The 56,667-nt window shown below is 68.2% G+C and carries 50 protein-coding genes (2 of these 50 running past the window's edge); 11 read left to right on the top strand and 39 right to left on the bottom strand.

Translation table 11 applies throughout. The annotated features are described in order from the left end of the window. From AC1DYK_RS01365 to AC1DYK_RS01350, 4 genes are all read right to left on the bottom strand, one after another. On the bottom strand, positions 1–280 hold the beginning of the coding sequence (locus tag AC1DYK_RS01365; RefSeq protein ID WP_478164622.1) for a Dyp-type peroxidase. It extends 1,211 nt beyond the left edge of the window; 280 of the gene's 1,491 nt are visible here — the first part of the coding sequence; it begins with the start codon at positions 278–280; its stop codon lies beyond the left edge, outside the window. 61 nt (positions 281–341) lie between these two features. After that, entirely contained in the window at positions 342–1,673 is a 1,332-nt protein-coding gene (locus tag AC1DYK_RS01360; protein WP_478164621.1) for a hypothetical protein, read from the bottom strand. 4 nt (positions 1,674–1,677) lie between these two features. Further along, positions 1,678–2,109 (bottom strand): hypothetical protein, encoded by a 432-nt coding sequence (locus AC1DYK_RS01355; protein ID WP_478164662.1) that lies wholly within the window; start codon positions 2,107–2,109, stop codon positions 1,678–1,680. A 62-nt stretch (positions 2,110–2,171) separates the two neighbouring features. After that, on the bottom strand, positions 2,172–3,104 hold the full coding sequence (locus AC1DYK_RS01350) for a GMC family oxidoreductase (RefSeq protein ID WP_478164620.1): 933 nt from the start codon (positions 3,102–3,104) through the stop codon (positions 2,172–2,174). Between the two features lie 413 nt (positions 3,105–3,517). Here AC1DYK_RS01350 and AC1DYK_RS01345 point away from each other — a divergent pair, with 413 nt between their 5' ends. After that, positions 3,518–3,646 carry a hypothetical protein gene (locus tag AC1DYK_RS01345; RefSeq protein WP_478164619.1) on the top strand — a complete coding sequence of 43 codons (129 nt, stop codon included), beginning with the start codon at positions 3,518–3,520 and terminating at the stop codon, positions 3,644–3,646. A 310-nt stretch (positions 3,647–3,956) separates the two neighbouring features. Here the strand turns inward: AC1DYK_RS01345 and AC1DYK_RS01340 are convergent, their stop codons facing one another. Together AC1DYK_RS01340 and AC1DYK_RS01335 are read right to left on the bottom strand one after the other, a co-directional pair. Then, positions 3,957–6,482: a hypothetical protein gene (locus AC1DYK_RS01340; RefSeq protein ID WP_478164618.1), complete on the bottom strand. Its 2,526-nt coding sequence runs from the start codon at positions 6,480–6,482 to the stop codon at positions 3,957–3,959. Positions 6,483–6,590: 108 nt separating this feature from the next. After that, on the bottom strand, positions 6,591–8,195 hold the full coding sequence (locus tag AC1DYK_RS01335; protein WP_478164617.1) for an MFS transporter: 1,605 nt from the start codon (positions 8,193–8,195) through the stop codon (positions 6,591–6,593). A 219-nt stretch (positions 8,196–8,414) separates the two neighbouring features. On the opposite strand from AC1DYK_RS01335, the gene AC1DYK_RS01330 reads away from it, so the two are divergent. Beyond that, the gene (locus tag AC1DYK_RS01330; protein ID WP_478164616.1) at positions 8,415–9,869 is read left to right on the top strand and encodes an alpha/beta hydrolase; all 1,455 of its coding nucleotides are present in this window, start codon (positions 8,415–8,417) and stop codon (positions 9,867–9,869) included. Here AC1DYK_RS01330 and AC1DYK_RS01325 read toward each other — a convergent pair whose 3' ends face one another. From AC1DYK_RS01325 to AC1DYK_RS01280, 10 genes are all read right to left on the bottom strand, one after another. Beyond that, positions 9,870–10,715, bottom strand: a complete 846-nt coding sequence (locus AC1DYK_RS01325; protein ID WP_478086421.1) for a PA4780 family RIO1-like protein kinase — start codon at positions 10,713–10,715, stop codon at positions 9,870–9,872. A gap of 59 nt (positions 10,716–10,774) precedes the next feature. Further along, positions 10,775–12,487, bottom strand: coding sequence for a hypothetical protein (locus AC1DYK_RS01320; RefSeq protein WP_478164615.1), 1,713 nt, complete (start codon positions 12,485–12,487; stop codon positions 10,775–10,777). A 131-nt stretch (positions 12,488–12,618) separates the two neighbouring features. Beyond that, positions 12,619–13,953: an MFS transporter gene (locus tag AC1DYK_RS01315; RefSeq protein WP_478164661.1), complete on the bottom strand. Its 1,335-nt coding sequence runs from the start codon at positions 13,951–13,953 to the stop codon at positions 12,619–12,621. Between the two features lie 79 nt (positions 13,954–14,032). After that, entirely contained in the window at positions 14,033–15,238 is a 1,206-nt protein-coding gene (locus tag AC1DYK_RS01310) for a multidrug effflux MFS transporter (protein WP_478164614.1), read from the bottom strand. Positions 15,239–15,306: 68 nt separating this feature from the next. Further along, positions 15,307–15,849, bottom strand: a complete 543-nt coding sequence (locus AC1DYK_RS01305; RefSeq protein WP_478164613.1) for a methylated-DNA--[protein]-cysteine S-methyltransferase — start codon at positions 15,847–15,849, stop codon at positions 15,307–15,309. Positions 15,850–15,882: 33 nt separating this feature from the next. Beyond that, positions 15,883–16,515, bottom strand: a complete 633-nt coding sequence (locus tag AC1DYK_RS01300; protein ID WP_478164612.1) for a PqiC family protein — start codon at positions 16,513–16,515, stop codon at positions 15,883–15,885. After that, positions 16,512–18,149, bottom strand: a complete 1,638-nt coding sequence (locus AC1DYK_RS01295) for a PqiB family protein (RefSeq protein WP_478164611.1) — start codon at positions 18,147–18,149, stop codon at positions 16,512–16,514. Before AC1DYK_RS01295 ends, AC1DYK_RS01300 begins: the two co-directional genes overlap by 4 nt. Beyond that, positions 18,142–18,807, bottom strand: coding sequence for a paraquat-inducible protein A (locus AC1DYK_RS01290; RefSeq protein WP_478164610.1), 666 nt, complete (start codon positions 18,805–18,807; stop codon positions 18,142–18,144). Before AC1DYK_RS01290 ends, AC1DYK_RS01295 begins: the two co-directional genes overlap by 8 nt. Continuing rightward, the gene (locus AC1DYK_RS01285; protein ID WP_478164609.1) at positions 18,804–19,427 is read right to left on the bottom strand and encodes a paraquat-inducible protein A; all 624 of its coding nucleotides are present in this window, start codon (positions 19,425–19,427) and stop codon (positions 18,804–18,806) included. The genes AC1DYK_RS01290 and AC1DYK_RS01285 overlap by 4 nt, the downstream gene beginning before the upstream one ends. Positions 19,428–19,518: 91 nt before the next feature. Further along, positions 19,519–20,439 (bottom strand): LysR family transcriptional regulator, encoded by a 921-nt coding sequence (locus AC1DYK_RS01280; RefSeq protein ID WP_478164608.1) that lies wholly within the window; start codon positions 20,437–20,439, stop codon positions 19,519–19,521. A gap of 79 nt (positions 20,440–20,518) precedes the next feature. Between AC1DYK_RS01280 and AC1DYK_RS01275 the strand changes: the two genes are divergently transcribed. Next, on the top strand, positions 20,519–21,697 hold the full coding sequence (locus AC1DYK_RS01275; protein ID WP_478164607.1) for an MFS transporter: 1,179 nt from the start codon (positions 20,519–20,521) through the stop codon (positions 21,695–21,697). A 40-nt stretch (positions 21,698–21,737) separates the two neighbouring features. After that, positions 21,738–22,778 (top strand): aldo/keto reductase, encoded by a 1,041-nt coding sequence (locus AC1DYK_RS01270; protein ID WP_478164606.1) that lies wholly within the window; start codon positions 21,738–21,740, stop codon positions 22,776–22,778. Between the two features lie 39 nt (positions 22,779–22,817). On the opposite strand, the gene AC1DYK_RS01265 is transcribed toward AC1DYK_RS01270, so the two are convergent. Then, complete coding sequence (locus AC1DYK_RS01265; RefSeq protein WP_478164605.1) at positions 22,818–23,177, bottom strand: DUF1428 domain-containing protein; 360 nt, start codon at positions 23,175–23,177, stop codon at positions 22,818–22,820. A 138-nt stretch (positions 23,178–23,315) separates the two neighbouring features. Between AC1DYK_RS01265 and AC1DYK_RS01260 the strand changes: the two genes are divergently transcribed. Next, positions 23,316–25,139 (top strand): SLC13 family permease, encoded by a 1,824-nt coding sequence (locus tag AC1DYK_RS01260; RefSeq protein WP_478164604.1) that lies wholly within the window; start codon positions 23,316–23,318, stop codon positions 25,137–25,139. A 131-nt stretch (positions 25,140–25,270) separates the two neighbouring features. On the opposite strand, the gene AC1DYK_RS01255 is transcribed toward AC1DYK_RS01260, so the two are convergent. From AC1DYK_RS01255 to AC1DYK_RS01160, 20 genes are all read right to left on the bottom strand, one after another. Next, positions 25,271–26,176: an SDR family oxidoreductase gene (locus AC1DYK_RS01255; protein ID WP_478086439.1), complete on the bottom strand. Its 906-nt coding sequence runs from the start codon at positions 26,174–26,176 to the stop codon at positions 25,271–25,273. A gap of 93 nt (positions 26,177–26,269) precedes the next feature. Next, positions 26,270–27,208 (bottom strand): glutathione S-transferase family protein, encoded by a 939-nt coding sequence (locus AC1DYK_RS01250; RefSeq protein ID WP_478164603.1) that lies wholly within the window; start codon positions 27,206–27,208, stop codon positions 26,270–26,272. A gap of 25 nt (positions 27,209–27,233) precedes the next feature. Next, positions 27,234–28,874, bottom strand: a complete 1,641-nt coding sequence (locus AC1DYK_RS01245; protein WP_478164602.1) for an isovaleryl-CoA dehydrogenase — start codon at positions 28,872–28,874, stop codon at positions 27,234–27,236. Positions 28,875–29,117: 243 nt separating this feature from the next. Continuing rightward, the gene (locus AC1DYK_RS01240) at positions 29,118–30,134 is read right to left on the bottom strand and encodes an NADP-dependent oxidoreductase (RefSeq protein WP_478164601.1); all 1,017 of its coding nucleotides are present in this window, start codon (positions 30,132–30,134) and stop codon (positions 29,118–29,120) included. A gap of 22 nt (positions 30,135–30,156) precedes the next feature. Continuing rightward, positions 30,157–30,618: a PaaI family thioesterase gene (locus AC1DYK_RS01235; RefSeq protein WP_478164600.1), complete on the bottom strand. Its 462-nt coding sequence runs from the start codon at positions 30,616–30,618 to the stop codon at positions 30,157–30,159. 155 nt (positions 30,619–30,773) lie between these two features. Further along, a complete protein-coding gene (locus AC1DYK_RS01230; RefSeq protein ID WP_478086446.1) occupies positions 30,774–31,568 on the bottom strand; it encodes an SDR family oxidoreductase in 795 nt (264 codons plus the stop codon). Between the two features lie 16 nt (positions 31,569–31,584). After that, on the bottom strand, positions 31,585–31,869 hold the full coding sequence (locus tag AC1DYK_RS01225; protein ID WP_478164599.1) for a Dabb family protein: 285 nt from the start codon (positions 31,867–31,869) through the stop codon (positions 31,585–31,587). Continuing rightward, complete coding sequence (locus AC1DYK_RS01220) at positions 31,866–32,087, bottom strand: hypothetical protein (RefSeq protein ID WP_478164598.1); 222 nt, start codon at positions 32,085–32,087, stop codon at positions 31,866–31,868. Before AC1DYK_RS01220 ends, AC1DYK_RS01225 begins: the two co-directional genes overlap by 4 nt. Further along, a complete protein-coding gene (locus AC1DYK_RS01215) occupies positions 32,087–33,919 on the bottom strand; it encodes an acyl-CoA dehydrogenase (RefSeq protein ID WP_478164597.1) in 1,833 nt (610 codons plus the stop codon). Before AC1DYK_RS01215 ends, AC1DYK_RS01220 begins: the two co-directional genes overlap by 1 nt. A 22-nt stretch (positions 33,920–33,941) precedes the next feature. Then, on the bottom strand, positions 33,942–34,415 hold the full coding sequence (locus AC1DYK_RS01210) for a PaaI family thioesterase (RefSeq protein ID WP_478164596.1): 474 nt from the start codon (positions 34,413–34,415) through the stop codon (positions 33,942–33,944). A 17-nt stretch (positions 34,416–34,432) separates the two neighbouring features. After that, the gene (locus tag AC1DYK_RS01205; protein WP_478094817.1) at positions 34,433–35,608 is read right to left on the bottom strand and encodes an acetyl-CoA C-acyltransferase; all 1,176 of its coding nucleotides are present in this window, start codon (positions 35,606–35,608) and stop codon (positions 34,433–34,435) included. Positions 35,609–35,639: 31 nt separating this feature from the next. Further along, positions 35,640–37,109, bottom strand: a complete 1,470-nt coding sequence (locus AC1DYK_RS01200) for a M20 family peptidase (protein ID WP_478164595.1) — start codon at positions 37,107–37,109, stop codon at positions 35,640–35,642. Positions 37,110–37,129: 20 nt separating this feature from the next. Then, entirely contained in the window at positions 37,130–39,235 is a 2,106-nt protein-coding gene (locus AC1DYK_RS01195) for a 3-hydroxyacyl-CoA dehydrogenase NAD-binding domain-containing protein (protein WP_478164594.1), read from the bottom strand. A gap of 181 nt (positions 39,236–39,416) precedes the next feature. Next, the gene (locus AC1DYK_RS01190; protein ID WP_478164593.1) at positions 39,417–40,112 is read right to left on the bottom strand and encodes an ABC transporter ATP-binding protein; all 696 of its coding nucleotides are present in this window, start codon (positions 40,110–40,112) and stop codon (positions 39,417–39,419) included. A gap of 1 nt (position 40,113) precedes the next feature. Beyond that, entirely contained in the window at positions 40,114–40,884 is a 771-nt protein-coding gene (locus tag AC1DYK_RS01185; protein WP_478164592.1) for an ABC transporter ATP-binding protein, read from the bottom strand. Then, positions 40,881–42,194 carry a branched-chain amino acid ABC transporter permease gene (locus tag AC1DYK_RS01180; protein WP_478164591.1) on the bottom strand — a complete coding sequence of 438 codons (1,314 nt, stop codon included), beginning with the start codon at positions 42,192–42,194 and terminating at the stop codon, positions 40,881–40,883. The genes AC1DYK_RS01185 and AC1DYK_RS01180 overlap by 4 nt, the downstream gene beginning before the upstream one ends. Position 42,195: 1 nt before the next feature. Beyond that, the gene (locus AC1DYK_RS01175; protein ID WP_478164590.1) at positions 42,196–43,149 is read right to left on the bottom strand and encodes a branched-chain amino acid ABC transporter permease; all 954 of its coding nucleotides are present in this window, start codon (positions 43,147–43,149) and stop codon (positions 42,196–42,198) included. 72 nt (positions 43,150–43,221) lie between these two features. Beyond that, on the bottom strand, positions 43,222–44,460 hold the full coding sequence (locus tag AC1DYK_RS01170) for a branched-chain amino acid ABC transporter substrate-binding protein (RefSeq protein WP_478164589.1): 1,239 nt from the start codon (positions 44,458–44,460) through the stop codon (positions 43,222–43,224). Between the two features lie 166 nt (positions 44,461–44,626). Next, entirely contained in the window at positions 44,627–46,270 is a 1,644-nt protein-coding gene (locus AC1DYK_RS01165; protein ID WP_478164588.1) for a 3-(methylthio)propionyl-CoA ligase, read from the bottom strand. 244 nt (positions 46,271–46,514) lie between these two features. Next, the gene (locus AC1DYK_RS01160) at positions 46,515–48,311 is read right to left on the bottom strand and encodes a carboxylesterase/lipase family protein (RefSeq protein ID WP_478164587.1); all 1,797 of its coding nucleotides are present in this window, start codon (positions 48,309–48,311) and stop codon (positions 46,515–46,517) included. Positions 48,312–48,544: 233 nt separating this feature from the next. Here AC1DYK_RS01160 and AC1DYK_RS01155 point away from each other — a divergent pair, with 233 nt between their 5' ends. The 6 genes from AC1DYK_RS01155 to AC1DYK_RS01130 all read left to right on the top strand — a co-directional run bounded on the left by AC1DYK_RS01155 (position 48,545) and on the right by AC1DYK_RS01130 (position 53,157). Continuing rightward, the gene (locus tag AC1DYK_RS01155) at positions 48,545–49,543 is read left to right on the top strand and encodes an AraC family transcriptional regulator (protein ID WP_478164660.1); all 999 of its coding nucleotides are present in this window, start codon (positions 48,545–48,547) and stop codon (positions 49,541–49,543) included. A gap of 68 nt (positions 49,544–49,611) precedes the next feature. Next, positions 49,612–51,093, top strand: a complete 1,482-nt coding sequence (locus AC1DYK_RS01150) for a protein adenylyltransferase SelO (RefSeq protein WP_478164586.1) — start codon at positions 49,612–49,614, stop codon at positions 51,091–51,093. Continuing rightward, entirely contained in the window at positions 51,090–51,509 is a 420-nt protein-coding gene (gene msrB / locus AC1DYK_RS01145; RefSeq protein ID WP_478164585.1) for a peptide-methionine (R)-S-oxide reductase MsrB, read from the top strand. The genes AC1DYK_RS01150 and msrB overlap by 4 nt, the downstream gene beginning before the upstream one ends. An 8-nt stretch (positions 51,510–51,517) precedes the next feature. Continuing rightward, complete coding sequence (locus AC1DYK_RS01140; RefSeq protein WP_478164584.1) at positions 51,518–52,057, top strand: septation protein A; 540 nt, start codon at positions 51,518–51,520, stop codon at positions 52,055–52,057. Further along, positions 52,054–52,317, top strand: a complete 264-nt coding sequence (locus AC1DYK_RS01135) for a BolA family protein (RefSeq protein ID WP_478156724.1) — start codon at positions 52,054–52,056, stop codon at positions 52,315–52,317. Before AC1DYK_RS01140 ends, AC1DYK_RS01135 begins: the two co-directional genes overlap by 4 nt. A gap of 54 nt (positions 52,318–52,371) precedes the next feature. After that, entirely contained in the window at positions 52,372–53,157 is a 786-nt protein-coding gene (locus AC1DYK_RS01130; protein WP_478164583.1) for a foldase protein PrsA, read from the top strand. 126 nt (positions 53,158–53,283) lie between these two features. Here the strand turns inward: AC1DYK_RS01130 and ygiD are convergent, their stop codons facing one another. Both ygiD and purL read right to left on the bottom strand, forming a co-directional pair. Further along, positions 53,284–54,159, bottom strand: a complete 876-nt coding sequence (ygiD, locus tag AC1DYK_RS01125; protein WP_478164659.1) for a 4,5-DOPA-extradiol-dioxygenase — start codon at positions 54,157–54,159, stop codon at positions 53,284–53,286. Positions 54,160–54,200: 41 nt separating this feature from the next. Beyond that, a protein-coding gene (gene purL, locus AC1DYK_RS01120) for a phosphoribosylformylglycinamidine synthase (RefSeq protein ID WP_478164582.1) crosses the window boundary here: on the bottom strand, positions 54,201–56,667 show its 3' portion. The gene runs 1,619 nt beyond the window's last position; 2,467 of the gene's 4,086 nt are visible here — the last part of the coding sequence; its start codon lies off the right edge, out of view — the gene reads right to left on this strand; it ends in the stop codon at positions 54,201–54,203.

Below are 56,667 nucleotides of genomic sequence, written 5' to 3'. Positions count from 1 at the left end.
CGCTCGCCATGCCGACGATGAACTCGTGCGAGAAGCCCTCGATGACGTCCTGCCGAACGCCGAGCGCCTGCAAACCGGCGCTGGTGAAGGCGATCTGCAGCGCGGTGGCCGGTGGCGGCTGCTGCGTCTTCGCGCTGCTGACCGGCGCCCGCGCCAGCCAGGCGCGCGCGGCCGCCGGATCGGTCACGCGCAGCAGCAGGAAGCAGGCCTGGGTCAGGCGCTTGTAGCCGAAGCGAACCAGGCCCTGGATGTCGTCGAACTCGGCCGCTTGCGGGCTCACAAGGCAACCTCCGTGCTTCGCACTGCGGTGCGAGCTTGCTTGGGGCGGCCCGGCGCGGCGCTCATAGCAGCCTCAGCCAGGCCAGTGCCTGGTCGTCGGTCATCGTGTGCACCTCGAAGCCCTCGCGGATGCATCGGTTGCGCTCGAGGTCGGTCAGCGTGAGGCCCGGGTAGGCCTTGTACCAGACCTGGGTCGGCAACTGGTGCCGGCGCTGGTAGTACTTGAAGCGCAGCTCGTGCCGCGCACCGCCCATCAGCAGCCAGTCGGTGCGCGGCCAGCCGAAGCCGTTGCTGAAGACCAGGTTCAGGCCCCAGGCCACCTTGTTGATGAAGTCGTCCATGTAGCTCTCGTGGCTGCCGTCGTAGTTGCTGGCGAACAGCACGCGCGACTTGCCGTCGAGGAATACCCAGCGCGCGAAGTGGATGGTCTGCACCCGCGCCAGATGGCCGCGGCCGAAGACATGGCGGCAGGCGTAGTCGATCGCGTACAGGATGAACTGCGTGAGCCAGCGCCGGAACAGCCCGGGCTTGACCGCACCCAGCGCCGTGAAGCTGTTGGTGAGGTCATGGTCCTCGAGGCGCTGCATCTCGACCACCGCGGCGCGGTCCGGCCGCGGGCAGAATTCCGGATCGGTCCTTTCGTGGTGGCGCAGCTGCCAGACCAGGTACGCGGCCGCCACCAGAAGCAGCGGCAGCAGGAGCGGGAGCCGCAGCACCAGCAGCACCAGCCCCAGGAGTGCGAGCGGCGGCGTGATCGCATGCAGGAAGTTGCGCAGCAGCCAGCCCGAGGGCGTGCGCTCGGGCGAAGTCAGCAGCAGCCGCCCCTCGAGCTGCTCGGCCTGCACGAAAGCCAGCAGCCGGTGGCGCAAGGCCTGGGGCTCTTCCGTCTCGCCCGCGATGTCGCGCGGCACCTGGGCGGACAGCGCACGCTGCAGCGCGCTGTCCTCGCGGATCTGTCGCACGGTGCGGCCGATACGGTTGACATAGCCGGCGGACGCCGGCACCGAGCGCGACTTGAGCCATGCGAGCAGATCGCGGTCGGCATCGAAGCCCTCGCAGTGCGAAAAGATGCGCCGCAGGCCCTCGCCCGCGAGCTGCGCGAACTCGGCCAGCTGGGTGCCGATCGGTCCGTCGCATTCGCCGAGGAAGACCAGGTAGAGCGGCGACACCCGGGGCCGCGGCAGGTCGAAGGCCTCGAGGTCGCCGAGCGTGCCGTCGGTCAGCAGCGCGAAGCGCGCGAAATGCAGGCGCTCGAAACTACCGAACGGAATCAGCGCGTTGCCGGGGTCTGCCATGCCGGGCTTCAGGTTCAGGGTGTCCAGCAGATTGCGCAGGCTGGCCTCGCGGCCATCGGCGACCGCTGCGATCACCATGAAATGGGACTGGGGAGTCACTGCATCAGAACTTGAGGCAGAAGTCGATCAGCCGCTCCTTGCCCCAATAGACCTTGCCGAGATAGAGACCGGGCCCGATGAGCCGGATCTCGTCGCGGATCCACTGCGCCACGATGGAGGTGTCCGAGTAGTCGAGCACGATGCACGGCTTGTTGTCGAGCCAGCTTTCGCCCAGGTAGACCCTGGCGACGATGGCCTGCACGCCGAAGATGCTGACCTTGTTCTTCAGCAAGCCCTTGCCGCCGTCGAAGACCTTCCCCTGCCAGCCGAAGAAGTTGATGATCCTCGCGATCGACTCGGTGTAGCGGGTGCCGGGCGCGATGATCGCGGTGCCCTCGGCCTCGCCGTGCGGAATGTCTCCCGGCGGGCTGGCGCGGAACAGGTCGTCGAGTTGCTGCTGCGACATGTCGAGCAGCTGCTGCACGTCAAGGGCCATGTGCCTTCTCCTCCGGGGAAGCCCCGTCGTTCGCAAAGTTTCAGCGCATTCGGCGCACTTCGTCAATTTGCCGAAAGAGGTGTGCGCCGCGCCTCGTCGAGCAAAGCATCGGCCGCCTTTTCCGCGATCATGTAGATGGCCGCGGCGACGAAGAAGCCCGGGATCTGCGGGAACACCGACGCGTCCGCCACGCGCAGCCGCTTCACGCCGTGGACCGCGAAGGCGCTGTCCAGCACGCCGCCCTTCTTCGCGTCGCCGATCGGGCAGGAGCACGAGGCATGGTGGCCCCAGGCGGTATTGCGCACATAGTCGGCCAGGGCTTCGTCGCTGTCGGTCGAAGGGCCCGGCGCCAGTTCCTCGGCGATCCATCCGCTCGCCAGCAGCGGCGCCGTCATGCCGCGCACGAAGCGGATGGCCTGCACCACGGCTTTCAGGTCCTCCCCGGCCGCGTCGCTTCCTTCCTCGAAGTAGCGAAAATTCACCAGCGGCATGTCGCGCGGATCGGCCGAGCGCAGCCGCACGGTGCCGGCGCGATTCTTCGTGTGGCCCTTCAGCACGGCCCAGGTCAACTGGTCGGGCTGGTCGCGAATCCAATGCGAGAAGCCGCTGAAGTAGCCCTCGAAGCGCGCCAGCAGCGCCATGCAGAAGACATCGGGCTCCTCTTCCTGGCCCGACGCAGCGCGCGAGCGCCGGACCACGCCGAGGGCGGCGCCGTTGGACGCGTACATGCCGCTGCGGCTGCGCTGCCATTGGCGCCACAACGGATCGTCTCGATCGAAGCGTGCGCCTTCCAGCACCGCCCACGGCGCCGGCATTCGGTGCGTGACAGCGATCTCGTAGCGGTCCTGCAGGTTGCCGCCGACCCCGGGAAGATCGACCCGCACCGCAATGCCGTGGGCCTGCAGCTCGGCCGCCGGGCCGATGCCCGACAGCATCAGCAGCTGCGGCGTGTTGAAGGCGCCGCCGCAGAGGATCACCTCCCGCCGGGCCCGCACCTCGCGCTTCGCGCCCGCGCCGTCGCTGGCGCAGCCGGKCGGGATGGCGTGCCGCGACCTCCAGCAGTCGTTCGCGCACGCCGCTGCGGCGGTGTCCGGCGGTCGCCAGCGGCGTGTAGCAGAGGCCCTCGAAGCTGCCGGGCCACAGGCGCCGCGAGTTCGGGTCTCCCAGGCCGCCGCGCAGCCAGCGCAGGGTGCTGCGCCAGGGCGTCGGCAGGCCGCGGGTGAAGCTGCTCGCGGTGTCGCGCAGCACCCGCACCAGGCCCGTGTCGCCGAGCACGGACAGCGGGATCGACTTCTCGGTTCGCAGCCAGCCGCCCCAGCCGTGCCCGGTCGGGTCCAGGCCGACATGCCGCAGCGCGCGCCACACCGGACGGTGCCGGCAGTCCTCCACGCGATGCGCATAGCGCCGCATGCGGGACGCCCGCCAGGACGGGTCGCCGGTGAGCCGCGCGATGTGGTTCCAGTCCGACGCATGCGGCAGCATGAAGATCATCGCGTTGTGCGAGGTGCAGCCGCCCAGGCCGGCGGCGCGCGGATAGAGCACGCCCTGCCCCGCCCGGTATTTCCAGTCCTTCGCCTGCCTGGCCTCGTCGGCGTAGTGGCGGACGTGGAAGTCCCAGCGCAGCGCCGGGTTCTCGCAGGCGAAGGCATGGAAGGCCGGCACGTCGTAGTCGTCCGGCATGCGCGCATCGCCGGCGCGCGGATCGCCGCCGGCGTCGAGCAGGAAGACCCGCATGCCGGCCTCGGCCAGGCGGGCCGCGAGGGTCCCGCCGCCCGCACCCGAACCGACGATGACGTAGTCCCAGTCGCTCGCGTCGGTGCCGTCCATGCGTCGCGTTTCGATGGCGATCAGAAGGTCTTCAGGAACGCGATCAGCGCCCGCTTGTCGTCGTCGCTCAGTTCGGGCTCTCGGCCGAAGGCCTTTTCGTCGACGCTCAGGGCCTCCTGGCGATTGAATTCGGCGGTGCCGAAGTAGTGGCCGCGGTTGACCACGAAATCGCGGCACTTGCTGAGTTCGAGCATCGGCTCGCGCAGGTCCGCGAAGTGCTTGCGCAGCTCATCGTCGCTGGCACTGGCGGGCGCGCTCGCGAGCGCCAGCTTGAGCTTGACCAGCAGCCCCCCGGCGTCCTTCACGTGCTCGACCTTCTCGCCCAGGCCTTCGCTCTCGGCGCGCAGCCTGAGATTGGCCAGCAGGTTCACCGGCACGCCCTGCGGAATGGGGCCGAGCACGATGTCGCCGTCCTTCTGCACCAGCCAGGGCAGCCAGCGGTGCAGCGCGCCCTGCAAAGGCTGCAGCGCCTCGGGCACATAGCCGGTCGGGATGGTCACCATGCTGCGCTCGGTGGTGCGGTCGATGGTGCCGCCCACCCTGGCGCCGAGCAGCGCGTCGGCCTTGCGTTTCTCGGGCCACAGCATCTGCTCGATCGACTGGTCGAAGACCCTCATGCGTCCCTCGACCGAGGGATCGCCATTGGCGTCGCCGACCGTGTTGTTCAGCAGGAAAGGCGCGCTCGACCAGACGCTGATCAGCGAGGGCACGCGCGTGTAGCCGCGCCCGCCGGCCGGCATGGCGTAGGGCTTGGGCTCGCCGGTGAAGGGGTCGCTGAGCGTCACGGTGCCGACCGAAGGCAGGTTCTTGTAGGTCTGCGACGAGAAGTTGTCCCAGATGTTGCCCTCCAGCGCATTGGTCGCCAGCGGACTGCAGGCGTTGGTGCGCAGCAGCGTGACCGGGATGCGCGCCTCGGTCGACAGGTAGTTGCTCTTGAGGAAGTCCGGCGCCTGCACGATCTTGCGCATCTGCGCCTTGTAGTCCTCGGTCTGGGTCCAGCCCCAGTAGCGCTTGAAGCAGTCGACGTAACCCGGGCCCGCGCAGCGTGCCGGGCTGAGCTCGAGCGCGGCCGGCAGCGGCGGCGCCTTGCTCGAATGGCAGCGTGCGCAGGTGTCGGCGAAGGCCAGCTTGCCGCGCTCCAGCGTCGCGTCGTCCGCGGCCATGTAAGTGGCCCCGCCTGGCGCATCCTTCAGGCGGTCGGGCTGCGCCGCCTTGAGGAAGAACAGCGCGGTGTTCGGCGTGCCGGCCTCGGTCGCCTGCCAGTAGCTCGAGTTCTTCTGTGCCGAGGCGATCTTGATCGGCGTGATGGTCTTGCCGCCGACCACCGGATTGAAGTGCAGCAGCCATTCCTCGCTGAAGAGTCCGATGTTGAGGTACACCCGGTTCAGCGCGCCCAGCAACCCGACCGAGTCGGCGCCGTCCTTCAGCACGTGCGGCGTGAAGACCACCGAATCGGCCTTCGAGAAGAAGTCGGTCAGCGGCCCGCTGGCGATGAAGTCGTTGAACTGCCGGTTGTCGAGCTCTCCGCCCGCGAGCTTCTCGCGGCCGATGCGCCGCGCCATCTCCATCCGCGCCGGGAAGTCGTAGACCGCGTTCATGGTGCGCGGGTTGTTGATGCCGTCGGTCGAGACCAGCGAGGTGTCCATCGTGCCCGGCCGGTAGGTGTGGGCCAGCTGGTACATGTAGTTGGTCCGCCCCTCGGCCTTGTTCGCGTTGAAGATGAACAGCCGGTCGACCCACATGTACTGTGCGCCCACCGAGGAGCTCAGGTTCTCGAACTTCGGGCTGTTCGGATCGGCCGGCGGCTTCACCGGGCTCGGCCCGACGTGGCAGAAGCCGCAGGACATGCCGACCCGATACGGACGCACCAGGTCCTTGCGGTTGTAGTAGCTGGGGTCGGTGTAATACCTGTCGGCGTCCCAGGCCTTCGCGGCCTTCTCGTCGAAGGCCGGGTTCGGAAACAGCCGCAGCCCGGCGATGCCGGTGCCCCACCCATAGAAGGAGCCCACCGGCTGCGTCGTGCCGTCGCCCAGCGGCTTGCCGCGCGAGCCGATCGCGACGCCCGGGTACTTGCTCTCGTTCTCGAACGGGTCGGGTCCGCAGTCCTTGTTGCGCACATCGAGCCAGAGGCCGCGGCGCGCCTTGTCGGGCCCCGCGGCATTGTCGAAGCAAGGCTCGTTGACAAGCCCGAAGTACTGCCAGCGATTGGCCCGCGAATAGCCCAGGCTCGGGTGCGAGCTGACCACCTTCAGGAGGTCGAAGGCGCCGAAGGTGTAGTCGGTCATCTGGGTCCAGAAACGGTCGTTGCCGCCGCTCCAGACCAGCCACATGTTGCGGCCCTTGATCTCCTCCGGCGACAGCGCGACGCCGTTGTCCATGTCGCGGAAGTAGTCCTCGCCGGCGTGCGGGAACGAGGCCGCATCGCGGCCGGCGATCTTCGCCTCGTCCTGCACTTCGCCGGGCTGGGGGCCTTTCGAGCAGGCCGCGAGGAGCAGGCCGGCGAGCAGCGGCCACCATCGCGCGCCGCGGCAGCAACCCTGGTGCATTGCCAATCCTCCTTCGGCTAGAGCTGGGGTGAGCGGGCCATCGAGCGCAGTGTGGAGGGGGGCCCCTTCATTGCCTATCGGCCATGAGACGTATGGCTATTGCTCGCCTTAGCGGATCCGGGTGTCTGGCGCGCTGCGCGCGGGATCGCGACCGATGAGCATCCAGGCACTCAGGGCGCTCAGCAGTGCCAGGCCGGCGCACACCAGCATGACCCAGCGGAAGCCCGAGACGAAGGAGGCGTTGACCGTCTGCCTGAGCGCCGCGGCCGCCGCCGCGTCGGCGCCCGGCGGCAGGGCGGCGCCCGCCAGTTGGCTGCGCTGGGCCTGCACGAAGGCGGTGGTCTCGGCCGAGGCGCCGAGCTCGCGCAGGCCCTGCCCCAGCCGGAGGTCGAAGGCCCAGGCCAGGACCACGCCGAAGACCGCGATAGCCAGCACCGCCGCGGCACGCGAGACCGCGTTGTTCACGCCCGAGGCGATGCCCGCGAGATCCGCGCCGACCGCGTTCATCACGGTGGTGGTGAGCGGCGCGACCGTCACCGTCATGCCGAAGCCGAGCACCACCACCGCCGGGAAGAACGAGGTCCAGTAGTTCGCGCCGACACCCGGCACCGCGAACAACGCAAAACCGACGGCTGCGATGCTCGGCCCCACCACCAGCGGCAGGCGCGGGCCGAAGCGATCGACCAGTTGTCCGGCCCAGCCCGAGAGCGCGAACATGATCAGGATGAACGGCAGAAGGGCCGCGCCCGCCACCGTCGCCGAGTAGCCCTGCACCTGGATCAGGTTGAGCGGGAAAAAGTACAGCCCGCCGCCGAGCGCCGCATAGAGCAGCAGCGTCAGCAGGTTGGCGCCGCCGAAATTGCCGATGCGAAGCAACGACAGCGGCAGCATCGGCGAGCGCACCCGCCACTCGACCACGACGAAGGCGACGCTGGCGGCGAGGCCGCCGAGCAGCGCAGCCAGCACGGACGGCGAGCCCCAGCCCTGGGTCGGCGCCTCGATGAAGGCATAGACGATGCCGCCGAGCGCGACCGTGGCCAGCGCCGCGCCCCAGAGATCGAGCCGCTCCGCGGCGGCCGCGCCGCCACGGCTTTCAGGCACATGGCGCCAGACGATCAGCAGCACCACGGCCGCCATCGGCAGGTTGACCAGGAAGGCCCAGATCCACGAGTAGTGATCGACCAGGAAGCCGCCCACCACCGGCCCGATGGCGGCCGTGATGCCGCTGAAGCCCGACCAGGTGCCGATCGCGCGACCGCGCTCCTTCTCGGGAAACGATGCGCTGATGAGCGCCAGGCTGCCCGGCACCAGCATGGCTCCGCCGACACCCTGCACCGCGCGCGCCAGGATCAACTGCCGCACGTCGCCCGCCAGCGCGCAGCCGAGCGAGGCCAGCGCGAAGAGCGCGACGCCGACCGCGAAGATTCTTCGCCGCCCGAAGTGGTCGCCCAGCGACCCGCCGACGAGCAGCAGCGCGGCAAGAAAGAGCGCATAGGACTCCACCACCCACTGGGCCTGGAAGGCGGTCGCATGCAGATCGGCCTGGATCGCGGGCAACGCGACGTTCACCACCGTGCCATCGATGAAGGCCATGCTGGAGCCGACGATCGCCGCGCCCAGCACCCACGGCTTCGAGGCCGGCGGACAGCCGGTCGGCTCGCAGCCGTGAAGGATCAGCGTGTCGTCGCCCGGTGGCTTGCCGATCTGGCTCATGGGATGTGCCCTCCGCGCAGGGGTGATGGTCGCCGCAGTATGAAGGCCGGCCGTGATTGCGGCGCAGGACCGCCCACGGGATCGACGCCGTCGAACCTGGTTTTCAAGGCACGGGCGGCCCGGGCGCCGCACCGGTTCCCGGCTTCGGGCCGCGTGATAGATTGCACGCCGGGAAGTTTCCCGGGACGCGTGCGCGAACAAGAACGGAAGAGGATCGGAATGGGACCCTGGCTGGCCAGGATGCTGAAGCGCACGGCGCTGCTGCTGGGCATCGTTTTCGTCACCCTGATCGCGGTTCGCACCTACGACGTGCAACGCGGCCCGGCGCTCGAACCGTGGCATACGCACGTACCGCACGAGCTCTCCGGCGACGAGATCCGCCAGGCCGACTGGCCCGCCTGGCTGGCGGCCGAGAACGCGGCCTTCGATCAGGTCCGGCAGGAGGTGACGCAGAAGCTGCCGCCCGAGCTGCAGACCCCGTCGAACCGCTATTTCGAAGGCAGCCCGATCTATCCGGGCCATTTCCGGCAGGACTGGAACCGCTCCTACACGCTCGACCCGCAAGGGTCGCCGAAGGGGGCGGTGGTGCTGCTCCACGGCCTGACCGATTCGCCCTTCAGCCTGCGCCATGTCGCCACGCTGTACCGCGACCGCGGCTTCGTGGTCGTCGCGATCCGCATGCCGGGCCACGGCACCGTGCCCGCCGGGCTGACCCATGTCCAGTGGGAGGACTGGTCCGCGGCGACGCAGCTCGCGGTGCGCGAAGCACGGCGGCGCGTGCCGGCACCGTTGCCCCTGCACGTGGTCGGCTTCTCCAACGGCGGCGCGCTGGCGACCAAGTACGCACTCGATGCCATCGACGACAGACAGCTTCCGCGGCCCGACCGGCTGATCCTGATCGCGCCGATGATCGGCATCACCGAGCTGTCGCGCTTTGCCGGCGTGTTCGGCTGGCCGGCCGTCTTCCCGGCCTTCGCCAAGGCGGCCTGGCTCGGCATCGTGCCGGAGTTCAACCCCTTCAAGTACAACTCGTTCCCGGTCAACGGCGCGCGCCAGTCGTCCCTGCTCACACGCGACCTGCAGGCGCACGTGCTGCGCGAGGAGCGAGCCGGCCGGCTCGACCAGCTGCCGCCGATCCTCACCTTCCAGTCATTGATCGACTTCACGGTCAGCACCCGCGCGATCGTCACCAGCCTCTATGCGCGGCTGCCCGCCAACGGCAGCGAACTGGTGCTGTTCGACCTCAACCGCAGCGTCAAGTTCGGCCCGCTGCTGCGCTCCGGCAGCGACCTGCGGCCGGACCGGGTGCTGCCCCCGGCCCCGCGGCGCTTCCGCTCGACGCTGGTCACCAATGCCGACATTCACAGCCGCGAAGTCGTGGAACAGGTCACGGAGGCCGGCTCGACCACGGTGCAGACCCGGCCGCTCGGGCTCGAGTTTCCGCGCGAGGTGTTCTCGCTCTCGCACCTGGCCCTGCCCTTCCCGATCACCGATCCGCTGTACGGCATGCGGCCCGACGACAGCGACGACTTCGGCGTCAACCTCGGCGCGCTGGCGATGCGCGGCGAGCGTGGCGGGCTGATCGTCAGCCTGGATTCGCTGACGCGGCTGTCCTCGAATCCGTTCTACGACTTCATGGCCGCACGGATCGCGGCCACCATTCCGGCGCCCTGATCAGCGTGCCGCCACGCGCATCAGGCGCGCCGCCTCTTCCGCGCGCGCGTCGTCGACCTCGCGCAACACGCCCCCCAGGTCGACCGGCCCGGTCGCGCGCACGAAGGTGCCCGTCAGCGCCGAGGCGGTGTGCAGTTCGCCGCGTTCGTAGAGGTTCCAGATCTCTTCGCCGTAGCGCGTCGGCAGCAGTTCGGGTGCGAACTGGCCGAAGAAGGCATTGAGATTCGCCACGTCGCGCAGCAGCATCCGCCGTGCGTGGTTGTTGCCCGCCGCATCGACGGCCTGCGGCAGGTCGATGATCACTGGACCGTCGGCGCCGAGCAGCACGTTGAACTCCGAGAGATCGCCATGCACCACGCCGGCACACAGCATGCGGACCACTTCCACCAGCAGCGTCGCATGGTGCCGCCGCGCGTCCTCGGGCGTGAACACCACGTCGTTGAGGCGCGGCGCGGCATCGCCCTGCGCGTCGGTGACCAGCTCCATCAGCAACACGCCGTCGCAGAAGTTGTAGGGCTCCGGCACCCGGACGCCCGCGGCCGCCAGGCGATAGAGCGCGTCGACCTCGGCGCTCTGCCAGGCGGCCTCGGTGGCCTGCCGTCCGAACTTGGTGCCCTTGGCCATCGCGCGCTGCAGGCGCGTGTTCTTGACCTTGCGGTTCTCGGTGTAGTCGACGGCTTGGCGAAAGCTGCGCTGGGTGGCTTCCTTGTAGATCTTGGCGCAGCGCGTGTCGTCGCCGCAGCGCACCACGTAGACCATCGCTTCCTTGCCGCTCATGAGCTGGCGTACCACGCTGTCGATCAGGCCTTCGTCGATCAGCGATTGCAGTCGGGGGGGTGCTTTCATGGCGCATTCTGCCTGTCGGCCATTGGCTGCCCGGCGCAGCCGCCCTCCGGCTCACGACTTCAGGCGTGGAGCCAGAACGCGCTTTCCGCGAACTCCTCGCCGTTCCACCAGCCGGCCTTGCCGGTGCCGCGGCTGAAGTTGCGCACCCCGGCCTGGCTCTGCAGCGGTGCGATGACCTCGCCGGCGGCATGGCGGCGGGCGCTCGCGGTGGCGGTTTCGGGCACCACCGCGACGATATGGCCCGAGCGGCCGTCTTCCCTTCGTCGCGCCACGATCAGGCCGACCGCACCCTGGTTGGCGGCCTGCTGCAGCTCGGTCAGCATCCCGCTCTGGCGCCAGCCGAAGGCCTGGCCGAAGTCGCGCAGCCAGCGGAACAGGTCGTTGGCGCGCAGCTCGACCACGGTGTTGCCGATCATTGGCGTCACCTGCGCTCCACCGGCCAGCGCCAGGATGGCCGGCGTCGTCCACCAGACCCGCGGCAGGTACACGCCCGCGAGGTGGCAGTAGTCGTGGCAGTAGATGTTGCAGAAGGTCAGGCCCGCGCGCGGCTGGTAGCGCTTGTGCGAGGGCTTGTCCACCGCCAGCCAGTCGACGATGGCGCCGAGCTCGGCACGCAGCGCCTGCGCACTCGTGCCGAGCCGGCCCGGCTGGTTCGGCTCGTTCAGCGAATGGGCGTTCGCCATGTCGCGGCGCCGGGTCAGGTGGCCCGGCGGACGCGGCAGGGCCGCCGCCGGCGGCGTGAAAACCGGCTGCGGCGCTGCGCGGGCGCCGTTCGGCGTCACAGGATTCCGGCGCGTGGCCGCGGGCGCCAGGAACTTCGTCGACGCGAAGCCGTGCAGCCGCGCGCCGAAGAGTTCGGTCTCCACCTCCAGGAAGCCCCTCACCGGCATGCCGGTCACGGCGCGCACCGGATGCCCGCTGGGCAGGTTCGCGACCACATTGGCCTGGGGCGGCGTGCTGATCGAAGGCGCGCTGCGAAGGCGCAGCATGCCGTCGACCGTGGTCACCACCATCGCCGCTCCCTCGGCGATCGGCGGCGCGGGCGGCGGCATGATGGCGACACCCGGCGGCGGCTCGACCAGCGGTGCCGGGTCATCCGGCAGTACCGCGGTGCGCGACAGCCGGATGAAGTCGAACAGCAGCTCGCCGTAAAAGCGGGTGCCGTTGAAGTGGCCCTGCCTCAGACCCTTGGCGGGACTGAAGCCGCCGGTGTTGTAGGCGATGCCGACCGCGGCGAGTTCGAGGTCGCCGAGCGACTCGCGGTCCTGGAAGCCCAGCTTGCGCAGCGCGTGACGCAGCTCGACCAGGCACTTGCCCAGCGTCTCCTCGAAATGCTCGTACCGGCGCTCGAGAAAATAGTCCGGATCGGTCAGGAAGAACTGCAGGTCGCACTGGAACATGCCGTAGCCGTGGCAGAACTTGTCGGGCCGGGCGGCCGCGCCGGCGTAGCCCGGCACCTTCGCCGCCATCTCGACCAGCGCCTGGCGGGCGATCGCGAACATCCGGTCGCCGTTCGGCCGGGCCAGCAGCTCGGCCTTGGTCCTCGGGAAGGCGCGGCGACCCTTGTCGGCATCGAGCGTGTCGCCGACGCAGAGCGCGAGGATGCGCGGCGTCGCCATGTTCTCGCGCCGCAGCAGCGGCCAGATGTGGCCGGTCTCCTGGCAGGCGATGGCGGCGATCATGTCCACGGTCAGCGGGGTGCCGGCCAGCAGTGGCACGATGCGCGGCCGGAACTCGGTCTTGAACCACAGGATGTCCGAACGATCTGGCATGAGGCCCCCTTGGCGCCACAGGTGCCTCAACGATAGGAGGCTGCCCCGCGGCCGGCAATCGGCCGTCGGAGATAGGGCCGGACTGCCCCCTCGGAGGGCGGCCAATGCACGGAGTGACGAGCGTGGGGGCTTCAGTTCTGCCGGGTGCGCAGCGTGCTGCAGACCGCGGCGACTGCCGCACAGCAGGCCGCAAGGCTCAGCGCAATCACCTGCCCCTTGCCCTCGTGCGGGCTCCAGAAGCTGAAGATCGCGGCCAGCAGCACGGCGCCCAGGGTCTGGCCCGTGAGCCGCGCGGTGCCCAGCATGCCGCTCGCCGCGCCGCTGCGGTGCGGCGGCGGCGTGGTCACGATGGTGTGGTTGTTGGGTGACTGGAACAGCCCGAAGCCCAGGCCGCACAGCACCATGCGCCAGACGATGTCGACGTTGCCCGGATTCGCCGGCAGCGCCGCCAGCAGCGCCAGGCCGGTGGCCAGCAGGGCCAGGCCGATCCCCCCCAGCAAGCCGTCGGAGTATCGGCCGATCAGCCGACCCGCGATCGGTGCCATCACCACGATCGCCAGCGGCCAGGCGGTGATCAGCAGGCCGGCTTCGACGTGCGAGCGCCCGTAGGTGTCCAGCAGCAGGAAGGGCAGCGCGATGAACGACAGCATCTGGGCGCAGAAGGCAGCCACCGAGGTGCCCATCGAGAGCGCGAACACCGGGATGCGCAGCAGGTCGACCGGGAACAGCGGCACGGCCAGCGCAGCCTGCCGCCGCAGGTAGACGAAACCGACCGCCACGCCCGCCAGCAGCAGCGCCCAGGCCATGGGCCCGGCGCCTTGCCCGGATTCGCCGCGCACGCCCAGCCGATCGGCGCCGACGAAGATCAGCGCGAACATCGCCACGTTGAGCACGACGTCGATCAGCGAGAAGCGAACCCCGGATGCAATCGAATCGTTGACCGGCAGCGCCCGCAGGCCGAGCACCCACACCAGCGCCCCCAGCGGCACGTTGAGCGCGAACAGCCAGGGCCACGAAGCGACCGAGAGGATCCCGGCCGCCACCGAAGGGCCTGCCACCGAGGCGGTGGCCACCACCATCGAATTGATCGCCATGCCGCGTCCGAGCTGGGCCGAGGGAAAGATGCGCCGCACCAGCGCAGCGTTGACGCTCATGATGCCGGCGGCGCCCAGCCCCTGCAGCGCTCGGCCCGCGATCAGCATGCCGAGCGAGTTGGACAGCGTGGCGATGAGCGAAGCGGCCGCGAACAGGGCCATGCCTGTGAGGTAGACACGCCGGTAGCCGATCCGGTCGCCGAGCGAGGCGAGCGGCAGCAGCATCACGAGGGTCGCGATCTGGTAGGCGTTGACCACCCAGATGGCATGCGCCGGGTCGGCCTGCAGCTCGCGCGCAATGCCCGGCAGCGCGAGATTGACGATGGTGCCATCAAGAATCGCCACCGCGATCCCGAGGATCACCACCATCATGGCCTGCCGGCGCTGCGGCTGGGGCAGCCCGTCGGGCGCGGCGGAAGCGGCCGGCGCCGCCAGGGTGGCCGACACCGTCTCAGCCCGCCGGACAAGCGGCCTGGCGCCGCCCGTCCAGCGTGAGCCAGGTCAGCACGACGGCGATCAGCGCGCCGCCCGCCATGCCCGCCACCATCGGCAGCGGCCGGCCGTCGGTGAAGACGCCGACCACCGCCATCACCACCGCGCCGGTCAGCATCTGCAGCGTGCCGAGCAGGGCCGAGGCGGTGCCGGCGATGGTGCCGTGCTTTTCGAGCGCCAGCACCGAGGTGGTGGGAATGACCAGCCCCATCAGCCCGCTGGCGATGAAGTACAGCACGATCAGCACCGCCAGCCGGTCGCCGCCGCCCGCGTAGTAGGCGAACATGGCCAGCATCACGGCGCCACAGGCGGCGACGCTGCTCTTGACCACGCGCTCGATCCCGAAGCGTTCGCACAGCGGCCCGTTGAGCTGGGCGGCGGCGAAAAAGGCCGCCGCATTGACGCCGAAGGCCACGCTGTACAGCACCGGCGACAGCCCGTAGTGGTCGATCATCACGAAGGACGAGTTCGCCAGGTAGGTGAAGAAGCCCGCCATCGCGAAGGCGCCGATGAAGACCAGCCCGAGGTAGTGCGTGTCGCGCAGCAACACGCCGTACGCCGCGAGCGCGCTGCCCAGGCTGCTCTCGACCCGCTCCTCGGCCGGCCGGGTTTCCTTCAGCACCAGGGCGACGGTCGCCAGCCCGATCACTGCGGCCAGCGTCACGGCCCAGAACACGCCGCGCCAGCCGGTGAAGGCGATCACCGCGCTGCCGGCCAGCGGCGCCAGGATCGGCGACACGCTGAAGACCAGCATCAGCAGCGACATCAGCCGCGCCGCGTCGTTGCCGGTGTGCAGGTCGCGCACCACGGCGCGCGGGATCGCCATGCCGGCCGCGGCGCCCAGGCCCTGCACGAAGCGCAGTGCGATCAGCATCTCGATGCTGGTGGCCAGCGCACAGCCGATGCTCGCGAGGGCGAACAGGGCAAGCCCGAAATAAAGCGGCGGCTTGCGCCCCACCATGTCGGACACCGGGCCATAGAGCAGTTGCCCGACGCCGAGCGAGATGAAGAAGGCGGTGAGGCTCATCTGCACCGGACCGATGCCGGCGTGCAGGCTGCTGCCGATCTCGGGCAGGGCCGGCAGGTACATGTCGATCGCAAACGGGCCGATGGCCGACAACAGGCCCAGCACGAGCGCGATCTTGAAGAAGCGCGAAGAAGTCATGCACCGATTGTCGCCAAGGTCCCGATGGACCGTGGGCAGCGCGATCGGGCCGCCTGTGCTAGCAGCGCTCAGAACAGATGGCCGCTGTCACTGTCCGGCCGCGCGCCCTCGATGGCCAGCATGCGCAGCTTCGACGCTGCGCCGCCGTGGGCCGAGAAGCCGCCCCACTGCCCGCCCGCGGCAAGCACCCGGTGGCAGGGCACGACCGGCGCGAAGGGATTGAGCCCCAGCGCCTGGCCGACCGCGCGCGCCAGGCCCTTGTCGCCGAGTTCGGCCGCGATGTCGCCGTAGGTGCGGGTGCGTCCAGGCGGAATGCGGCGCGCGATCTCGTAGACGCGCCGGTGGAATTCGCTGACGCCCTCGAGGTCGAGATCGATCTCTGCCAGGTCGCGCGGTTCGCCGTTCAGCAGAGCGCGGATGCCTTCGATCGCCGGGGCGACCTCGGGCGGCGGCTCGCTCTGCGCCCATTGCGCGAAGCGCCGCCGCATGCGCTCGCGCGTGGCGCCCTCCCCGCTTTCGGGCAACTGCACGCCGGCGATGCCGCGCGGCCCCCAGGCGATGCCGCAGGGCCCGATGGCGGTGTCGAACAGCGCGAATCCGGGCTCAGCCATGGTTGTTGACCTTCGGTTCGATCCGGCGAGCCGTCAGGCCCCGCAGGGCGACGTCGGGCTGGCCTGCAGCGCCGAGGCGCTGGCCGCGATGGCATCGGCCAGCCGGGCGGCAACCCGCTGCGCGCCCTCGGCCAGCGCATCCATGCCGGCGCCCACGGGCTCCGACAGCGAGAGCCGGCAAGCGACCGCCGGCCCCTCGTCCGTGCGACGCACGGTCCAGCTGAAGCTGGCGTCGACCCGGCTGGCCTCGATGGCGTCGAACTGTCCCATCTGCACCGCGATGCGGGTCACCGGCTGGCCGCGAGTGCGGCCGGACTTGGTCAGGTCGACCGCCCCGAGCCGGACCGCGATGGCGCTGCCCAGCGCGTCGCGCAGCTCATTCTCGAACGAGGAAGACCAGCGGTGCTGCTCGAGGATGTCCACCTGCGGGCCGCCGGCCGAACCTTGCTGCCGAACCACCAGCTGCGGCCGGGCAAAGCGCTCGGGCATGGCGATCGGCGCGAGTTCGATGAAGGCCGGCCCTGCCGCAGCGGTCGCGACCGGTGCGCGGGCCGGCGGCGTGGGCTCGGCCAGGCTGTAGAACTGGGTGCGGGTGCTGCTGCATCCGGCCAGCAGGAGGGCCGCGCCCAGTGCCGATGCCGCGAGGCGCCATGTCGTGGTTCTCATTTCTGCTTGTCCTCCGGCTTGCCGCGGATCAGTGATTCGGGGTGGCGTTCCAGGTAGTCGGTCAGGATGCGCAGCGACGCCGCCGCCCGCGTGACTTCCTGCAAGGTCTGACGCATGTCCTGCTGCAGCGGAGAGTCGTCGGCGATCGTCTTCTCGGCCGAGTTCAGCGTCCGGCGCACATCCTTCATGGCTGCCGCCATCTCCGGCGTCAGGTCGTTGTTCAGGCTCTTGGCGAGCTGCTCGGCGCTGGTCAGCGTCTTGTTGAGCGTCGCCATCGTCTTTCGCAGATCGGCGCTGAGCTCCTCGAAGGGCACCTTGTTGATCTTGCGGGCGATGTCCGACACCTGGGACTGCAGCTCGTCCAGGCTGTTGGGCGCGGTCGGCAGCTCGATCGGCGTCCGGCTGATGTCCAGGGTGGCCGGCTTCGCATCGGGGAAGAAGTCGATGGCCACGTAGACCTGGCCCGTCAGCAGGTTACCGGTGCGCAGCTGGCCGCGCAGGCCCTTGCTGACGAGGAAGCGCCAGCGCTCGAGCTGCGTGAACTGCGACTCCCTCCCGGGATTGACGTCACGGCGCCGCAGGCGGTCGGGGTAGATCTGCACCATCACCGGCATCTTGAATTCGCGCTCGCTGCGGTCGAACTCGACGCCGATCGACTTCACCTCGCCGACGACCACGCCACGGAAGTCGACCGGCGCACCCGGCGACAGGCCGCGCAGCGACTGGTTGAAGTACAGCAGCATGGTCTGCGAGGGCCCGTCGGGCTCCTTCATCGCGGTGACCTCGTCATTCGCGAGCCCGAACTCCGTGTTCTCCTGCGCCTGCGGCCCGCTCTGGTCGTCGGGCGACTGGAAGGCGATGCCGCCGATCAGGACCGTGACGAGCGACTGGGTGCGCACCTTGAGCCCGCTCGCGTTCAACTCGACATCGAAGCCACTGGCATGCCAGAAGCGCGTGTTGACGCCGACGAACTTGTCGTACGGCGCGTTGACGAAGACCCGCAGCGTCACGCCGCGGCCGTCGGGGTCGAGCACGTAGGCCGCCACCTGCCCCACCTTGATGCGCCGGAAGTACACGGGCGATCCGATGTCCAGCGAACCGACGTCGCGCGAGTGCAGCAGGAACTGCCGCCCGGAAGCGTCGCGCGTGACGATGGGCGGCGTCTCGAGCCCGATGAATTCGCCCGCGGTCTCTTCCGAAGTGCCGGCATCGGCGCCGATGTAGGCGCCGGACAGCAAGGTGCCGAGGCCGGAAATCCCGGAGGTGTCGAGCCTCGGGCGTACCACCCAGAAACGCGTGTCCTGCGCGGTGAAGGCACTGGCCTCCTTCTTGAGTTGCACCAGCACGCGCACATGGGAGCGATCGTTGGCCAGGCGGATGCTTTGCACCGTGCCGATCTGGACGTCCTTGTACTTGACCGCCGTCTTGTTGGCCTCCAGGCCCTCGGCGGTCTTGAATGTCAGCACGATCTCGGGGCCGCGGTCGATCAGGATGCGCGCGACCAGCGCCACGCCGACCAGCGCGGCCACGATCGGGATCAGCCAGATCAGCGACGGCAGCCAGTTGCGTCGCTTGACCACCGTCGGCGCGCCCAGCGGCGGCTGGGGCTCGGGAGTCGTGTCTGCTTCATTCATGTGGATTCATTGTCATGTTCGTTTCGTTCTCCCGTGCATCGGGCCGGGTGTCCCAGGTCAGCCGCGGATCGAAGCTCAGCGACGCCAGCATCGTCAACACGACCACCGCGCCGAAGGCCGCGATACCGACCCCGGCCGTGATCTCGGCGAAGCCGTGGATGCGCACCAGCCCGGCCAGCAGCGCGACCACGAAGACGTCCAGCATCGACCAGCGCCCGATCACCTCGAGGATGCGATAGAGCTTGGCCCTCTCGAGCTGCCGCCAGGCGCTGCGACGCTGGGCCGTGATGTTCAGCAAGATCAGCGCGGTGAGCTTGAACAGCGGCACCAGGAAGCTCGCGATGAAGATCAGCGCGGCCAGGCCGTAGGCGCCGGACACCCAGAAGTAGATGACACCGCTCAGGATGGTGTCCTGCTGGGTCCCCAGCAGGCTCCTGGTGATCATCACCGGCAGCAGGTTGGCCGGCAGGTAGAGGATCGCGGCGGCCGCCAGATAGGCCCAGGTGCGGTTGATGCTGTCGGGCTTGCGCGCGTGCAGGCGGGTGCCGCAGCGCGCGCAGGGCTCGCCGTCGAATGCGCCTTGCCACGTGGTACCGCAATGGTGGCAGCCCATCAGCCGGCCGGCCCCGGCGTCGTCGATCGGCGCGGGCTGGTTCATTCGTGTTGTCCCGGCCGCGGCTCGAAGGCCATCTCCCAGAAGGTTCGCGGATTGAACGACAGCACCGCGGTCAACAGCACCGTGAGCCCCATGAAGGCCCAGAGCGCCGGGCCGGGGATGACCTGGGCCATGCTGCTGAGCTTGATGATCGCCACCAGCACGCCGAGCAGGAACACCTCGACCATGCCCCAGGGCCGAAGCGCCTGGAGCGCCCCCACCAGGATGCGGAAACCCGCCGGCCGCCGCTCGTAGCGCATCGGCACCAGCAGGTAGAACAGGATGCACAGCTGAATCAACGGAAACAGGAGCGTGGTCGCCAGCACCAGCAGCGCCACCGGCGACATGCCTTCGGAACTCAGCGCCACCACTGCGCCGGCCAGCGTGGTCTCGTTGCTGAGCCCCTGCAGCTCGATCTCGACGATCGGGAACAGGTTGGCGATCGCGAACAGGATCAGGCAGGCGACCGTCAGCGGCAGCACGCGACCGCTCTGGTCGCCTGCATGGCGGTCGAGTTCGGTGCTGCAGCGCGGGCAATGCGAGATCTCGCGCGGACGCAGCCGCACACGACGGTAGACGGCGTCGCAGCCTTCGCAGACGATGGCGTCGGGAACTTCTTTCATGCGTTGAGCGCTATTGTCGGGCAACCCGGCGCGGGCCGCGGCATGCGGCCTCGCACCGGGAAGCTTCCCGTCCCGGCACAGGCCGATTCCGTCAAGCCCGAGGCCGCCCGTCTTCCCCGACATGGGCCACCAGGAAATCGAGCAGCGCGCGCACCCGCGCCGGCAACCGACCGGGCCTGCCGAGGTAGAGCGCATGGATCGGCGCGATGTCGCGCGGATTGAACGCCTCCAGCACTGGCACCAACCGGCCGGCGTCGATGTCGGCCTGCACGTGATAGAGCGACAGCCGCCCCAGGCCGACGCCCGCCAGCACCAAGGCCCGCAGGGCCTCGCCATCGCCGGCTCGCACGTTGCCGGTGATGGGCATGTCGATCACGCGGCCGTCGACCGACAGCGGCCAGTCCGGCACGCTGCGCCGATAGGTGAAACCGAGGCGGTTGTGCGCTTCGAGTTCCTGCGGCGTGCTTGGCATGCCGTGGCGCGCGAGATAGCCCGGCGACCCGAGGATGGCCTGCCCGGTGGCGCCGAGCCGGCGCGCGATGAGGTCGGACGGCGGCAGTTCGCCCCAGCGAATGGCAACGTCGGCGCGCTCTTCCATCAGGTCGACCACGCGATCGGTGAGCACGATGTTGAGCGTGATCTGAGGATGCAGTTCGAGAAAGCGCGGCACCAGCGGGATCAGCACGTGCTGGCCGAAAGGGACACTGGCATTGATGCTCACGCGCCCGCTCGGTGCCGCACCTGCGGCGGCGCAGCGCTCGGCCTCGTCCATGTCGGCCAGCACGCGCACGCTGCGCTCGTAGAACTGCCGCCCTTCGGCGGTGAGCTGCAGCTTGCGCGTGGAACGGTGCACGAGCTGGGTCGCGAGCCGCGCCTCCAGCCGCCCGATCAGCTTGCTGACCGCCGAGGGCGTCAGCCCCAAGGCCCGGGCGCCGGCCGAGAAGCTGCCGCGCTCGACCACCTGGACGAAGGCTTCCATCTCGCCGGAGCGGTTGATCTCGGAGCGGGGCATATGTGAATTCAATTCACAGGATCGTGTCGGACAAGCATTCTATTCATATGGGTACGCAACCGGCACAGTCTCGGACATCATGCCCATCGCCCTCCTCGCCCTCACCGCCGGTGCCTTCGGCATCGGCACCACCGAGTTCGTCATCATGGGCCTGCTGCTGCAGGTCTCGGCGGACCTCCAGGTCTCCATCGCGGCCGCCGGCCTGCTGATCTCGGGCTATGCGCTCGGGGTCGCGGTCGGCGCGCCACTGCTCACCATCGCCACCCGCCGCGTGCCGCGCAAGACCGTGCTGCTGGCGCTGATGGCGATCTTCACGCTCGGCAACATCGCCTGCGCGCTGGCCGCCAACTACGAGATGCTGATGGCGGCGCGGGTCGTCACCTCGCTCGCACACGGCACTTTTTTCGGTGTCGGCTCGGTCGTCGCCACCGGCCTGGTGCTGCCCGAGCGCCGGGCCTCGGCGATCGCGATGATGTTCACCGGCCTCACGGCCGCGACGCTGCTCGGGGTGCCGGCCGGCGCCTGGCTCGGGTTGCACTTCGGCTGGCGCGCGACCTTCTGGGCCGTGGCGCTGATCGGCGTGGCCGCATGCACGGTGCTGGCACTGTTCGTGCCGCGTGGGCGGGCCGACGCCGCACCGTCCTCGCTGCGCGAGGAGCTTGCCGTCCTCGGCCGGCCGCAAGTCCTGCTCGGGCTGGCGATGACGGTGCTGGGCTTTGCGGGCCTGTTCGTCGTCTTCACCTACATCCAGCCGCTGCTTACCCGCGTCACCGGTGTGTCCGAGGCGGCGGTGTCGCCGATCCTGATGCTGTTCGGCGGCGGCCTGGCGTTGGGCAACCTGCTGGGCGGCAAGCTGGCCGACCGCGCGCTGATGCCCTCGGTGCTGGGCACGCTGTTGGCGCTCGCCGCGGTGCTCGGCGCGATGCAGTGGCTGATCCACACGCCCTGGAGCGCAATCGCGTTCGTGCTTCTGCTGGGCGTCGCATCGTTTGCCACCGTCGCACCGCTGCAGTTGAGGGTGCTCGACAAGGCCGCGGGCGCGGGGCAGAACCTCGCATCCAGTCTCAACATCGCGGCCTTCAACCTCGGCAACGCGCTGGGCGCCTGGGTGGGCGGCGCGACGATCGAACGCGGACCGGGCCTCCAGGCACTCGGCTGGGTGGCCGCGCTGCTGACGCTGGTCGGGCTCGCGATCGCGCTCTGGAGCCGTGCGCTCGATCGACGCCTCCCGGCAGCGGCCGCAACCGCCTGCGCGTGAAACGCCTCAGCTCCATCCAACTCGACCACAAGGATCCACCATGGAACAACGCTATCTCGGCAACTCCGGCTTCAAGGTGCCGGCCCTCGGCTTCGGCGCCGGTACCTTCGGCGGCGAGGGCCCGCTCTTCAGCGCCTGGGGCAACACCGACGTCGCGGCCGCGCGCCGCATCATCGACATCTGCCTCGACGCCGGCGTCAATCTGTTCGACAGCGCCGACGTCTACTCGAGCGGCGCCTCCGAATCCATCCTCGGCGCCGCGATCAAGGGCCGGCGCGACAAGGTCATCCTGTCGACCAAGCTGTCGCTGCGCGCGGGCGACGGGCCCAACGACGTCGGCTCCTCGCGCCATCACCTGGTCCAGGGCGTCGACGCGGCGCTCCGGCGCCTGGGCACCGACACCATCGACCTGCTGCAGCTCCATGCCTTCGACGCCATGACGCCGGTCGACCAAGTGCTGCGCACGCTCGACGACCTGGTTCGCGCGGGCAAAGTGCGCTACATCGGCGCCTCCAACTTCTCGGGCTGGCAGCTGATGAAGTCGCTGGCTGCCTCCGACCGGCTGGGCCTGTCGCGCTACGTGGCGAACCAGACCTACTACTCGCTGGTCGGCCGCGACTACGAGTGGGAGCTGATGCCGCTTGGGCTCGACCAGGGCGTCGGCGCCATCGTCTGGAGCCCGCTGGGCTGGGGTCGGCTGACCGGCAAGATCCGGCGTGGCCAGCCGCTGCCGGCCGGCAGCCGCCTCCACGAAACGGCCGGCTTCGCGCCGCCGGTGGAGGACGAGCGGCTCTACCGCGTGGTCGATGCGATGGACCGGGTGGCCGAGGAGACCGGCAAGTCGCTGCCGCAGATCGCGCTCAACTGGCTGCTTCAGCGGCCCACCGTGTCATCGGTGCTGATCGGTGCGCGCGACGAGGCGCAGCTCAAGCAGAACCTCGGCGCGCTCGGCTGGAAGCTCACGACCGAGCAGATCGCGCGGCTCGACGCCGCCAGCGCGGTGACGCCGCCCTACCCTTACTACCCCTACTGGAACGGGCAGTTCGCGGAACGCAGCCCGGTGGCCGTCCAGCCGCGCTGACCGCCCCCACGCTCCGCGCCGCGGCCCGGCGACGGACTCTCAGACCTCAACCAGCGGCTCGAAGCCACCCCAGAACATCCGCTTGCCGTCGAAGGGCATCTTGGACGGATCCATCATGTCGGCCAGGCGCGGGTCGCTCATCGCCTTGGCGTTGACCTTGTCGCGATGGTCGCGCGATTCGAAGACGATCCACGAGAACACCACCGTCTCGTCGTCCTTCAACTGCACGCTCTGCGGAAACGAGGTGTGCTCGCCAGCCTTGACGTCCTCGGCGATCCATTCACGGTACTCGAGGGCGCCATGCTCGCGCCAGACGGCACCGGCGCGGGCCGCCAACTGGCGGTACGCCTCGATCTTGTCCTTCGGAACGGGAACAACGTATCCATCGACATAGGCCATGCAGGTCTCCTTGGTGTGATCGAACATACACAGAACCGAGTGGTTCAGTATATGCAATCCTGCCGCCCGCCCCAAGCCCCGACGCGGCGCACGGGCAATCCCGCAGAATCCAGCCTGCTCTTCCTGCGGACTCTTCCCATGTCGTCTGAACTGATCCAGGTCCTCGTGCTGCTGGGCGTCGCGATCGCCATGTTCGTCTCGGGCCGGCCGCGGCTCGACGCGGTGGCGCTGATCATGATCGTGCTGCTGCCCGTCACCGGGGTCATCGACATGAACGAGGCGCTGGCCGGCTTCTCCGACCCGAACATCGTGCTGGTCGCCGCCCTGTTCGTGCTGGGCGAAGGGCTGGTGCGCACCGGTGTCGCCCAGAACGTCGGCGACTGGCTGGTGGCGCGCGGCGGCAGCAGCGAAACCCGCCTGCTCGTGCTGCTGATGCTGGCGGTCGGCCTGATGGGCTCGTTCATGAGTTCCACCGCGGTGGTCGCCATCTTCATTCCGATCGTGATGCGCATCGCGCAGCAGACCGGCATCGCAGCCAGCCAGCTGCTGATGCCCGTGAGCGTGGCGGGCCTGATCAGCGGGATGATGACGCTGGTCGCGACCACGCCGAACCTGATCGTCAACGGCGAACTCGTGCGCCACGGCGCGGAAGGCTTCGGCTTCTTCGCCTTCACGCCGATCGGCGTGCCGGTGCTGATCCTCGGCATCGCCTACATGCTGGTGGCGAGGCGCCGGCTGCCCAGCGAGAGCACCGCGGCGGGCGGCGGACGGCCCAGCCTGAACGACTGGGTGGAGCAGTACAAGCTGCACGACCGCGCCTTCCGGCTCAGCGTGGAGCCGCGCTCGCCGCTGGTGGGCCGCAGCCTGGATGGGCTGGGGTTGAACGATGCCTCCGATGCCCGCGTGATCGCCCTGGAGCGCCAGCACACGCTGCGGCGAGAGGTTCTGCGCGCATCCGCCGACACCGAGATCCGGGCCGGCGACATCCTGCTGCTGGACGTCGAGTCCCGGGACTTCGACGTGCCGCGCCTGTGCGAGCGGTACGCGCTCCACATGCTGCCGATCTCCGGCGCCTACTTCACGGACCAGTCGCGCGACGTCGGCATGGCCGAGGCGATCATCCCGGTCGATTCCACGCTGGTCGGCACCACCGGCGACGAATCGCGCCTGCTGGCCCAGCACGACCTCACGATCGTGGGCTTGCGCCGCGGCCGGGTCACCCACGAACACGCCCTCGAGAATGCGCGGCTCAAGATCGGCGACACGCTGCTGCTGGTGGGCCCGTGGCAGGCCCTCCGGGCGCTGCAGTCCGACGGCCACGACCTGGTGGGGCTGAGCCTGCCGCTGGAGGGCCGGACCCTGGTCCCGGTGCCGCGGCGCGCGCCCCACGCGGTGTTCTGCCTGCTGCTCGTGATCGGGTTGATGCTGTGGGGCGTCATCCCCAACGTCCAGGCCGCCATCGTCGGCTGCCTGCTGATGGGATTGTTCCGCTGCGTCGACCTGGACACGGCCTATCGCGCGATCCACTGGCGCAGCCTGATCCTGATCGTGGGCATGCTGCCCTTCTCGCTGGCGCTGCAGCGCACCGGCGGGATCGACCTCGCCGCCGACGGCCTGCTGGCGCTGGTGGGCAATTTCGGCATCCGGCCGGTGCTGGCCAGCCTGTTCATCCTGACCGCGGGGATCGGCCTGGTGGTGTCGAACACGGCCACCGCGGTGCTGATGGCGCCGGTCGCGCTGGCACTGGCCAAGCACCTCGGCGCATCGCCTTACCCGTTCGCGATGATGGTGGCCCTGGCTGCGTCGGCCGGCTTCCTCACGCCGATCTCCTCGCCCGTGAACACGCTGGTCAGCACGGCCGGCAACTACAGCTTCGGCGATTTCGTCAAGGTCGGGCTGCCGCTGGCGGTCATGGTGGGCGTCGTGAGCGTCCTGCTGGTGCCCTGGCTGCTGCCGCCGTAGGTGGAGCTCACCCCCAGGTCGCGCGCACTGCGTGTCGCGCTCCCACCCCCTCGCCGGGGGCAACCCCAGCGGCCCGGCAGAGCCGGTTCCGCGGGGTTCCCCGAACGGGCCTCGCTGGCGCGGGGGCGGCTTCAGCCCGCGCGCAATTGCGCGCGCAGGTTGGCGCCGATCTCGGGGCGCTCGAGGAACGGGTCGGCCGGGTTGGTGATCGAGACGATGTGCTCCATCCGGCTCTTCACGTTGCCCAGCGCCTTGGGGTGGCTGAAGATGTAGAACTGGTTGGCGGTGATGGCGTCGAACACCATCTGCGCGACCTGGGCGGCGCTGACCTTGCCGCTGCTCACCGCCTTGTTGCTCATCGCCTGGCCGATCAGCTGGCTCTTGGTGAGTTCGCCGCCCGCCAGCGCGCCGGGCCGGTTGCGTTCGCTCTGCGTGATGCCGGTGGGCACGAAGTACGGGCAGAGCAGGCTGGCGCCGACCTGGTCGGTGACCAGCTTCAGGTCCTGGTAGAGCGTTTCGGTGAGGCTCACGACGGCCGCCTTGGCCGCGTTGTAGATGCCCATGTTGGGCGGCGTCAGCAGGCCCGCCATGCTGGCGGTGTTGACGATGTGGCCGCGGTACGCCGGGTCCTTGGCGGCGGCCTCGAGCATCATCGGCGTGAACAGTCGCACGCCGTGCACCACGCCCATCAGGTCGACGCCGAGCACCCATTCCCAGTCGGCGACGCTGTTCTCCCACACCAGGCCGCCGGCGCCGACGCCGGCGTTGTTGAAGACGAAGTGCGGTGCGCCGAAGCGCTGCTGCACCGCGCGGGCGAGTTCATCCATCTGCGCCGCATTGGCGACGTCGACCTTGCGTGCCAGCACCTGCGCACCGGCGGCCTCCATCTCGGCCTGCGCCTTGTCCAGCGCATCCTGCTGCACGTCGACCAGCACGAGGTTCATGCCGCGCGCCGCGCCGATGCGCGCGCATTCGAGGCCGAAGCCGGAACCTGCACCGGTGAGTACGGCCGTCGTGCCCTTGAAGTCCTGAATCATTTGCGCGTGTCCTTTCGTCTCTTGTGATTGGCGGTGAGGCGCTATTGAAATACGGAATGTCCGCCAGCGCAGTCGCCAAGGTGCCCGCGCGCCTCAGCCTGTCACTGCCTTGAGCACGAAGCCGATGCGCGGGAAGTGCACATGCACGGTGCCCGCACGCGGGTCGCTGCGGCGCAGCGTGTAATGCGTGCGGCTGGCGGCGATGAGCTCGCCCTCGGTGGCCTCGAGGCCGAAGCTCTCGGCCGTGATCGTGACGCGCGAGCCCAGGGCGATCCCGTGCTCGTCCTGGAAGGTGCTGTCCGACAGCAGCGTGTGCGGCGTCGAGGCCGCCGCCGCTTCGATGGCGCGCTGCGCATCGAATGTCTCCATCGTGCCGTGGCCGATGGCCGACATCCGGTCCATCCAGTCGCCCACCGCCGGCGTCAGTTGCAGGATGCCCGCCATCGAGGGCGTGCGCTTGCGCGTGAACCACAGCGGGTGGTAGCAGGCAAAGTCGGCCACCGTCGGGAAGGCACCGAGCAGGTAGTCGGTGTCATCGAGCATGTCCGACAGGCGCCGCAGATAGGACTTGTATGCCGCCGCGGCATCGGCCGGACGCAGCCGCACCATGCTTGTGCTCATCGCGCGGCGGTCGTCGGTGAAGGCCTTGGCCAGCTCCGGCGGCGCCTTGCCGAAGATGTCGGCGGCGCCCTTGGGGCTGAAGTTGTAGGCCATCGCGGCCCAGAACAACGTGCTGTCGGCCCACTGCGCGACCAGGCGCGACAGCCCCTTGCCCGGCTCCGGGTAGATGGACGGCAGCGGCGCCAGATGCTCGAGCACGTCGCAGATCAGCGCCGTGTCGCAATAGATGTCGGCACCGATCTGCAGCACCGGCGTGCGTCGGTAGCCCCCGGTGAGCGCGACCAGTTCGGGCTTGGGCGCGATCTGCGGAATGATCACCGACTTCCAGGCCAGCTGCTTGTAGCCGAGGATCAGCCGCAGCTTTTCCGAGAACGGGGAGGTCGCGTAGTGGTGGAGGATCAGGTCTGCCATGGGGTCCTTTTTCCGAAGAGTGCGGTCACTGGGGCCGGGCACGGGAAATGATCGCATCGAGGTCGACGCCGGCGCCGAGCGTGCCGAAGGCGTGGCCCCAGTCGCCGCCCAGGCGCGAGGAGCAGAAGCCGCCGACGACGGCCGGCGGCGCGGTCTGCACCAGCAGGGCCGCCTGTACCGCGAGCGCCACGTCCTGTGCCAGCCGGCGCGCCTCGGTTTCGGTCGCCATCGCCTCGATGCGCGCGGGCAGCGCGTCGGCCAGGCGGTCGAGCGCGGCGTCGTTGCCGCGCGCCGGCGCCAGTTCGCGGGCCAGCGCGGCGACCGCGTCGCCCTTGCGCAGGCCGCGCAGCAGGTCGAGCGCCATGATGTTGCCGGCGCCTTCCCAGATCGAGTTGAGCGGCATCTCGCGGTACACCCGCGCCATCACGCCCTCGCCGCCCTCTTCCACGTAACCGTTGCCGCCCAGGCATTCCATCGCTTCCTGCGCGAAATGGCTGCCCCGCTTGCAGATCCAGAACTTGGCCACCGGCGTCAGCAGGCGGGCCATCAGGCGCTCGTGTTCGTCCTCGGGGCGATCGAAGGCGCGCGCCAGGCGGATCGCCAGCGCGGTCGCCGCTTCGCTTTCCAGCGCCAGGTCGGCCAGCACGTTCTTCATGAGCGGCTGCGCGATCAGTGGCTTGCCGAAGGCCTGCCGCTGCGCCGTGTGGTTCAGCGCCAGGCTCAGGGCCTGCCGCATCAGGCCGCTGGTGCCGAGGGCGCAGTCGAGCCGGGTCATGGTGCCCATCTCGAGAATCTGCGGAACGCCGCGGCCCTCCTCGCCGACCAGCCAGGCGCTGGCGCCGTGGAACTCGACCTCGGAACTGGCGTTGGCCTTGTTGCCGAGCTTGTCTTTCAGGCGCTGGATGCGGATCGCGTTGCGGCTGCCGTCGGGCAGCACGCGCGGCAGGAAGAAGCACGAGAGCCCGGCGGGTGCCTGCGCGAGGACCAGGAAGGCATCGCACATCGGCGCCGAGAAGAACCACTTGTGGCCCGTGATCTCGTAGCGCTCGCCCCAGCCGTCGCTTCCCGCACGGACTGCGCGCGAGGTGTTGGCACGGACATCGGAGCCGCCCTGCTTCTCGGTCATGCCCATGCCCATGGTCACGCCGGGCTTGTCGCGCCAGGGCCTGAGCGCCGGGTCGTACCAGCGGCTCGCAAGCTTCGGGCCCCAGTCGGCATACACGGCCGCATTGCCGCGCAGCGCGGGCGTCACCGCATAGCTCATCGAGATCGGGCACAGCATGGAAGGCTCGAGCTCGGTGAATAGCATGAAGCCGGCCGCGCGCTGCACATGGGGCGACTGCGATTCGCCGGCCCAGGGCGTTCCGTGCAGGCCGGCGCCGACGGCCGCCGCCATCAGCGCGTGATAGCTCGGGTGGAACTCCACCTCGTCGATGCGGCGGCCGAAGCGGTCGTGGGTGTGCAGCACCGGCGTGTGCGTGTTGGCGAGCCGCGCATGGGTCTGCATCTCGACCGTGCCGATCTCGGCGCCCAGGTGTTCGAGCGGCGCCAGCTGCAACTGCGGCGCGTTGTGCTTGAGCGCATCGCGCAGCGGCCGGTTGGTTTCGAACAGGTTGTAGCCGGCGAGCGGCGCCGGCTGGTTGAAGACCTCGTGCGTGGTGTCCATGCTTGCCTCCTGTTCAATTCATATCTCCATCACGCGATCGCAAATCCGCGGCGCGTGAAACCGAAACAACTCTAGCCCAGGGATACCGCGGAACTGGCTTTGCCAGGCCGCTGGTATCGCCCCCTTGAGGGGCTGAGGGCCGCGGCTCCAAGCCTGCCTGCGCAGGCTTGGACGGCCCCGAAGAGCCGCTGCCTCGGGCAGCGTCTCGGGGCGCCACAGGCGCTTCGGGGAAGAGCTTTCATTTCAGATGAGCTTGACCAGTTGCTTGCCGAAGTTCTTGCCCTTCAGCAGGCCGAGAAAGGCCTCAGGCGCCGATTCGATGCCCTGGGCGATCGACTCGCGCGGCCTGAGCTTTCCGCTGGCGACCAGCGCGCCGAGTTCGGCCAGCGCCTCGGGCCAGACCTCCATGTGCTCGCTGACGATGAAACCCTCGAGCTTGAGCCGGTTCACCAGGAACAGCGCCGGGTTGGCGAGCGGCAGCGGCTGGCCGTCGTAGCCCGCGATCATGCCGCATAGCGCGATGCGCGCGAAGGCGTTGGTGCGCAGCAGCACCGCGTCGAAGATGTAGCCGCCGACATTCTCGAAGTAGCCGTCGATGCCCTTCGGGCAGGCTTCCTTCAACGCCGTGGCCATGCTCTTGACGTCGGGATGCTGGCGATAGTCGATGCAGGCATCGAAGCCCAGTTCGTCGACCACGTACTTGCACTTGTCCGGGCCGCCGGCGATGCCGACCACCCGGCAGCCGCGCGCCTTGGCCAGCGCGCCGAAAGCGCTGCCGACCGCACCGCTGGCCGCGGTGATCACCACCGTCTCGCCGGCCTTCGGATCGATGATCTTCACCAGGCCATACCAGGCGGTGACGCCGGGCATGCCGACCGCGCCCAGGTAGTGCGACAGCGGCACATGCGTGGTGTCGACCTTCTTCAAGGCGCCGGGCTGCGAGGCATCGACCACGCTGTATTCCTGCCAGCCGCCGAAGCCGACCACCTTGTCGCCCACGGCGTACTTCGGATGCTTGCTCTCGACCACCTCGCCGACGGTGCCGCCCTGCATCACCTGGCCCAGGGGCTGAGGCTGCGCGTAGCTCTTGGCGTCGTTCATGCGGCCGCGCATGTAGGGATCGAGGCTCATGAAGTGGTGGCGCACCAGCACCTGGTTGTCCTTCAGGGCCGGCGTCTCGGTGGTCACGAGCTTGAAGTTGCTGGCGACGGCTTCGCCCTCGGGGCGGTTGTCGAGGATCTGTTGTCTGTTGGTGGGCATGGAGGTCTCCAGGAAAAAGGGGTCAATCGGTCGAAGGCGGGCGCATCGCGTTGGCGCTGGCCGGCCCCGTGGGCAGGCGGCGCTTCACGTACTTGAAGGTCCCGGTGGCATGGGCGCAGACGCGTTCCTGGGCGTCGTAGATCTTCGCCTCGGTGAAGCCCATCGTCGCGGTGCGGTGCAGCAGCGTGCCGCGCGCGATCAGCGGGCCGACCGAAGGCGCCATGAAGGTGGTCTTCATCTCGATCGTGACGACGCCGATCTCCGGCGTCTCGCTGCGCGCGGCGGCGGCCATCGCGATGTCGAGCATGGTCATGACGGCGCCGCCGTGCGTCACGTCGAAGGTGTTCAGGTGCTCGGGCTTCGCGGTGTAGCGCAGCTCGGATTCGCCGCCCTCGAATTTCGTGATCTCGAATCCGAGATGGCGCGCGAACGGGATGCGGTCCGTGTAGGAGCGAAGGTTGATGCTGTCGTCGGAATCGGTCATTTCAGTGGTCCACCACGCGATCAAGTGACCCAGCACGACGCATGAAATCGGCACAGCCCCATCCCAGGGATGCCGCGGAACCGGCTTTGCCGGGCCGCTGGTATCGCCCCCCTTGAGGGGGGAGGCGCCGCAGGCGCTTCGGGGGCTGTTTCATCCTAGGCGCCAAGAACGACGCTGACCCCGCCGTCGATCGCCAGCCACTGACCTGTGATGTGCTTGCCGGCGTCGCTCGCGTACAGCAGCGTGATGCCCTTCAGGTCTTCGTCGTCACCGAGCCGGCCCAGCGGCGCGTGCGAGGCCATCTTCTCCTCGCCGATCGAGTGGATCAAGCCGGCCGCCAGTTTGGTCATGAAGAAACCCGGGCAGATCGCGTTGACGTTGATGTTGTACTTGCCCCATTCGGCCGCCAGCGTGTGGGTGAAGCCGATCACCGCGCTCTTCGAGGTGTTGTAGGCCAGGGTCTGCATCTCGGGCGGATTGCCGTTCAGGCCCGCGATCGACGCGATGTTGATGATCCGTCCGGCCTTCTTCGGGATCATGTAGGCACGGGCGACCTGCTGCGCCAGGATGAAGTAGCCGCGCACGTTGAGGTTCATCACCTTGTCCCAGGCCGCGACCGGATGGTCCTCGGCCGGGGCGCCCCAGCTGGCGCCGGCGTTGTTGACCAGGATGTCGATCGCGCCCATGCGCTCGAGCGTCTCGTCGGCCAGGCGACGGGTGTCCTCTTCCTTCGCGCAATCGGCGGCGATCCAGCGCGCGTCGATGCCGGCCGCCTGCAGCTCGGCGGTGGCCTGCTCGAGGTCGTCGGCCTTGCGCGAGCTCAGCATGATCCTGGCGCCGGCCTCGCCGAGCGCATGGGCCATCTGCAGCCCGAGGCCGCGCGAGCCGCCGGTGATCAGCGCGGTCTTGCCGCTGAGGTTGAAAAGTTCTTGGACGCTTCTTGCGGTCATGGGGTCTCCGGGGAATTCAGGGTGTTTGGTAGTCGAGCACGCTGCGCGCCTCGCGCAGGCTGCCGAGGAAGCCCGACACCTCGACGTGCGTCGGGTGCTCCAGGTAGGCCTTGAGCGCCGCCTCGTCGTCGAAGGCCGAGCACAGCACCACGTCGCAATTCGCTTCGAGGCCCGGCGTGCGCACGGCCACCTCGAACTGCCGCATGCCCGGCACCAGGCCCTGGCAGATGTCGAGCCTGGCCTTGAAGGCGGCAGCGTCGCTGGAGTTCTTGAGCTTCCACATCACGATGTGCTTGATCATGGCGAGTCCTTGCTGTCCTTGAGTCGGGAACGAACGTAGATGAGCACCACGCCGGCCGCCACCAGCACCGCGCCAGGCACGGCCATGGCCCAGCCAAGCGCCTCTTCGGTGCGGCCGGTCGAGATGCCGAGGATCACGGCAAAGAGGCCGCCGTAGATCAGGATCCAGATCCACTTCTCGAGCGTCGCATGGGGCTTCGGAGGTTTCGGCTCGGCCATCAGAACGCCTCCTCGGGCAGCGCGGCGCAGGTCGGGTCCCGGCTCTCGACCACGTTGAGCCAGGCGCCGATCTTCGGCAATTCGTAGTGGAAGAAGAAGTCGGTGGCGCCGATGCGGCCGACCGTGGCCGGTGACGCCTTGGCGGCATCGCGCTCCAGCGCGCGCAGGGCGACGTCGAGCCAGATCCAGGCCAGCACCACATGGCCGAAGGCCTGCATGTAGGGCACGGCGTTGGCCAGCGCCTCCTGCGGAACGCCGGTGGCCCAGGCCTTCTTGGTCGCCGAGCCGATGCGCTGCAGCGCTTCGCCGAGCGCCTCGGCATGGGCCGCCAGCGCCGGCACCAGGGCCGCGCGCCCGAGCGTGTCGGCGATGCGCCCGGCCAGCAGCTGCAGGCCGCGGCCCTCCTCCATCAGCACCTTGCGCCCGAGCAGGTCGGCCGCCTGGATGCCGTGCGTGCCCTCGTGAATCATGTTGAGGCGGTTGTCGCGCCAGTACTGCTCCACCGGGAAGTCGCGCGTGTAGCCGTAGCCGCCGTGGATCTGGATCGCGAGCGAGTTGGCTTCCAGGCACCACTCGCTGGGCCAGCTCTTGGCGATCGGGGTCAGCACCTCGAGCAGCAGCCGGGCGTCGTCGGCAGCCTGCGCCTCGCCGGTCTTCTGCTCGTCGACCAGCCGCGCGCAATAAAGCTCCAGCGCCAGCGCGCCCTCGCAGTACGCTTTCTGCGCGAGCAGCATGCGGCGCACGTCGGCGTGTTCGATGATCCGCACCTGCGGCTGGGCCGAGTCCTTGCCGGCGGGGCCCGCCGGCCGACCCTGCGGACGCGTCTTCGCATATTCGAGCGAGGCGTGATAGCCGGCCATGCCGAGCATGGCCGCGGCGGTGCCGACGCCGATGCGGGCCTCGTTCATCATGTGGAACATGCAGAACAATCCCTGGCCGGGCTGGCCGACCAGGTAGCCCACGGCACCGGCCTTGCCGCCGACCGGAAACTTGCCCTCGCCGAAATTGAGCAGCGTGTTGGTGGTGCCTCGCCAACCCAGCTTGTGGTTCAGGCCGGCCAGCGCGACGTCGTTGCGTTCGCCGGTCAATTGCCCCTGGGTGTCGACCATCTTCTTCGGCACGATGAACAGCGAGATGCCGCGCGTGCCCGGAATCAGCTTGCCGTTCTCGTCCGGGATCTTGGCCAGCACGATGTGCACGATGTTCTCGGTCAGCTCGTGGTCGCCGGCCGAGATCCACATCTTGTTGCCGGTGAGGCGAAAGCGTGGGCCCAGCGGATCGTCCTGGAAACCGGCACCGTCGGGCACGGCACGGGTCGCGACATCGCTGAGGCTGGAGCCGGCCTGCGGTTCCGACAGGCACATGGTGCCCGACCAGCGTCCCGCGAATTCGTTCTTGGCGAACACTTCCTTCTGCATCTCGGTGCCGTGCACCATGAGCAGGTTGGCGTTGCCGCTGGTGAGCATGTTGGCGCCGATGCTGACCGACGCCATGGCGAAAAAGCTGTTGGCCGCCGCCGACACGGTGTAGGGCAGCTGCATCCCGCCGATGTCGTAGTCCTGCGCCGCGCTCAGCATGCCGGATTCGACGAAGGCCTTGTGCGCATCGTGCGTCGCCTGCGGCAGGATCACCCGCTCGCCGTCGAAATGCGGCTCCTGGGTGTCGACGATGCGGTTGTTCGGCGCGTACTTTTCGCGCGCGATGCGCTCGCAGGTATCCAGCACGGCATCGAAGGTCTCGCGCGAGTGGTCGGCGAAACGCTCGCGCCCGCTGAGCGACTCGGCCTGCAGCCAGTCGTAGAGAAGGAAGTCGAGGGTGGGACGAAGGCTCATGGATGGAAACGCTGGGCTGTGTCTATGGATTGGAACTCGGTGCGGCCTGGGCATCCGGCGCCGAGGGCAGAGCTGCAATGGTGCCCTGGGCCAGCGCGCAGAGCTTTTCCTCGCCGCCGTTGACCGCAAAGACTTCGCAGGTACAGACCGCCTGTGTACGGCCGACGTGCACGGCCCGGGCGCGCGCGATCAGGCGCTCGCCGATGGCCGGACGGAGGTAGTTGATCTTGAACTCGGCCGTGACCACCGGCACCTGCATCGCGGTGCCGCCGGCGAAGGTCAGCGCGTTGTCGGCCAGGTAGCTGAGCGCGCCGCCATGGGCGAAGCCATGCTGCTGCTTCAGCTTGTCGGCGATCGGAAGTTGCAGGTCGACGAAGCCCGACCGCAGCGCATGCATCTCGGCTCCGACCAGCACGCTGAAGGGCTGGGTCGCGAGCACCTCCCGGCCCATGGCCAGGAACTGCTCGGGAGTGGCCTGCTGCGCGGGCGCGGCCATGGCCTGGGGCTCGCGCGTCAGAGGATTTCGAACACGCCGGCGGCGCCCATGCCGCCGCCGATGCACATCGTCACGACCACCTTCTTGGCGCCGCGGCGCTTGCCTTCGATCAAGGCATGGCCCGTGAGGCGCTGGCCGCTCACGCCGTAGGGGTGGCCGACCGCGATCGCGCCGCCGTCGACGTTGAGCCGGTCGCCCGGGATGCCCAGCTTGTCGCGGCAGTAGATCACCTGCACCGCGAAGGCTTCGTTGAGTTCCCACAGGTCGATGTCGCTGACCTTCAGGCCCAGGCGGTTCAGCACCTTCGGGATCGCGAACACCGGGCCGATGCCCATTTCGTCGGGCTCGCAGCCCGCCACCGCGAAGCCAAGGAAGCGGCCCAGGGGCTTCAGGCCCTTCTGCTCGGCGTACTTCTCGTCGACCAGCACGCAGGCGCCGCCGCCATCGGAGAACTGGCTGGCATTGCCGGCCGAGATCAGGCCGCCGGGAATCGCCGGACGGATGCCGCTGATGCCTTCCTTGGTGGTGCCGGCGCGAATGCCTTCGTCGTTCTCGATCGTGACTTCCTTGGTGCGCAGGCCCAGCACCGCGTCAGCCACACCGGCCAGCACGGTGATCGGCGCGATCTCGTCCTTGAAGCGGCCGGCTTCCAGCGCGGCCGTGGCCCTCTGCTGGCTGGCGGCGCCGTACTCGTCCATCGCGTCGCGGCCGATGTTGTAGCGCTTGGCGACCTGCTCTGCGGTCTGCAGCATGTTCCAGTAGATCTCGGGCTTGTGCTTGACCAGCCAGGGGTCGGCCAGCATGTGCTTGTTGGCCTCGTTCTGCACGCAGGAGATGCTCTCGACGCCACCGGCCACATAGACCTCGCCCTCGCCGGCGATGATGCGCTGCGCCGCGGTCGCGATGGTCTGCAGGCCCGACGAGCAGAAGCGGTTGATGGTCATGCCCGAGGTCGTGATCGGCAGGCCGGCGCGCAGCGCGATCTGGCGCGCGATGTTCGAGCCGGTGGCGCCTTCGGGCGTCGCGCAGCCCATGATCACGTCGTCGACCGAGGCCGGATCGATGCCGGCGCGCTGCACGGCATGCTGCACCGCGTGGCCGCCGAGCGTGGCGCCGTGCGTCATGTTGAAGGCACCCTTCCAGCTCTTGGCGAGCGGCGTGCGGGCGGTGGAGACGATGACGGCGCGGGTCATGATGGGGTCCTTTGAGAAAGAGGAAAGACGGTTACTGGGGCTGTGCCGTGTTGCGCAGCAACTGCTGATAGAACTGGATCATCTCGCCGTAGTTCGAGATCGACAGGCGCTCGTTGGTGCCGTGGAAGCGCGGCAGGTCTTCGCCCTTCGCGCGGAACGGCGAGAAGCGATAGACCGAATCGCTCACCAGGCTGAAATGGCGCGAATCGGTGGCGGCGGTCATGAGGCCGGGCGCCACCACGGCATCCGGGAAGCTCTGCCGAACCGCCTGTTCGATCGAGCGGTAGCCGGTGCTGTCGGTCGGCGACACCGGTGAAGGTTCCGAGTTGCCCGGGTAGCGCTTGACCTGGATCGCGTCGTCGCCGAGTGCGCTCTTCAAGTGCTTTTCGACGCTGTCGATGCTGTCGCCCGGCAGGATGCGGAAGTTGACCGCCGCCTCGGCCCGGCCCGGCAGCACGTTGTCCTTGTTGCCGGCCCGGACGATCGTCAGCGCGGTGGTGGTGCGCAGCATGGCGTTGCTGCTCGGGCTCTTCTCGAGCTGGCCCTGCACCAGCGGTCCGGTGAGCCACAGATTGGTCAGCGCCACACGGTTGAAGCCGTTCATCTCGGGCGCCAGCGTTTCGAACATCTGCCCCGCCACGCCCTTGATGCCGCCCGGCATCGGCGTCGCCTCGAGCCGGGCCAGTGCCGCGCTCATGCGCCCGATGGCGCTGTGCTGCGGCGGCATCGACGAGTGGCCGGGCGCGGTATCCAGGCTCAGGAAGAAGGTGCCATAGCCCTTTTCGGCCAGGCCGATCAGCGCCGCCGGCTTCGACAGGCCGGGCAGCACGCCGTCGAGCACCAGCAGCCCTTCGTCGAGCACCCAGTCCAGGCGCACGCTGCGCGACTTGAGCAGTTCGGCGATCGGCTGCGCGCCGCGCAGGCCGCTGACCTCCTCGTCATCGCCCATCACCAGGTAGATGGTCTGCGTCGGCTTGAATCCCTGCGAGATCAGCAGTTCGATGGCTTCCATCTGCGCGAACAGATTGCCCTTGTTGTCGAGCGTGCCGCGACCCCAGACGAAGCCGTCCTGGATGGCGCCGCTGAAAGGGTCGACCGACCAGGCCTTCTCGGTGCCCGGTGCGATCGGGACCATGTCCTGGTGCGCCATCAGCGCAATGGGCTTGGCCTTGGGGTCGGAGCCGACCCAGGTATAGAGCAAGGCCTTGTCGCCCACCACTTCCTTCTTGAGGGTGGCGTGGACCTTGGGGAACTGCTCGGCCAGGTAGGCATGCAGCTTGTCGAACTCGGCCGCGTTGCCCGACGGATCGTCGAGGCTGGACACCGTCCGGAACGCAATCGCGCCGGCCAGCCGCTTGGCGGCGGCCTGCACGTCGATCGCCAGCTTCGGCGCCGGCGCCACGGCGAGCTGCCGCGACGGCGTGCGCCAGGTATTGACCGCCACAGCCGCCGCCAGTGCCACGAGCACCAGCAGCAGCGCCAGGAAGACGCGTTTCACCATAGGGCGGTCTCGTTCCTGCTTCAGCTGAAGCTCTTGCCTTCGGCCACCAGCTTCTGGATCAGCGGCGCCGGCTGCCAGAAGCTCGCGTCATCGCGCGGATTCTTCGCGAAGCGCTTCATGGCCTCGGCCACGTTGTAGAGGCCGACCTGCGACGCGTAGTGCATCGGGCCGCCGCGCCAGATCGGGAAGCCGTAGCCCGTGAGGTAGACCATGTCGATGTCGCCCGACTTGGAGGCAATGCCGTCCTCCAGGATGTGGGCGCCTTCGTTGACCAGCGCATACACCAGGCGCTGCACGATTTCCTCGTCGGAGATCTTGCGCGGCGTGATGCCCAGTTCCCTGCGATGGTCCTCGATCATCTTGTTGACCAGCTCCGACGGAATCGCGTCGCGCTTTCCGGCCTGGTAGTCGTACCACCCTGCCCCGGTCTTCTGGCCGAAGCGGCCCAGTTCGCACAGCTTGTCGGCCGTGCGGCTGTACTTCATGTCGGCGACTTCGGTCGCACGGCGCTTGCGGATCGCCCAGCCGATGTCGTTGCCGGCCAGGTCGCCCATGCGGAACGGGCCCATCGCGAAGCCGAACTTCTCGATCGCCTTGTCCACTTGCTGCGGCGTCGCGCCCTCGTCGAGCAGGAAGCCCGCCTGGCGCGAGTACTGCTCGATCATGCGGTTGCCGATGAAGCCGTCGCAGACGCCCGAGACCACCGCGGTCTTCTTGATCTTCTTGGCCGTCGACATCACGGTGGCGAGCACGTCCTTGGCGGTCTGCTTGCCGCGCACCACCTCGAGCAGCTTCATCACGTTGGCCGGACTGAAGAAGTGCATCCCGACCACGTCCTGCGGACGCTTCGTGAATGCGGCGATCTTGTCGACGTCGAGCGTGGAGGTGTTGGAAGCCAGGATCGCACCGGGCTTGGCGACGCGGTCGAGTTCCTTGAAGACCGCCTCCTTGACGCCGAGTTCTTCGAACACGGCCTCGATGATCAGGTCGGCGTCCTTCAAATCGTCATAGCCGAGCGTCGTGCTCAGGAGCGCCATGCGCTGCTCGTACTTGTCCTGCTTGAGCTTGCCCTTCTTGACCTGCGCTTCGTAGTTCTTCTTGATGGTGGCAACGCCGCGGTCGAGCGCCTCCTGCTTCATCTCGAGGATCTTGACCGGGATGCCCGCGTTCAGGAAGTTCATCGAGATGCCGCCGCCCATGGTGCCGGCACCGATCACGCCGACCGCCTTGATGGCGCGCTGGGGCGTGTCGTCGGCGACGTCGGGAATGCGCGAAGCCGCGCGCTCGGCCATGAACAGGTGGCGCAGCGCCGCCGATTCGGGCGTGAACATCAGCGCGGTGAAGAGACGCCGCTCCTCGGCCATGCCGTCGACGAACTTCATCTTGGTCGCGGCCTGGACGGCATCGACGCACTTGAGCGGGGCCGGGTAGTTCTTCGACATGCCGCCCACCATGTTCCTGGCGAACTGGAAGTAGGCGTCGCCCTGCGGATGCTTGCACGGCAGGTTGCGCACCAGCGGCAACGCATCGCCGGTCTTGCCGGCCACCGACTTGGCGAACTCCACCGCTTCGTCGAACACCGACTCGGGCGACGCCGCGAGCTTGTCGAACAGCTTCTGGCCCGGCAGCGAGGCGAGCATCTCGCTCTTCACGGCCTCGCCGCTGACGATCATGTTGAGCGCGGTCTCGACCCCCAGCACGCGCGGCAGTCGCTGCGTGCCGCCGGCGCCGGGCAGCAGGCCCAGCTTGACTTCGGGCAGCGCGATGCTGGTGCCGGGCGCAGCCACGCGATAGTGGCAGCCCAGGGCCAGTTCGAGGCCGCCGCCCATGCAGACGGAGTGGATCGCCGCCACGATCGGCTTGGTCGATGCCTCGAGCGCGAGGATGACGCTCAGCAGATTGGGCTCCTGCAGCGCCTTGGGCGTGCCGAACTCCTTGATGTCGGCGCCGCCGGAGAAGGCCTTGCCCGCGCCCGTGATGACGATCGACTTGACGGCCGGGTCGTCGATGGCCTTGGAGAGCCCGTCGGTGATGCCGATGCGCGTCGAGAAACCGAGGCCATTGACCGGGGGATTGGTCAGGGTGATCACGGCGACGTCGCCGAGCACTTTGTATTCAGCCGTCATGCTGCGTTCCTTTGGGATGGGAGAGGATCGAAAAATTCGGGTCCGAGGGCATGGCGCAAATCATGCGCCGCTGCCCCCGTTCATAAAAAGCACGGACGTTCTTTTTTTATCGAATTCTAGGCGTTTCGAGCGACCGGGCAACCGGGCCAAGTCGCTGCCGGGACAAGGCAGCCAGAGGCGATCAGACCTCCAGCCACTCTTTCCGGGTAGAGGCATCCGCACGCAGGCCGTCGGGCGTGCCGTCGAACACGATGCTGCCATGGCCCATCACCAGCGCGCGGTCGGAAATCTGCATCGCGATCGTCAGCTTCTGCTCGATCAGCAGCACCGAGATGCCCTTGTCCTTGAGCGTGCGCAGGTACTGCCCGACCAGCTCGACGATCTTCGGCGCCAGCCCTTCGGTCGGCTCGTCGATGATGATCAGGTCGGGGTCGCCCATCAGCGTGCGGCACAAGGTCAGCATCTGCTGCTCGCCGCCCGAGAGCACGCCGGCCTCGGTGTGCTGGCGTTCCTTGAGCCGCGGGAACATGCCGTACATGTCGTCGAACTGCCAGCGGCTGCCGCGGCCGTTGCCCTTCTGCCCCAGCAGCAGGTTCTGGTGCACCGTCAGCTTGGGGAAGATGTCGCGGTTCTCGGGCACGTAGCCGATGCCGAAATGCGCGATCTCGTAGGCCTTGCGGCGCAGGATGTCCTGTTCCTTCCAGCGCAGCGTGCCCTCGGCATGCACCAGGCCCATGATGGCCTTGGCCGTGGTCGAGCGGCCCGAGCCGTTGCGGCCCAGCAGCGCGACGATCTCGCCGGGGCCGACGTCGAACGAAACACCATGCAACACATGGCTCTTGCCGTAATAGGCGTGGATGTCTTGTAGCTTCAGCATTTCAGTGTCCTCCGCCCTGCGCGTCGGCGACGGACGATCCCAGGTAGGCTTCCTGCACGCGCGCATTGGCGCGCACCGCCGCCGGCGTGTCGAAGGCGATCACCTCGCCGTAGACCACCACCGCGATCTTGTCGGCCAGGCCGAACACCACGCCCATGTCGTGCTCCACCGTGAGCAGGGTCTTGCCGACCGTGACCTGCTTGATCAGCGAGATGAAGTGCGAGGTCTCGGTCTTGCTCATGCCGGCCGTCGGCTCGTCGAGCAGGATCACGCCGGCGCCGCCGGCGATGGTGACGCCGATCTCCAGCGCGCGCTGCTCGGCGTAAGTCAGGTTCACCGCGTGCACGTCGCGCTTGCGGTCCAGCCCGACCTGGTGGATCAGTTCCTCGGTGCGCTCGTTGGCGTCGTGGAGATTCGACAGGAAGCGCAGGAAGCTGTAGCGATAGCCGAGGCTCCACAGCACGCCGCAGCGCAGGTTCTCGAAGACGCTGAGCTTCGGGAAGATGTTGGTGATCTGGAAGCTGCGCGACAGGCCCAGCCGGTTGATCTCGAAGGGTTTCTTGCCGTCGATGCGCTGGCCGTTCAGCAGCACCTCGCCGCTGCTGGGCGCGAGCCGCCCGCTGATCAGGTTGAACAGCGTCGACTTGCCGGCGCCGTTCGGCCCGATGATCGCGATCCGCTCGCCGGCCTCGACCGCGAGATCGACGCCGCGGATGATCTCGGTCTTGCCGAAATTCTTGCGCAGCGCCTTGAGTTCAAGTGCGTGGCTCATGCCGTCTCCCTCCGCTTGATCTCGGCCTCGATCTGCTCTTGCGCGGTACCCCACGCCCGCACGAAGCGCCGCCGCACGAACTCGAGAACGGCCAGGCCCGCGACCATGATCAGCGCCGCGCCGAACCAGCTGGCGACGCCCGAAGTGTCGAGCGAGACGCCCATGAACGGGAGGTTCGGCCCCAGGGCCGAGTTGAGCTGGATGTGATAGATCATCTCGATGAGCGCGGCGGCGCCGATCACCACCGGGATCATCGCCACCAGCAGGCCGCCGTAGAGCGGCCAGAACTGCTTGAACTTGCCGAACTTCGCCACCCGCAGGTTCATCATCACCAGGCTGGCGATGCCGCCCGGCGCGAACATCACCATGAAGACGAAAACCAGCCCGAAGTAGAGCTGCCAGGCCTTGGAGAGTTCCGACAGCAGCACCGCGGCGAACACCAGCAGCACCGCGCCGATGATCGGCCCGAAGAAGAAGATCGCCCCGCCCAGGAAGGTGAACAGCAGGTAGCTGCCCGAGCGCAGTGCGTTGAGGCTGTCGGCCGCGTTGACGATCTCGAAGTTGATCGCCGCCAGCCCGCCGCCGATGCCGGCGAAGAAGCCGGCGACGATGAAGGCGAAGTAGCGCACCCGCTGCGTGTTGTAGCCGATGAACTCGACCCGCTCCGGGTTGTCGCGCACCGCGTTCAGCATGCGCCCGAGCGGCGTGCCCGTGAAGGCATACATCAGCGCGGTGCAGATGAAGCAGTACACCGCGATCAGGTAGTAGACCTGGATCTGGGGCCCGAAGCTGATGCCGAAGAAGGGCTTGCCATAGACGCGGTCGGTCGTGATGCCGCCCTCGCCGCCGAAGAAGCCCGGGAACATCAGCGCCATCGAGGCCACCAGCTCGCCGATGCCGAGCGTGATCATCGCGAAGGTGGTGCCGGATTTCTTGGTCGTCACGAAGCCCAGCACGATCGCGAAGAACATGCCGGCCAGGCCGCCCACCAGCGGGATCAGCACCAGCGGGATCGGCCAGCCGCCCTTGCCCGCCAGGTTCATCGCGTGGATCGCGATGAAGGAGCCGAGCCCGACGTAGACCGCATGCCCGAAGCTCAGCATGCCGCCCTGCCCGAGCAGGATGTTGTAGCTCAGGCAGATGATGATGAGGTAGCCCATCTGCGAGAGCATCGTGAGCGCCAGGCTGGTCTTGAAGACCATCGGCGCGACGATCAGGACGATCGCGAACAGCGACCAGATGAAGAAGCGCCCGAGGTTCAGGGGCTTGAAGCGGTAGTACTGCGTGGTCATGCTTGGCGTTGCACTCATGTCAATCCTCCCGAGTGCCGAGCAGACCCTTGGGCCTGAAGATCAGGATGAGCACAAGAAAGAGATAGGGAAGGATCGGCGCCACCTGCGAGATCGTGAGCTTGAGCAGCGGATAGCCGAAGGTGCCCTCGCTCACCGCGACGCCGAGCGCCTGCAGGCCGCTGGCCATCGACTGGTCCATCGCCACCGCGAAGGTCTGGATGATGCCGATCAGCAGCGACGCCAGGAAGGCGCCCGCCAGCGAGCCCAGCCCGCCGACCACCACCACCACGAAGATGATCGAGCCCACCGAGGCCGCCATGGCCGGCTCGGTCACGTAGGTGTTGCCGCCCACCACGCCGGCCAGGCCGGCCAGCGCGGCACCGCCGCCGAACACCAGCATGAAGACCCGGGGCACGTTGTGGCCGAGCGCCTCGACCATCTCGGGATGCTTGAGCGCGGCCTGGATCACGAGGCCGATGCGCGTGCGCGTCAGCAGCAGCCACACCGACAGCAGCATCAGCAGCGCCACCAGCATGATGAAGGAGCGCGACTTCGGGAACTGGGTGCCGAACAGCGTGAAGAGCGGCCCCTGCAGTTGGGTCGGCAGGCCATAGGGCACCGTGGAGCGCCCCCAGACCAGCTGGACCAGCTCGAGGATCAGGAACGAGAGGCCGAAGGTCACCAGCAGTTCGGGCACGTGGCCGAACTTGTGGACCCGCCTCAGGCTGTAGCGCTCGAAGCCGGCGCCTAAAGCGCCCACCAGCAGCGGCGCGATGAACAGCGCCGGCCAGAAGCCGATGATGCCGGACAGCGTGTAGGCCACGTAGGCCCCCAGCATGTAGAAACTGGTGTGCGCGAAATTGAGCACACCCATCATGCTGAAAATCAGCGTAAGGCCAGAGCTCAGCATGAACAACAGCAAGCCGTAGCTCACGCCGTTGAGCAGCGAGATGACGAAAAATTCGACGTTCATCGGTCCTCGGGGTCACGTAGAAAAGAAAAAGGCCCGAGTGTTGAAGTCGGGCCTCGACCAGTCAGCGGGAGATCAGGGGCTGGGCCGCTTCATCTCGCAGGTGGTCGGGGTGCTGGCCACATAGGACTCGTAGTACTTGACCGGCACGAAGGTGTAGCCGGTCGATTCGGAGTCGATCGGGAACTTGCCGCCGGCCTTCTCCCACTTCGACACGTACAGGCCCTGCTGCAGCTGGTGGTCGGCCTTGCGCATCTCGACATCGCCGTTGAAGCTCTTGAAGCGCATGCCTTCCAGCGCCGCCGCGACCTTGAGCGGCTCGGTCGACTTGGCCTTGACGAAGCCGTCGACCAGCATCTGCAGCGAGGTATAGGCCGCCGAGGTGTAGAGGTCTTCCTTGAACTTCTTGTTGAACTCGACGGCCAGGCGCTGGATGTCGCCGCCCATGTTGAAGTGGCCGTAGCTGACCATGTAGACCTTGCCGGCCGAAGCCGCACCCATCGCGGTCGGCGTGCCGCTGACGGCGCCGTAGTAGGTGTAGAACTTGACGTTGTTGAGACCGGCATCGTTGGCCGCCTTGACCAGCAGCGACAGGTCGGAGCCCCAGTTGCCGGTGATCACGGTATCGGCGCCCGAGGCCTTGATCTTGGCGATGTAGGGCGAGAAGTCGCGCACCTGCGCCAGAGGATGCAGGTCCTCGCCGACGATCTGCACGTCGGGCCGCTTGCGCGCCAGGTTTTCCTTGGCGTACTTGGCCACTTGCACGCCGTGCGAGTAGTTCTGGTTGAGCAGGTAGACCTTCTTGACGTCCGGCTGTTCCTTCATGAAAGTGGTCAGCGCTTCCATCTTCATGGAGGTGTCGGCGTCAAGCCGGAAGTGCCAGTAGCTGCACTTGCTGTTGGTCAGGTCGGGATCGACCGCCGCGTAGTTCAGGTAGAGCACTTCCTTGCCCGGGTTGCGGGCGTTGTTCTTCTCGAGCGCGTCGATGATGGCCAGCGCCGGGCCGGAGCCGTTGCCCTGCACCACGTAGCGTGCGCCCTGGTCCATGGCCGAGCGCAGGGCGCTGGTGGTTTCCTGCGGGCTCAGCTTGTTGTCGATGCCGATGATCTCGAACTTGACCCCGGCCGCGTTCTTCTTGTTGAACTCCTCGGTCAGGAACTGGAAGGTCTTGAGCTGGTTCGTGCCGACGGCGGCCATCAGGCCGGACAGCGGATCGAGCCACGCGATCTTGACGGTCTCGCCCTTCTGGGCGAAGGCGCCGGTGGCAGTGGCCGCGAGGATGGCGGCGGTGGCGATTTTCAGAGCGAATTTCAATCTGTGTCTCCTGGGTCAAGCGGTCAAGGCTGGACGAGATTACAAGTCTTTGGGGACCTGCCCGTCAGGGAATGCCCGTAAGGAAGACGCTGCCGGGGCGGTTTTTATCACCCATGCGACAGCGCGCCTTCGGTTGTTGCTACTCAGCGGTAGGATTTTTCTCGTTTCAGACCCCCGGCAGCTTGTAGTCGCGCAGTTGTTCGCGCAAACGGGTCTTGAGGATCTTGCCGGTGGCGCCGATCGGAATCGCTTCCACGAACACCGCGTCGTCCGGGATCTGCCACTTGGCCGTCTTGCCCTGGTAGAAGGCGAGCAGCTCGTCGCGCGTGACCTCGGCGCCGGGTTTCTTCACCACCACGACGATCGGGCGCTCGTCCCACTTGGGATGGGCGACGCCGATGCAGGCCGCCATCGCGATCGCCGGATGCGCGACCGCGATGTTCTCGATGTCGATCGAGCTGATCCATTCGCCGCCCGACTTGATCACGTCCTTGCTGCGGTCGGTGATCTGCAGGAAGCCGTCGGCATCGATGGTGGCAACGTCGCCGGTCGGGAACCAGCCGCGGCCCTGCGTATCGGGAACCAGCGGGTCACCGCCCTCGGCCTTGAAGTACTCCTTGACCACCCATGGTCCCTTGACCAGCAGGTCGCCAGGGGCCTTGCCGTCCCAGGGCAGCTCCTCGCCGTTGCCGTCGACGATCTTCATGTCGACGCCGAAGATCGCGCGGCCCTGCTTCATGCGGATGGCGGTCTGCTGCTCGGGCGTCTGCACGAGGTGCTTGTTCTTGAGGGTGCACAAGGTGCCCAGCGGCGACATCTCGGTCATGCCCCAGGCATGCAGGACGTCCACGCCGTAGTGCTGCTGGAAGGCGTCGATCATGGCCGGCGGGCAGGCCGAGCCGCCGATCACCGTGCGCTTCAGGGTCGAGAACTTCAGGCCGTTGGCCTGCAGGTGCCCCAACAGCATCTGCCAGACGGTGGGCACGCCGGCGGCAAAAGTGACCTTCTCGGCTTCGATCAGCTCGTAGACCGATTTGCCGTCGAGCGCTGGCCCCGGAAACACCAGCTTGGCGCCGACCAGCGCGGCCGAATACGGGATGCCCCAGGCGTTGACGTGGAACATCGGCACCACCGGCAGCACCGAGTCGCGCGCCGAGATGCACATGACGTCCGGCAAGGCCGCGGCATAGGCGTGCAGCAGCGTCGAGCGGTGGCTGTAGAGCGCGGCCTTGGGGTTGCCCGTGGTGCCGCTCGTGTAGCACATGCTGGAGGCCGAGTTCTCGTCGAAGCTCGGCCATGGGTACACCTCGGAGCGTTGTCCCATCCAGGTCTCGTAGCTCACCAGGTTGGGCACGCCGCTGTCCGCCGGCAGCTTGTCGGCATCGCACAGTGCAATCCATTTTCGGATCGTGGTGCACTTGGCGTGGACCGCCTGCACCAGCGGCAGGAACGAGAGGTCGAAGCACAGGATCTGGTCTTCGGCATGGTTGGCGATCCAGGCGATCTGGTCCGGGTGCAGGCGCGGATTGATCGTGTGCAGCACACGCCCGCTGCCGCTGACGCCGTAGTACAGCTCCAGGTGGCGATAGCCGTTCCAGGCCAGCGTCGCGACGCGGTCGCTGAACTGCAGCTTCTCGTCGTCCAGCGCATTGGCGACCTGTCGCGAACGTGCCGCAATCCGTCCCCACGTCGTGCGATGGAGATCCCCCTCGACCCGGCGCGAGACGATTTCGGCATCGCCATGGTGGCGCTCCACGAATTCGATCAGCGACGAAATCAAAAGCGGTTGGTCTTGCATCAAACCCAGCATCTACAGGCTCCTTCAAATAGACTTCAATAATTTTGCGGACAACGACGATTCACGCAATCTTCGGCCCCGCGCACAATGACAGAAACCCGCACTGCGCGGCCCAAAAAGCCAAAAGCATTCGCGTGACCGCGGCGGATTCTGCTCCCGAACGCAAGCGCACCGAGAGCACCCGAAGGGAGCGATCGAGAAAGCTGCTGCTGGACGCAGTCCTCGATACGCTGTCCCCACCGCGTCAGGCGTCGACTCACTGCGTCGTGATCTGCAACGCGGTCTGCGTCGCGTCGAACTTCAGCTTCGACGGCCAGGGCGCCCAGGTGGTGCCCAGCGCGCCGGTGTTCGGATCGCCATTGCGCATGAAGGCGGCGATGCTGCCCATCATCGCTTCCGACAACGCCACCCGGCCTGGCCGATTGGCCGCGCTATTGGTCGCGTTCGAGAACAGCGACGGGCCGAAGTTGCCGAACACGAAGCCCAGGTCGAAGGCGTGCGCGGCGCCATAGACCTCGTTCCACGGCGCCGGCTGCTGCGCCCAGTCGAACTGGTAGTGCCAGACGTTCGACTGCTGGGTCTTCATCGTGTCGAGCAGGTTGTTGCGGCTCGGCACCATGAAGGCATTGGTGATCCGCGCGGTCATGGCGTCGTAGCCCGTGACCGCCGTCGTCACCGGCAGGTAGACCGGATCGATGATGTCGGCAGAGGTCAGCGTGGGGGCCGCGTCCGGATTGAAGTTCTGCATCATCGTGAAGCGCGTCGCATCGTCGATCTTGAAACCGACCTTGGGGCCGCCGACCAGCGGCAGGAACGGCGTGAACAGCTTGCCCTCGTCGCGCGTCATACCCACCACCGTCGGCACCTTCAGGTACTGACCGGCCGCGATCGCCGCGATCGGATCGACCGGCAGCACCGCGCCGTCGGGAATCGGGCCGGAGCCCGTCAGGCCCTTGGCCAGCACCGTGCCGAGAATGGTCTTGGCGTCCTTGCCGCGCAGGTAGTCGGCCACCTGCGCGTTGCTCAGGCCGGCGGCGTAGGTCGCTGCGCCCGCGAGGTCGGCCGCCTTGCCGTCCGCCACCAGCAGGTTCTGCAGCAAGCCGTTGCCTTGCTTGAGGTAGGTCGAAGCCGGGCTCAGCGTCGGCAGGGTGCCGGCCGGCAGGTTGCTCGCCAGCGAGATGCCGCCCGACAGCGGCATCGCCTTGTGGAACAGGCCCTTGGCCATCGGCGAAGCCATCAGCGCCAGCAAATTGATCGCGCCGGCCGACTGTCCCATCACCGTGACATTGCCTGCATCGCCGCCGAAGCCCGCGATGTTCTTCTGGATGTAGCGCAGCGCCGCCAGGTTGTCGAGCAGCGCGAAGTTGCCGGAGTCGTCGCCCTCGCTGCCGCCGACGTGCAGTTGCGGCACATTCAGGAAGCCGAGCACGCCCAGGCGGTAATTGGCCGTGACGACCACCGCGTTGGCCTTCTTCGCCAGGTTCGCGCCGTCGTAGACCGGGTCGGCGGTAAAGCCCGAGATGTTGCTGCCGCCGTGGATGAACAGCATCACCGGCAGCTTCTCGTCGGGCGTCGACGGACGCCAGATGTTGAGCGTCAGGCAGTCCTCGTTGCCCACCGGCGTGTTCAGCGTGCCGGCGATCGTGGCGTCGTAGGTGTTGTTGGCGCCCGGGCCGTAGATGCGGCCGATCTGCAGGCAGGGATTGCCGAATTGCTTGGCCGGCCGCACATCGGTCCAGGCTTCGGGCTCGGCCGGGGCGCGCCAGCGCAGCGTGCCGACCGGCGGCTGGGCGAACGGCAGGCCCTTCCACCACCAGGTGCCCGAGCGGGCACTGTCGTCGACGCCGTCGACCTTGCCCTGGGCGGTCTGGCGCAGCGTCGGCGGATCCTGCGCCGGCGTCTGCGGCACGGCCGCCACGGGCGGTGCGGCCGGGGGATTGCCGGCCGCGGGCGGCGTCAGAGGGAAAGAGGGATCGGATGATCCGCCGCAGGCTGTGATCATGGTGCACAGTAGCACCACTCCCGCGCCCCATTTCCGGGCTGTCATGCTCATGTCTTGTCTCCTCATCGGGTTATTCGGAATGCGTTCTGGCAGGGCTGGCCTCGATACTTCGCTGGTTCTTCGCAGCCCTGGAAAATTCTAGGAACGACCCCTTCCATGCCCGCTATCGCAAGCGCGCCAAACCAGTGACTTCAGAAACGCAAACGCCCGATTTCCTGCACCCTGCCCCGTCCGCCGCCCCGACGCGCACCAGCTCGGGCTCCTGGCTGCGCGGCGTGCTCGACATGTTCGCGGCCGAAGGCCTGGACGTGCCGGCCCTGTTGCGCGACAGCGGCTTCGACGCCGCCAGGCTCGATCGGCCCGAAGCCCGCTTCCCGGCCGACGACATCAGCCAGCTCTGGCGGCTGGCCGTGACCCGCTCCGGCAAGTCGACGCTCGGACTGGCGCGCGAACTCGCCGCGCGCCACGGCAACTTCGACACGCTGGGCCACGCGTTGACCTGCAGCCCGAACCTGCTGGCCGGCCTCGAGCGCCTGGCGCGCTACCTGGCGGTGATCTCGGACGCCGCCACCTTCGAGCTCGAGGCCGATGCCCGCGGCCACTGGCTGGTGATCGGCCATGTCGGCAACCGCCAGCCGGTGCCGCGCCAGCGCGTCGAGTACGGAATGCTGACCATGCTGATGCTGTGCGGCTGGCTCACGCGGCGCGAACTGCGGCCGCTGGCGGCCGAGTTCGTCTTCGCACCGCCGCCCAACGACGCGCCACATCGCGCGGCCTTCGGCGCCCCGCTGCGCTTCGGCGCCGAGTCCAACCGGCTGCTGCTGGCCGGCGCCGACATGCGCGCACCGATCCCCACGCAGCATCCGGCGCTGGCGGCCTTGCACGAGCGCCTGCTCGACGAGCAACTGACCCAGCTGGCCGACAGCACCATGAGCCGCCGGGTCTGCACCGAGATCATTCGCCGGCTGCCCGGCGGCGAGCCGCGGCGCCAGGATGTGGCGACCGGCCTCGGCGTCGCGGAGCGCACCTTGCAGCGCCGCCTGCAGGCCGAGTCGAGCTCCTACCAGGCCCTGCTCGACCAGACCCGCCGCGAACTGGCGCAGAAGTACCTGGCCGACCGGCGCCACACCCTCACCGATGTCGCCGACCTGCTCGGCTTCGTCGACAGCAGCAACTTCTTTCGCGCCTGCAAGCGCTGGTTCGGGCTGCCGCCGGCGCAGTACCGGGCGCAGTTGTGGGAGAGCGGCGAGGTGCCGGGGACGACGGTGCCGGCCGGACTCTGAGTTCCGCCTGTCAGGCATCGGATGGCCCCTGCGGCCCGGGGTCTCGCCCGCTGCGGGACAATCCCCCCATGAGCATGCTTGCAGACGAAGCGGACCTGGTCGACCTGGGTCTGCGCTGGGCCCCGGGCTTTTCGGCGCTGGGCCCCGCCTTCTACACCGAACTCCAGCCCCGCCCTTTGCCCGATCCCTACTGGGTCGGCCGCAGCGAGCGCCAGGCGCGCGAGCTCGGCCTGGACGCCTCGTGGCTGCATTCCGACGAAGGCCTGGCCGCCTTTACCGGCAATCTGCCAATCGCCGGCAGCCGCCCACTGGCCAGCGTCTACAGCGGCCACCAGTTCGGCGTCTGGGCCGGCCAGCTCGGCGACGGCCGCGCCATCCTGCTCGGAGAAACCGCCGGCGGCCAGGAAGTGCAGCTCAAGGGTTCCGGCATGACGCCCTACTCCCGAATGGGCGACGGCCGCGCCGTGCTGCGCTCCAGCATTCGCGAGTTCCTCTGCAGCGAGGCGATGCACGGGCTGGGCATACCGACCACGCGGGCCCTGTGCGTGACCGGCTCCGATGCCCGGGTGCGGCGCGAGGAGCTCGAAACCGCCGCCGTCGTGACGCGGGTCGCGCCCAGCTTCATCCGCTTCGGCCATTTCGAGCATTTCGCCGCCAACCAGCGCGACGACGAACTGCGCGCCCTGGCCGACTACGTCATCGACCGTTACTACCCGGCCTGCCGCACGACATCGCGTTTCAACGGCAATGCCTATGCCGCGCTGCTCGAGGCGGTCAGCGAGCGCACCGCCGCCCTGCTCGCGCAATGGCAGGCCATCGGCTTCTGCCATGGCGTGATGAACACCGACAACATGAGCATCCTCGGCCTCACGATCGACTACGGGCCGTTCCAGTTCCTCGACGGCTTCGACCCGCGCCACATCTGCAACCACAGCGACACGGCCGGCCGCTACGCCTTCAACCAGCAGCCCAACGTCGCCTACTGGAACCTGTTCTGCCTGGCGCAGGCGCTGCTGCCGCTGATCGGCGACCAGGAGCTCGCGGTCGCGGCGCTGGAGTCGTACAAGACCGTGTTCCCGAACGCCTTCGAAGCCCGCATGCGGAGCAAGCTCGGTCTCGCCGAGGCCGCTGACGGCGACCGGGCGCTGATCGAGGGCGTGCTCCAGCTGCTGGCGCAGGAGAAGGTCGACTACACGATCTTCTGGCGCCGGCTGTCCGACGCCGTGGCAGGCGACAATCCCGAGCCGGTGCGCGACCTGTTCATCGACCGCGCGGGCTTCGACGCCTGGCTGCAGGCGTATGCCGGGCGGCGTGCGACAACGCCGGCCGACGAGGCTGCCGGCCGGATGCTCGGGAGCAATCCCAAGTTCGTGTTGCGGAACCACCTGGCCCAGCAGGCGATCGAAGCGGCCCAGCAGAAGGACTTCGACGGCGTCGCCACCTTGCTGAGACTGCTCGAAGCCCCATTTGCAGACCACGCCGGCCACGACGACTTTGCCGGCTTCCCGCCCGACTGGGCCTCCACGATCGAAATCAGCTGTTCATCATGACTTCTCCCGTCCAGAAAACCGATGCCGAATGGAAAGCCCTGCTGGCCGAGAAGGGCGCCGAGCGCGGGGCCTTCGAGGTCACCCGGCATGCCGCCACCGAGCGCCCCTTCACCGGCAAGTACGAGGCCCACTGGGAAGACGGCAGTTACCATTGCATCTGCTGTGGCGCCAAGCTGTTCGAATCCGCCACCAAGTTCGATGCCGGCTGCGGCTGGCCCAGCTTCTCCCAGGAAGCGGTGCCCGGCGCGATCCGCAACATCGTCGACCGCTCGCACGGCATGGTGCGCACCGAGAACGTCTGCGCCAATTGCGGCGCCCATCTGGGCCACGTGTTCCCCGACGGCCCGACCGAAACCGGATTGCGCTACTGCATGAATTCGGCCTCGCTGGATTTCCACAAGCGCGAGACCGACTGAACCCGACCATGAAACTCTTTCTCGACTTCTTCCCGATCCTGCTGTTCTTCGGTGCCTTCAAGTTCTACGACATCTACACGGCCACCGGCGTGCTGATGGCCGCGACCGCACTGCAGATGGCGATCATCTGGTTCATGGAGCGCCGCCTGCTGCCGATGCAGAAGGCCACGCTGGTGCTGATCCTGCTGTTCGGCTCGCTGACGCTGGTGCTGCACGACGACCGCTTCATCAAGTGGAAGCCGACCGTGCTCTATGGCGCCATGGCGATCGCGCTCGCGGTCGCGCTGTGGGGCTTCAAGAAGAACTTCCTCAGGATGCTGCTGGGTGCGCAGCTGGAGTTGCCGACCCTGGTCTGGGGCCGGCTCAATGTCGCCTGGATCGGCTACTGCCTTTTCATGGCGGTCCTCAACGGCTACGTCGCGGCCTACTTCACGACCGAGGCCTGGGTCAACTTCAAGCTCTGGGGCTACGTCTTCCCGATCGTGTTCCTGATCGCTCAGGGGCTCTACATCTCGCCCCATCTCAAGTCGGACAAGCCTGCAGCATGAGCCTTCCTACCGCCCGGGACCTGGAGCTGCGGCTGCGCGAGGTGCTGCAGCCGACCGAACTCGAAGTCATCGACGAGAGCGCCGCCCATGCCGGCCATGCGGGTGCCGGCGCCGAGGGCTACGGCACCCATTTCCGGGTCCGCATCGCCTCGCCGCTGTTCGCCGGCAAGCCCCGCGTGGCGCGCCATCGGCTTGTGTATGATGCGCTGCAACTTTTCATCGCACAGGGCCTCCACGCGCTTGCCATCGAGACGCTTTAAGGCGTCGAATCACCTCCCCCGCACGGTCGTGCGGCGAACAACACCCCTCCCCCTATGAAGACAAACATCCTGAAGGCCGTCGCGGTCGCTACCCTGGTCGGCGCCATTCCGTTCGCCGCCCTGGCGCAGAACGCCGCCATCGTGAATGGCAAGGCTGTGCCCAAGGCGCGCATGGACGTGCTGGCCCAGCAGCTGGCCGCGGCCGGCCGGCCGGTGACGCCCGAGATGCAGGGCCAGTTGCGCGAGGAAGTGATCGCGCGCGAGATCTTCATGCAGGAGGCGCAGAAGCAGGGCCTCGACGCCACCGACGACTACAAGAACCAGCTCGAACTCGCGCGCCAGGCGATCCTGATCCGCCAGCTGTTCGAGAACTACCGCAAGACCCACGCGGTGACCGACGCCGACGTCCAGGCCGAGTACGACAAGTTCGTTGCCGCCAACAGCGGCAAGGAATTCAAGGCCCGCCACATCCTGGTCGAGACCGAGGACCAGGCCAACAAGATCCTGGCCGACCTCAAGAAGGGCGCCAAGTTCGAGGACATCGCGAAGAAGCAGAGCAAGGACCCGGGTTCGGGCGCCAACGGCGGCGACCTCGACTGGGCTGCGCCCGCGAGCTTCGTGCCCGAGTTCTCGGAAGCGATGATCAAGCTCAAGAAGGGCGAGACCACGGCCGCGCCGGTCAAGTCGCAGTTCGGCTACCACATCATCCGGGTCGACGACATCCGCCAGGCACAGCTGCCGAAGCTCGAGGAAGTCAAGCCGCAGATCACGCAGCAGCTGCAACAGCAGCGCCTGCAGAAGTACCAGGACGACCTGCGGGCGAAGGCGAAGGTGGAGTAACCCCCCAGGTTGGCTCACTTCGTGTAGCCGCCCACCCCCCTGCTGGGGGCAACACCTGCGGCCCGGCAAAGCCGGTTCCGCGGTGTTTCACGAAGAGGGCCGGGCATTCGCCGGCCCTTTTTGCGTCTAGCCCCAGACGACGGAACGCATCGAGATCGACGCCGACTGGAAGTCGGCATTGAAGAAGCGCGGCGCTTCCCTGGCGTCGACCGCGCCAGCCGCGTAGAGCAGCGGCAGGTAATGGTCATGGGTCGGATGTGCCTGGGCAGCGATCGGACCCCGGTCGCGGAAATCCGCAAGCGCCGCCAGCTGCCCGTTCTTCAATTGGTCACCGACGATCCGGTCGAACTCGATCGCCCAGTCGTAGGCCTGGCGAGCCGTCGCGTCGCGGCGGGTGACGCGCAGGTTGTGCACGATGTTGCCGCTGCCGACGATCAGCACGCCACGCTCGCGAAGTGCCCGCAGTTGCTGGCCGAGCTGGTAGTGCTGGGCCGGCGGGCGGCTGTAGTCCATGCTGAGCTGCACCACCGGGATGTCGGCCCGCGGGAACATGGGCTTGAGCACGGACCAGGTGCCGTGGTCGAAGCCCCATTCCGCGGCGTCGAGCCCCAGCGGCGCTCCGCTCAATGGCTGGCGCACGCCTTGCGCAATCGCCAGCGCGGCATCCGGCGCGCCGGGAGCCGGATACTGCTGGTCGAACAGGTCCTGCGGGAAGCCGCCGAAGTCATGAATGGTCCTGGGTTTGGCCATCCCCGTCAGAAACCAGCCTTCGCGCGTGAGCCAGTGCGCCGAGATACAGAGGATGAGTTGCGGCCTGGGATAGCGCGCGCCGAACTCGGCGCCGAGTGCCTGCCAGCTCTTGCGGTAGGCGTTGTCGCCGATGGCGTTCATCGGGCTGCCGTGGCCGACAAAGAGCACCGGCATGCGCGGCGATTTCTTCAGCGAGCCGAAAGCTTCGGCCGCACCGGACAATGGTGACGTGCCCAGCAGCGCGCCCCCCATGAGGGTGCCTGCGCCCAGCACCGAGCGTCGCCGCATCGGGCTCAGCCCACCCACTTGCGCGCGTTGCGCCAGATCCGCATCCACGGGCTGAGTTCGCTTTTGTTGCCCGAGGTCCAGCTCATCTGGATGTTGCGGAACACCCGCTCAGGGTGCGGCATCAGCGCCGTGAAACGGCCATCGGCGGTGGTCACCGACGTCAGGCCGCCGGCGCTGCCGTTCGGATTGAACGGATAACGCTCGGTCGCCTGGCCGTGGTTGTCGACGAAGCGCATCGCGGCGATCGCGCGGGCCGGGTCGCCGCGATGCTTGAAGTTGGCGTAGCCCTCGCCGTGCGCCACCGCGATCGGCATCCGGCTGCCCGCCATGCCGGCGAAGAACAGGCTGGGCGAATCGAGCACTTCGACCATCGACAGGCGGGCCTCGAAACGCTCACTCTGGTTGGTCGTGAAGCGCGGCCAGGCTTCGGCGCCCGGGATGATGTCGGCCAACTCGGCGAACATCTGGCAGCCGTTGCAGACGCCCAGGCCGAAGGTGTCGGCGCGGCCGAAGAAGCCCTTGAACTGTTCGGCCAGCCTCGGATTGAAGGTGATGCTGCGGGCCCAGCCGATGCCGGCACCCAGCGTGTCGCCATAGCTGAAGCCGCCGCAGGCGACCACGCCCTTGAAGTCGGCCAGGTCCGCCCTGCCGGTCTGCAGGTCGGTCATGTGGACGTCGAAGGCCTCGAAGCCGGCCTCGGTGAAGGCGTAGGCCATCTCGACATGCGAATTGACGCCCTGCTCGCGCAGGATCGCGACCCTGGGCCGGGCGAGGTTCAGGAACGGCGCGGCGACGTTGTCGGTCGCGCCGGGCGCCAGCAGCACGTGGGCGCCCGGGTCTTGGCGGTCGCCGGCCGCCGCATGTTCGGCATCGGCGCAGTCGGGGTTGTCGCGCTCGCGGCAGATCTTCCAGCTGACCGAATCCCAGACCTGGTGCAGGTCGGCGAGCTGGGCGCTGAAGACGGCCTTGGCGTCGCGCCAGATTTCGACCTTGCCCTTCCCGGCGTCGACGGTCGAGCTGGCCGGACGGGTCTTGCCGACGAAATGGCTGTGGGCGCTCAGGCCATGCGCGCGCAAGGTCTGCATGACCTCGTTGCGCTCGGCGGTGCGCACCTGCAGCAGCAGGCCCAGCTCTTCGTTGAAGAGCGCCTTGAGCGTGAGTTCCTCGCGCCGGGCGCTGACCTGGCCGGCCCAGTTCTTGGCGTCGCCGTATTCGGCGCGGCTGTCGCTGATGCCGTCGCCTTCGGTGACCAGCAGGTCGACGTTGAGCGCGACGCCCACATGGCCGGCAAAGGCCATCTCGCAGGCGGCGGCGAACAGGCCGCCGTCGCTGCGGTCGTGCAGCGCGAGGATCCTGCCCTCGGCCCGCAGCGCATTGACGGCGGCGACCAGTTTCACCAGGTCCTGCGGGTCGTCGAGGTCGGGCACCGTGTCGCCGCTCTGCCCTAGCGTCTGCGCCAGGATGCTGCCGGCCATGCGCAGCTTGCCGCGGCCGAGGTCGACCAGCACCAGCGTGCTGTCGGGATCTTCGGCATCGAGCTGCGGCGTCAGCGTGCCGCGCACGTCGGCCAGCGTGGCGAAGGCGGTCACGATCAGGCTCACGGGCGACGTCACCTTCTTCTGCACGCCCTCGTCCTGCCACTGGGTGCGCATCGACAGGGAATCCTTGCCGACCGGGATCGAGATGCCCAGCGCCGGGCACAGTTCAAGCCCCACGGCCTTCACGGTCTCGTACAGCGCCGCATCCTCGCCGGGCTCGCCGCAGGCGGCCATCCAGTTGGCCGACAGCTTGACGCGCGACAGCTCGATCGGCGCCGCCAGCAGGTTGGTGATGGCCTCGCCCACGGCCATGCGGCCCGAGGCCGGCGCGTCGATCGCGGCCAGCGGCGTGCGCTCGCCCATGCTCATCGCTTCGCCCGCGAAGCCCTTGTAGTCGGCCAGCGTGACGGCGCAGTCGGCCACCGGCACCTGCCAGGGGCCGACCATCTGGTCGCGGTGGCTCAAGCCCCCCACGGTGCGGTCGCCGATCGTGATCAGGAAGCGCTTGGACGCCACGGTCGGGTGCGAGAGCACCTCGATCGCGGCCTTCTGCAGGTCGACGCCGTTGAGGTCCAGCGGCTTGAAGCGGCGGGCCACGGTCTTGACGTCGCGCAGCATCTTGGGCGGCTTGCCCAGCAGCACGTCCATCGGCATGTCGACCGGCTGCGCCTCGACGCCCTCGTCGACCACCCGCAGCTGGCGTTCTTCGGTCGCGACGCCGACGACGGAGAACGGGCAGCGCTCGCGCTCGCAGAAGGCCTGGAACTGCGCGAGCGACTCCGGCGCGATCGCCAGCACATAGCGCTCCTGGCTCTCGTTGCACCAGATCTCCTTCGGCGCCATGCCCGACTCCTCGAGCGGCACCGCCCGCAGGTCGAAGCGCGCGCCGCGGCCGGCGTCGTTCGTGAGCTCGGGGAAGGCGTTGCTCAGGCCG

The sequence above is a fragment of the Variovorax sp. P2_H12 genome, assembly GCF_056403395.1.
This window is presented reverse-complemented; position numbering and strand designations above follow the sequence as displayed.

Bases quoted from the DNA above. Each gene is read 5' to 3' on its own strand.
- AC1DYK_RS01140 (WP_478164584.1), top strand. From the start codon at position 51,518: ATGAAACTCTTTCTCGACTTCTTCCCGATCCTGCTGTTCTTCGGTGCC.
- AC1DYK_RS01245 (WP_478164602.1), bottom strand. From the start codon at position 28,874: ATGGACACCACGCACGAGGTCTTCAACCAGCCGGCGCCGCTCGCCGGC.
- AC1DYK_RS01185 (WP_478164592.1), bottom strand. From the start codon at position 40,884: ATGAGCCACGCACTTGAACTCAAGGCGCTGCGCAAGAATTTCGGCAAG.
- AC1DYK_RS01295 (WP_478164611.1), bottom strand. From the start codon at position 18,149: ATGAATGAAGCAGACACGACTCCCGAGCCCCAGCCGCCGCTGGGCGCG.
- AC1DYK_RS01260 (WP_478164604.1), top strand. From the start codon at position 23,316: ATGTCGTCTGAACTGATCCAGGTCCTCGTGCTGCTGGGCGTCGCGATC.
- AC1DYK_RS01275 (WP_478164607.1), top strand. From the start codon at position 20,519: ATGCCCATCGCCCTCCTCGCCCTCACCGCCGGTGCCTTCGGCATCGGC.
- AC1DYK_RS01300 (WP_478164612.1), bottom strand. From the start codon at position 16,515: ATGAGAACCACGACATGGCGCCTCGCGGCATCGGCACTGGGCGCGGCC.
- ygiD (WP_478164659.1), bottom strand. From the start codon at position 54,159: ATGGGGGGCGCGCTGCTGGGCACGTCACCATTGTCCGGTGCGGCCGAA.
- AC1DYK_RS01180 (WP_478164591.1), bottom strand. From the start codon at position 42,194: ATGAGTGCAACGCCAAGCATGACCACGCAGTACTACCGCTTCAAGCCC.
- AC1DYK_RS01165 (WP_478164588.1), bottom strand. From the start codon at position 46,270: ATGCTGGGTTTGATGCAAGACCAACCGCTTTTGATTTCGTCGCTGATC.
- AC1DYK_RS01175 (WP_478164590.1), bottom strand. From the start codon at position 43,149: ATGAACGTCGAATTTTTCGTCATCTCGCTGCTCAACGGCGTGAGCTAC.
- AC1DYK_RS01355 (WP_478164662.1), bottom strand. From the start codon at position 2,109: ATGGCCCTTGACGTGCAGCAGCTGCTCGACATGTCGCAGCAGCAACTC.
- AC1DYK_RS01160 (WP_478164587.1), bottom strand. From the start codon at position 48,311: ATGAGCATGACAGCCCGGAAATGGGGCGCGGGAGTGGTGCTACTGTGC.
- AC1DYK_RS01340 (WP_478164618.1), bottom strand. From the start codon at position 6,482: ATGCACCAGGGTTGCTGCCGCGGCGCGCGATGGTGGCCGCTGCTCGCC.
- AC1DYK_RS01135 (WP_478156724.1), top strand. From the start codon at position 52,054: ATGAGCCTTCCTACCGCCCGGGACCTGGAGCTGCGGCTGCGCGAGGTG.
- AC1DYK_RS01155 (WP_478164660.1), top strand. From the start codon at position 48,545: ATGTTCGCGGCCGAAGGCCTGGACGTGCCGGCCCTGTTGCGCGACAGC.
- AC1DYK_RS01285 (WP_478164609.1), bottom strand. From the start codon at position 19,427: ATGAAAGAAGTTCCCGACGCCATCGTCTGCGAAGGCTGCGACGCCGTC.
- AC1DYK_RS01200 (WP_478164595.1), bottom strand. From the start codon at position 37,109: ATGGTGAAACGCGTCTTCCTGGCGCTGCTGCTGGTGCTCGTGGCACTG.
- AC1DYK_RS01310 (WP_478164614.1), bottom strand. From the start codon at position 15,238: ATGACTTCTTCGCGCTTCTTCAAGATCGCGCTCGTGCTGGGCCTGTTG.
- AC1DYK_RS01305 (WP_478164613.1), bottom strand. From the start codon at position 15,849: ATGGCTGAGCCCGGATTCGCGCTGTTCGACACCGCCATCGGGCCCTGC.
- AC1DYK_RS01270 (WP_478164606.1), top strand. From the start codon at position 21,738: ATGGAACAACGCTATCTCGGCAACTCCGGCTTCAAGGTGCCGGCCCTC.
- AC1DYK_RS01265 (WP_478164605.1), bottom strand. From the start codon at position 23,177: ATGGCCTATGTCGATGGATACGTTGTTCCCGTTCCGAAGGACAAGATC.
- AC1DYK_RS01150 (WP_478164586.1), top strand. From the start codon at position 49,612: ATGAGCATGCTTGCAGACGAAGCGGACCTGGTCGACCTGGGTCTGCGC.
- AC1DYK_RS01235 (WP_478164600.1), bottom strand. From the start codon at position 30,618: ATGACCGATTCCGACGACAGCATCAACCTTCGCTCCTACACGGACCGC.
- AC1DYK_RS01330 (WP_478164616.1), top strand. From the start codon at position 8,415: ATGGGACCCTGGCTGGCCAGGATGCTGAAGCGCACGGCGCTGCTGCTG.
- AC1DYK_RS01210 (WP_478164596.1), bottom strand. From the start codon at position 34,415: ATGGCCGCGCCCGCGCAGCAGGCCACTCCCGAGCAGTTCCTGGCCATG.
- AC1DYK_RS01130 (WP_478164583.1), top strand. From the start codon at position 52,372: ATGAAGACAAACATCCTGAAGGCCGTCGCGGTCGCTACCCTGGTCGGC.
- AC1DYK_RS01215 (WP_478164597.1), bottom strand. From the start codon at position 33,919: ATGAGCCTTCGTCCCACCCTCGACTTCCTTCTCTACGACTGGCTGCAG.
- AC1DYK_RS01290 (WP_478164610.1), bottom strand. From the start codon at position 18,807: ATGAACCAGCCCGCGCCGATCGACGACGCCGGGGCCGGCCGGCTGATG.
- AC1DYK_RS01320 (WP_478164615.1), bottom strand. From the start codon at position 12,487: ATGCCAGATCGTTCGGACATCCTGTGGTTCAAGACCGAGTTCCGGCCG.
- AC1DYK_RS01345 (WP_478164619.1), top strand. From the start codon at position 3,518: ATGCGGGACGCCCGCCAGGACGGGTCGCCGGTGAGCCGCGCGATGTGG.
- AC1DYK_RS01195 (WP_478164594.1), bottom strand. From the start codon at position 39,235: ATGACGGCTGAATACAAAGTGCTCGGCGACGTCGCCGTGATCACCCTG.
- AC1DYK_RS01190 (WP_478164593.1), bottom strand. From the start codon at position 40,112: ATGCTGAAGCTACAAGACATCCACGCCTATTACGGCAAGAGCCATGTG.
- AC1DYK_RS01250 (WP_478164603.1), bottom strand. From the start codon at position 27,208: ATGGCAGACCTGATCCTCCACCACTACGCGACCTCCCCGTTCTCGGAA.
- AC1DYK_RS01335 (WP_478164617.1), bottom strand. From the start codon at position 8,195: ATGAGCCAGATCGGCAAGCCACCGGGCGACGACACGCTGATCCTTCAC.
- AC1DYK_RS01325 (WP_478086421.1), bottom strand. From the start codon at position 10,715: ATGAAAGCACCCCCCCGACTGCAATCGCTGATCGACGAAGGCCTGATC.
- AC1DYK_RS01225 (WP_478164599.1), bottom strand. From the start codon at position 31,869: ATGATCAAGCACATCGTGATGTGGAAGCTCAAGAACTCCAGCGACGCT.
- AC1DYK_RS01230 (WP_478086446.1), bottom strand. From the start codon at position 31,568: ATGACCGCAAGAAGCGTCCAAGAACTTTTCAACCTCAGCGGCAAGACC.
- AC1DYK_RS01315 (WP_478164661.1), bottom strand. From the start codon at position 13,953: ATGATGGTGGTGATCCTCGGGATCGCGGTGGCGATTCTTGATGGCACC.
- AC1DYK_RS01205 (WP_478094817.1), bottom strand. From the start codon at position 35,608: ATGACCCGCGCCGTCATCGTCTCCACCGCCCGCACGCCGCTCGCCAAG.
- AC1DYK_RS01280 (WP_478164608.1), bottom strand. From the start codon at position 20,439: ATGCCCCGCTCCGAGATCAACCGCTCCGGCGAGATGGAAGCCTTCGTC.
- msrB (WP_478164585.1), top strand. From the start codon at position 51,090: ATGACTTCTCCCGTCCAGAAAACCGATGCCGAATGGAAAGCCCTGCTG.
- AC1DYK_RS01255 (WP_478086439.1), bottom strand. From the start codon at position 26,176: ATGATTCAGGACTTCAAGGGCACGACGGCCGTACTCACCGGTGCAGGT.
- AC1DYK_RS01220 (WP_478164598.1), bottom strand. From the start codon at position 32,087: ATGGCCGAGCCGAAACCTCCGAAGCCCCATGCGACGCTCGAGAAGTGG.
- AC1DYK_RS01240 (WP_478164601.1), bottom strand. From the start codon at position 30,134: ATGCCCACCAACAGACAACAGATCCTCGACAACCGCCCCGAGGGCGAA.